General features: G+C 72.5%; 35 protein-coding genes. 9 read left to right on the top strand and 26 right to left on the bottom strand.

What is annotated here, in order from left to right:
• Together purU and ABT116_RS11760 are read right to left on the bottom strand one after the other, a co-directional pair.
• Positions 1-740 (bottom strand): formyltetrahydrofolate deformylase (purU, locus tag ABT116_RS11765; RefSeq protein WP_351631201.1); only part of this gene is annotated, 740 nt, incomplete at its 3' end.
• Positions 741-833: 93 nt separating this feature from the next.
• Positions 834-1334 (bottom strand): SCO4402 family protein, encoded by a 501-nt coding sequence (locus tag ABT116_RS11760; protein WP_351631198.1) that lies wholly within the window; start codon positions 1332-1334, stop codon positions 834-836.
• 117 nt (positions 1335-1451) lie between these two features.
• Between ABT116_RS11760 and ABT116_RS11755 the strand changes: the two genes are divergently transcribed.
• Positions 1452-2762 (top strand): ABC transporter substrate-binding protein, encoded by a 1311-nt coding sequence (locus ABT116_RS11755; protein WP_351631196.1) that lies wholly within the window; start codon positions 1452-1454, stop codon positions 2760-2762.
• 55 nt (positions 2763-2817) lie between these two features.
• Here ABT116_RS11755 and ABT116_RS11750 read toward each other — a convergent pair whose 3' ends face one another.
• A complete protein-coding gene (locus ABT116_RS11750) occupies positions 2818-4680 on the bottom strand; it encodes a hypothetical protein (protein ID WP_502983857.1) in 1863 nt (620 codons plus the stop codon).
• Positions 4681-4977: 297 nt separating this feature from the next.
• On the bottom strand, positions 4978-6363 hold the full coding sequence (locus tag ABT116_RS11745; RefSeq protein WP_351631191.1) for an NsdA family TPR-like regulatory protein: 1386 nt from the start codon (positions 6361-6363) through the stop codon (positions 4978-4980).
• A gap of 306 nt (positions 6364-6669) precedes the next feature.
• Here ABT116_RS11745 and ABT116_RS11740 point away from each other — a divergent pair, with 306 nt between their 5' ends.
• The 3 genes from ABT116_RS11740 (at position 6670) to ABT116_RS11730 (ending at position 9824) form a co-directional block, all read left to right on the top strand.
• Positions 6670-7332: a bifunctional DNA primase/polymerase gene (locus ABT116_RS11740; protein ID WP_351631207.1), complete on the top strand. Its 663-nt coding sequence runs from the start codon at positions 6670-6672 to the stop codon at positions 7330-7332.
• 129 nt (positions 7333-7461) lie between these two features.
• A complete protein-coding gene (locus ABT116_RS11735; RefSeq protein ID WP_351631188.1) occupies positions 7462-8235 on the top strand; it encodes an ABC transporter ATP-binding protein in 774 nt (257 codons plus the stop codon).
• The gene (locus tag ABT116_RS11730) at positions 8232-9824 is read left to right on the top strand and encodes a transporter (protein ID WP_351631185.1); all 1593 of its coding nucleotides are present in this window, start codon (positions 8232-8234) and stop codon (positions 9822-9824) included. Before ABT116_RS11735 ends, ABT116_RS11730 begins: the two co-directional genes overlap by 4 nt.
• A 19-nt stretch (positions 9825-9843) precedes the next feature.
• On the opposite strand, the gene ABT116_RS11725 is transcribed toward ABT116_RS11730, so the two are convergent.
• On the bottom strand, positions 9844-10752 hold the full coding sequence (locus ABT116_RS11725; protein ID WP_351631182.1) for an alpha/beta fold hydrolase: 909 nt from the start codon (positions 10750-10752) through the stop codon (positions 9844-9846).
• A 729-nt stretch (positions 10753-11481) separates the two neighbouring features.
• Positions 11482-12174: an iron-dependent transcriptional repressor DtxR gene (locus ABT116_RS11720; RefSeq protein WP_053671441.1), complete on the bottom strand. Its 693-nt coding sequence runs from the start codon at positions 12172-12174 to the stop codon at positions 11482-11484.
• A gap of 270 nt (positions 12175-12444) precedes the next feature.
• Here ABT116_RS11720 and ABT116_RS11715 point away from each other — a divergent pair, with 270 nt between their 5' ends.
• A complete protein-coding gene (locus ABT116_RS11715; RefSeq protein WP_351631179.1) occupies positions 12445-13200 on the top strand; it encodes an SIS domain-containing protein in 756 nt (251 codons plus the stop codon).
• 140 nt (positions 13201-13340) lie between these two features.
• Here the strand turns inward: ABT116_RS11715 and ABT116_RS11710 are convergent, their stop codons facing one another.
• Positions 13341-14738, bottom strand: coding sequence for a PAS domain-containing protein (locus ABT116_RS11710; RefSeq protein ID WP_351631177.1), 1398 nt, complete (start codon positions 14736-14738; stop codon positions 13341-13343).
• 550 nt (positions 14739-15288) lie between these two features.
• Here ABT116_RS11710 and ABT116_RS11705 point away from each other — a divergent pair.
• Complete coding sequence (locus ABT116_RS11705; protein ID WP_351631174.1) at positions 15289-15792, top strand: HIT family protein; 504 nt, start codon at positions 15289-15291, stop codon at positions 15790-15792.
• Positions 15793-15810: 18 nt separating this feature from the next.
• On the opposite strand, the gene ABT116_RS11700 is transcribed toward ABT116_RS11705, so the two are convergent.
• Positions 15811-16911 carry a citrate synthase 2 gene (locus tag ABT116_RS11700; RefSeq protein WP_351631172.1) on the bottom strand — a complete coding sequence of 367 codons (1101 nt, stop codon included), beginning with the start codon at positions 16909-16911 and terminating at the stop codon, positions 15811-15813.
• Positions 16912-17195: 284 nt separating this feature from the next.
• Here ABT116_RS11700 and pdxH point away from each other — a divergent pair, with 284 nt between their 5' ends.
• A complete protein-coding gene (pdxH, locus tag ABT116_RS11695; protein WP_351631170.1) occupies positions 17196-17864 on the top strand; it encodes a pyridoxamine 5'-phosphate oxidase in 669 nt (222 codons plus the stop codon).
• A 13-nt stretch (positions 17865-17877) separates the two neighbouring features.
• On the opposite strand, the gene ABT116_RS11690 is transcribed toward pdxH, so the two are convergent.
• From ABT116_RS11690 to ABT116_RS11610, 17 genes are all read right to left on the bottom strand, one after another.
• Positions 17878-18456 (bottom strand): hypothetical protein, encoded by a 579-nt coding sequence (locus ABT116_RS11690; RefSeq protein ID WP_351631167.1) that lies wholly within the window; start codon positions 18454-18456, stop codon positions 17878-17880.
• A 34-nt stretch (positions 18457-18490) separates the two neighbouring features.
• Positions 18491-19102: a TetR/AcrR family transcriptional regulator gene (locus ABT116_RS11685; protein ID WP_351631164.1), complete on the bottom strand. Its 612-nt coding sequence runs from the start codon at positions 19100-19102 to the stop codon at positions 18491-18493.
• Entirely contained in the window at positions 19090-19824 is a 735-nt protein-coding gene (locus ABT116_RS11680; RefSeq protein WP_351631162.1) for an enoyl-CoA hydratase family protein, read from the bottom strand. Before ABT116_RS11680 ends, ABT116_RS11685 begins: the two co-directional genes overlap by 13 nt.
• Positions 19821-21389, bottom strand: a complete 1569-nt coding sequence (locus ABT116_RS11675) for a 4-coumarate--CoA ligase family protein (protein WP_351631159.1) — start codon at positions 21387-21389, stop codon at positions 19821-19823. Before ABT116_RS11675 ends, ABT116_RS11680 begins: the two co-directional genes overlap by 4 nt.
• A 39-nt stretch (positions 21390-21428) precedes the next feature.
• Positions 21429-22550, bottom strand: coding sequence for an acyl-CoA dehydrogenase family protein (locus ABT116_RS11670; RefSeq protein ID WP_351631157.1), 1122 nt, complete (start codon positions 22548-22550; stop codon positions 21429-21431).
• A 56-nt stretch (positions 22551-22606) separates the two neighbouring features.
• Positions 22607-24451, bottom strand: a complete 1845-nt coding sequence (locus tag ABT116_RS11665) for an acetyl/propionyl/methylcrotonyl-CoA carboxylase subunit alpha (protein WP_351631154.1) — start codon at positions 24449-24451, stop codon at positions 22607-22609.
• 12 nt (positions 24452-24463) lie between these two features.
• Positions 24464-26062, bottom strand: a complete 1599-nt coding sequence (locus ABT116_RS11660) for an acyl-CoA carboxylase subunit beta (RefSeq protein WP_351631152.1) — start codon at positions 26060-26062, stop codon at positions 24464-24466.
• Positions 26059-27729 (bottom strand): acyclic terpene utilization AtuA family protein, encoded by a 1671-nt coding sequence (locus tag ABT116_RS11655; protein ID WP_351631150.1) that lies wholly within the window; start codon positions 27727-27729, stop codon positions 26059-26061. The genes ABT116_RS11660 and ABT116_RS11655 overlap by 4 nt, the downstream gene beginning before the upstream one ends.
• Positions 27730-27793: 64 nt before the next feature.
• Entirely contained in the window at positions 27794-28588 is a 795-nt protein-coding gene (locus ABT116_RS11650) for a TIGR03084 family metal-binding protein (protein WP_351631148.1), read from the bottom strand.
• Between the two features lie 130 nt (positions 28589-28718).
• A complete protein-coding gene (locus ABT116_RS11645) occupies positions 28719-29321 on the bottom strand; it encodes a DinB family protein (RefSeq protein WP_351631145.1) in 603 nt (200 codons plus the stop codon).
• Between the two features lie 72 nt (positions 29322-29393).
• A complete protein-coding gene (locus tag ABT116_RS11640; protein WP_351631143.1) occupies positions 29394-30362 on the bottom strand; it encodes an EamA family transporter in 969 nt (322 codons plus the stop codon).
• Positions 30363-30523: 161 nt separating this feature from the next.
• Positions 30524-31657, bottom strand: a complete 1134-nt coding sequence (locus tag ABT116_RS11635; RefSeq protein ID WP_351631140.1) for a lipid II:glycine glycyltransferase FemX — start codon at positions 31655-31657, stop codon at positions 30524-30526.
• Between the two features lie 267 nt (positions 31658-31924).
• Positions 31925-34804, bottom strand: a complete 2880-nt coding sequence (locus ABT116_RS11630; RefSeq protein ID WP_351631137.1) for an FAD-binding and (Fe-S)-binding domain-containing protein — start codon at positions 34802-34804, stop codon at positions 31925-31927.
• 23 nt (positions 34805-34827) lie between these two features.
• On the bottom strand, positions 34828-35670 hold the full coding sequence (locus tag ABT116_RS11625) for a carbohydrate ABC transporter permease (RefSeq protein ID WP_351631134.1): 843 nt from the start codon (positions 35668-35670) through the stop codon (positions 34828-34830).
• Positions 35671-35677: 7 nt separating this feature from the next.
• Positions 35678-36670, bottom strand: coding sequence for a carbohydrate ABC transporter permease (locus ABT116_RS11620; protein WP_351631132.1), 993 nt, complete (start codon positions 36668-36670; stop codon positions 35678-35680).
• 94 nt (positions 36671-36764) lie between these two features.
• Positions 36765-38108, bottom strand: coding sequence for an ABC transporter substrate-binding protein (locus ABT116_RS11615; RefSeq protein ID WP_351631129.1), 1344 nt, complete (start codon positions 38106-38108; stop codon positions 36765-36767).
• A 154-nt stretch (positions 38109-38262) separates the two neighbouring features.
• Positions 38263-39282, bottom strand: coding sequence for a LacI family DNA-binding transcriptional regulator (locus tag ABT116_RS11610; RefSeq protein ID WP_351631126.1), 1020 nt, complete (start codon positions 39280-39282; stop codon positions 38263-38265).
• 208 nt (positions 39283-39490) lie between these two features.
• Here ABT116_RS11610 and ABT116_RS11605 point away from each other — a divergent pair, with 208 nt between their 5' ends.
• On the top strand, positions 39491-40840 hold the full coding sequence (locus tag ABT116_RS11605) for a glycoside hydrolase family protein (protein WP_351631124.1): 1350 nt from the start codon (positions 39491-39493) through the stop codon (positions 40838-40840).
• Between the two features lie 72 nt (positions 40841-40912).
• On the top strand, positions 40913-42031 hold the full coding sequence (gene serC / locus ABT116_RS11600; RefSeq protein ID WP_351631121.1) for a phosphoserine transaminase: 1119 nt from the start codon (positions 40913-40915) through the stop codon (positions 42029-42031).
• Between the two features lie 60 nt (positions 42032-42091).
• Here the strand turns inward: serC and ABT116_RS11595 are convergent, their stop codons facing one another.
• Positions 42092-42763: a formylglycine-generating enzyme family protein gene (locus ABT116_RS11595; protein WP_351631204.1), complete on the bottom strand. Its 672-nt coding sequence runs from the start codon at positions 42761-42763 to the stop codon at positions 42092-42094.
• Between the last annotated feature and the right edge of the window lie 77 nt (positions 42764-42840).

The raw sequence follows: 42840 nt of genomic DNA, 5'->3' as shown, positions 1-42840 counted from the left end.
TCGACCTCCTGCTCGATGATCGGCCCCTCGTCGAGATCGGCCGTCACATAGTGAGCCGTCGCCCCGATCAGCTTCACACCCCGGGCATGAGCCTGGTGATACGGCTTCGCCCCCTTGAAGCTCGGCAGGAACGAGTGGTGGATGTTGATGATCCGCCCGGAGAGCGCCTTGCACAGGTCGTCCGACAGCACCTGCATGTACCGGGCGAGCACCACCAGCTCGACACCCTCCTCACGCACGATGTCGAGCAGCCGCCCCTCGGCCTCCGCCTTCGTGTCCTTCGTCACCGGAATGTGGTGGAAGGGGATGTTGTACGACCCCACCAGCTCGGCGAAGTCCTTATGGTTCGACACCACCCCGGCGATCTCCACCGGCAGCGCCCCGGTCCGCGCCCGGAACAGCAGGTCGTTCAGACAGTGCCCGAACTTGCTGACCATCAGCAGGATGCGCATCTTCTGGTCGGCCCGGTTGATCTGCCAGTCCATCTGGAACGAGTCGCCGATCGCCGCGAAGCTGGCCCGCAGCTTCTCCACGGTCACCGGGGCGTCCGCCGAGAAGTGGACCCGCATGAAGAACAGTCCCGTGTCGTGGTCGCCGAACTGCTGGCTGTCCTCGATGTTGCAGCCGGTCATGAACAGGTAGCTCGACACGGCGTGCACGATGCCCTTCCTGTCCGGGCAGGAAAGGGTGAGGACGTACTGGTCGGCCGGGACCGCGGCGCTGGTGGACTGCTCGTTCATGCAGGACAGGTTCCCACAAGGAACGACACCACCGGCAATCGTCCCGCAGGGCGGACCCCGCGGCACCGCCGGGCCGGCCGGGTCGCGAGACCGCTACGCGGACCTGGTCATGATCCGCAGCACGTCCAGGCTGCGCGGCGCCGCGTCCGGCTCCTCGCCGTCACTCGCGGCGAGCCGCACATGCGCGTCCCGGGCCGCCTGGACCGCCTCCGGCCACGCCTCGTGTTCGAGGTACGCGGCGACCGGCGCGTCCGGTCCGACCTGGTGCATGATCCGCAGCACCCGCAGCACCGCGGTGTCGACGAGGGCCGCCTCCTGCGAGTCGCGGAAGATCGTGCCGACGTACTTCTCGGCGGACCAGTGATCCAGCCAGGTGTCCTCGACCAGCCGGTACACCGCGTCGGTCACGTCACCGTAGCCGTCCACACCGGCCAGCCAGACGTCCCGCTGGAACCCGGGATCGGAGAGCATGTGCAGCGCCGAGCGCACATTGCTGCGCCAGCGCCACCACGGCATGTCATTGACAGGCATGCCGCCCATGGTGGATGAGCGACGGCCACGGCGGGAAGAGTTCTCCGAAGCTTGCACGGTCATCGATCGTACGTTCCCCTCCACATCGGTCACACCGGCCCCTGCAATTCACCTGTGCGTCACCAATTGTTGATCCGAGATCACGCACGGGTTAGCCATGTGACGGAATCGTGCAGAACCATGACCGGCAGGCGACGCACCCGCAGCACATTCCTCCCCGGCCTCCTCACCCGTCACGCCAGACACGGCATGGTCTCCGCGGGCACGGCGGTCGCGTGCGCGTCGCTCCTCGCCGGATGCGGGGTCGTCCCCGGCACCACGGGGGATGCCGGGGGCGACACCATCACCGTCATGACCTGGGCCCCGCAGGACACCAAGGCCACCAACAAACCCGGCATGCCCGCCTTCGCCCACGCCTACGCCCGCTGGGTCAACGCCAAGGGCGGGATCAACGGCCGCAAGCTCAACGTGCTGACCTGCAACGACCACAACGACAGCGTGGCCGCCGCGAAGTGCGCCCGGCGGGCCGTCAAGGAGAACGCGGTCGCGGTCGTCGGATCCTACAGCCAGTACGCGGACTCCTTCTTCCCGTCGCTCGAGGGCGCGGGCATCCCCTACATAGGCGGCTACGGCATCACCAACGCCGAGTTCACCAGCCCTTTGTCCTACCCCGTCAACGGCGGGCAGCCCGCACTGCTCGCCGGTCTCGGCAGCGCTCTCGCCGGCTGCGGACCCGTCGCACTGATCCGGCCCGACACCATCGCGGGCGACCAGCTGCCCCCGCTGCTCGACTCCGGTCTGAAGGCGGGCGGGCACCGGGGCTCGAACGACCAGCGGGCGGCGGAGGACGCCACCGAGTACGACGGCCAGGCCGAGCGGGCCCTGCGCACGACGGCCGGCGGCGCGGCGGACGACGGGTGCGTGGTGCCCGCACTGGGGGACCGCAACGGCACCTTCATGGACTCCTTCCGGCGGGCCCGCGAGGACTTCCCCGAGGTGCGGACGGCGACCGTGCTGGGCAGCGTCGACCAGACGGTGATCGACGCGACCGGCGGGGCGTCGGGCCCGTACGAGGGCTCGTACATCACCGGCTGGTACCCGGTGGCGAGCGATCCGCGCTGGGACGGGATGAAGCAGGTGATCCGGGAGGAGGCCTTCGGCGACAACCGCATCGACCCCGCGGACGCCGGAGTGCAAACCACGTGGATCGCCTACACGGTGTTCCGGCAGATCGTCGAGTCGCTCGGCGACGGCGAGGTGAGTGCCGACACGGTGGCGGAGGCCCTGGACGACGGCCTGGAGGTCAGCACGGGCGGGCTCACGCCGACGCTGCGGTGGCGGTTCCAGGACAAGCTCGCCGCCGTGGGCTTCCCGCGCCTGGTCAACGCGAACGTGACCCTTCAGGTGGTGCGGGACGGGCGGCTGGTCTCGGCGCGCAAGGGCTTCGTCGACACGACGCGGACGCTGGAGAACGCCGACGTGAACGCCTGAGCGCCCCGCCCGGCGGCTCACGCCGGGTCCGGGCCTCCGGGCCTACCCCGGTCTGTCAGAGCTGCGTCGGCTGGCGCTCGGTCAGGCCGTACTTCTTCGCGATCCCGTTCCACACCCCGGCCGCCTTGGCCTTCTCGGTGCTGGCGACGCCGCTGGCCCGGTTGCCGGCCAGGGTCTGGTTGGTGGTGCGGGCCTGGCCCTTCTTGCAGCCCTTCTTGCCGGCGGTCTGGTCGGCCCAGGCCGCGTAGTGGTTGTCGGCCGAGGCGGAGGCCTGCCAGGCCTTGGTGAGGGCGGTGGTCAGCGCGGCGTGGTCGGGCAGCTGGTCGACCTCGATGCCGGAGAGCCGGGTGACGAGCCCGCTGCGCTGCTTGGCCGCCTCCCGCAGGTTCTTCGCCGCCTGGGGGAGGTTGTCGCAGCCCTTGACGTCCGCGACCGCGTTGATCACGGTGCTGCGGCTGTTGCCGCTGTCGGCGAGCAGCTTGTCCAGTTCGACCGCCTGGGCCCGGGCCGGATCGGCCGACGGCGAGGCGGAGCCGTCCGTCGCGGGGGCGGAGGCGGCCACGGTCTTCTTGTCGCCGCCGTCCTCGTCACCGCCGCCTCCGCCGGCGGCGAGCAGTGCGCCCGCGCCGACGCCGAGCACGGCGATGCCGATGCCCACGGCGGCGATGACGGGGACGCGCGATCCGGAACGGCCACCGCGCGAGCGTCCTCCGGCGGGCGGGGCGTGGGAGGGCTGGGGAGCGCCGCCGTACGCGGGCTGCGGCTGCGGCTGCTCGATGCGGGGCATCTGCTGGGTGGCCCCGGCCGGGCTGTCGGCGCCCCGGTCGCTGCGGAAGAGGTTGTCGAACTCGGCGGGCGGCTGCTTGTCCCCGCCGGGCACCGGCGGGATGTACTGCGTCGCCTCGGCGTCCGGGTGCGAGGCCGACGGCAGCGGCCCGGCTCCCGCCCCCGCCCGGGGCCCGGTGCCGAGGTACCGCGTCGCCTCCGGGTCCTCCCCGGAAGGCATCTCGGGCGGCAGCGCCCCCGGGGACACCGGGGGTATGTACTGGGTCGCCCCCTCGTCGGCGGCCGGCGCGACGGGCGGCAGGTACTGCGTGGCCGCGGCGGCGTCGCCCGCGACGGGCGGTATGTACTGGGTCGCGCCCTCGTCGGCGGGCGCGGGCAGCGGGGCGCCGCCGGCGGGCGACCCGTACGCACCGGAGGCGGGCGGCAGGCCACCCCCGTACGACTGCTGCGAGGCTCCCCCGCCCGGAGCGCCGTACGCCCCACCGGCGGCCGGCTGACCGGCCCCGTGCGCACCGGACTCCGGCTGCGGCCGGGCCCCACCAGCGGCGGGAGCGCCGTAGGCATCGGCGGCCGGCGGCTGGCCGGCACCCTGCGGGTATCCGTACCCGGAGCCTGGCTGCGGCGACTGCGCACCACCGTTTCCGGCTCCGTGCCCACCGGGCTGCGGCTGCGGCCGGGCGCCACCCGCGGCGGGAGCACCGTAAGCGTCGGCTCCCTGCGGGTATCCGTAACCGGGGCCTCCCTGCGGCCGGCCGGTCCCGGGCTGGCCGGAGCCCTCCGGGGGCAGCGGGGCGGCGCCGTACGGGGCGTACCCGGCGGTGGCCGCGGGGGGCTGGGCCGTGCCGTACGGGTCGGGGTTCGCCGGTGTGCCGGCGTAGGGGTCCGGGGACGGGGTGCCCTCCGGGGGGAGGGCGCCCGGGGCCTGGGCGTCCCACGCGGGCTGCTCCGGCGTGCTCCACTGCTGGGGCTGGGACTGCCAGGTCTGGCCCGGCGGCGGGGGCGGAGTCTGCTGCCGGTCGGGGCCCCACGGCTGGCCCCAGGTCTGGCCCTCCGCGGGGGCCGAGGCCTGCGGCCCGCCCGTCGTGGGCGGGGCGGGCCGGCGGCCGGGGGCGTCGGCGGGTCCGCCCGTCATGCCCGGCAGCAGGGGTTCGCCACCGTCGGAGGGCAGCACGATGCCTTCGCGCGCGGGGCGCGCCGAGGGCTCCTCGCCCTGTCCACTCTGCGTCACCGGGACTCCTACTTATGGGGGACCTTGTGAATCGTCGGGTCACGCTACCGGGTCCCCAGAGCCCCGTGCCACGCAGCACAGGGCCCGACCGCATGCCCTGTGAGCGCGGTAACACCGGCGGCTCACGGCGCGTTGCCCCTCTCACCTCCCGCGCGCGCCGCAGCCGTTTCCCGCACGTTCACGCATCCGCAGACCCTGTGTTCACGCAGCGGCCTGCAGGTCGAGCCGCGCCCCGAACTCCCTCACCACCGCCTCGTCCCGGAACGGCTCCAGCCGCTGCTGGAAGTCCTCCAGGTACTCGGCGCCCCGGTTGGACCGCAGCCCCTCCAGCAGTTCCACGGCCTTCATGCCGGTGTTGCACGCCTCCTCGATCTCGCGCTGCTGCACCTGCGCCGTGGCCAACAGCACATATCCGATGGCCCGGCGGCGCGCCCGCGTCTCGGGATGCCCGGCCAGCGACTCCTGCGCACACCGCGCCGCCGCCTCGGCCTGCCCGAGGTCCCGATGGCAGTGGGCCAACTCGTCGGCGAGGTAGGCCTCGTCGAAGTGCGCGATCCACACCGGGTCGTCCCCCGCGGCGGGGTCGGCCGCCTCCAGGGCGCTCACGGCGCGCCCTGCCGAGGACTGGGCGGCGCGCACGTCGCCCATGAGGGCGTGCCCGCGCGCCTCCGCCGCCAGGAACATCGACTCCGCCCGCGGCGACACGCGCCCCCGCGCCCCCTCCTGCGCCGCCCGCGCCAACTGCGCGATCTCCCGCGGGTTTCCGAGCTGCGCGGCGAGATGGCTCATGGAGGCCGCGAGGACGTACCCGCCGTAGCCGCGATCCCCGGCGGCCTGCGCCAGCCGCAGCGCCTGGATGTAGTAGCGCTGGGCCAGACCGGGCTGGCCCGTGTCGACGGCCATGTACCCGGCGAGCTCCGTCAGCCGGGCCACCGCGGCGAACAGGTCCCGCCCGACCGCCTCCCGGTACGACCCCGCCAGCAGCCCCGAGACCACGCTGTTGAGGTAGTGCACGACGACCGGCCGCACATGCCCGCTGCCGTACTGGTGGTCGAGGTCCACCAGCGCCTGCGTCATGGCCTGCACCGCCTGCACGTCGGACTGCCCCACCCGCGGCCCCGCCGAGCGCGAGACCTGTGCGTCGGGCGCGGAGATCAGCCAGTCCCGGCTGGGCTCGACCAGCGCGGACGCGGCGACGGAGGAGCCGGACAGGAAATCCCGCCGCCCCACGTCACTGCGCCACAGCTCACAGACCTGCTCGATGGCCCCCAGCACCGTCGGCGAGAACTGCAGGCCCACGCCCGAGGCGAGGTTCTTGCCGTTGGCCATGCCGATCTCGTCGATCGTGACCGTACGGCCGAGTTTGCGGCCCAGTGCCTCGGCGATGATCGCCGGTGCCCGGCCCCGTGGCTGCTGTCCGCGCAGCCAGCGCGCCACCGACGTCTTGTCGTAGCGCAGGTCGAGGCCGTGCTCGGCACCGCACATGTTGACCCGGCGGGCCAGGCCGGCGTTGGAGCATCCGGCTTCCTGGATGAGCGCCTGGAGCCGTTCGTTCGGCTGCCTGGCGACGAGCGGCCTTGCGGCCATGGCGTACCCCCTGTGGCTGCGGTGCCTGCCCACGCACCGAGTTGACGTGTCTTCCGCGGCCGAGCCCCTCACGTCCCAGCGAAAAGATCCGGCCGTGAAGATCAATGCCCCGCCCACCAGGTGAAAATGCGAGGCATGTGAGGATTGCCGGGGTAACGGCTGTTGCCGGCCCCACCCCTGGCTACCCACCTCCGGCCACCGTTCCTCCTGCGCGCCCCCGCACATGCACCCATGCGCCCCGGGAACAGGGGCGATGCTCTCCCCCGCGCACACGGGTGGGCGTAACCCCTGGTGACGACCAGAGTTGTGTTCATCGTGGAAGAGACGATCGCCGGCACCGAAGCCGCTCAGATCCCGAAGCAGCGCGGGGAATCGCTGCTGGAGACCGCTGTTCGCTACGCCGAGGAGCGCCACTGGGACGTGTTCCCCGGCACCTGGCTGGAAGCCGTCGACGGCAGCCAGCGCTGCTCCTGCGGTGACGCGGCGTGTCCGGCGCCCGGATCGCACCCGGCGCGCCCGGACTGGGCGACGCAGGCGACGGGCAGTGCGACGGTCGCGCGACGGATGTGGCAGAAGCAGCCGACCGCGTCGATCCTGCTGCCGACGGGGCGGACGTTCGACGCGATCTCCGTGCCGGAGACGGCCGGGTTCCTGGCGCTCGCGCGGATGGAGCGGATGGAGCTGACGCTCGGGCCGGTGACGCTCACGCCGGACCGGCGGATGGAGTTCTTCGTGCTGCCGGGGGCCGGGGCGAAGGTGCCCGATCTGGTGCGGAAGCTGGGCTGGTCGGTGTCCTCGCTGGATCTGACCGTGCTGGGTGAGGGGGCGTACGTGGCTGCGCCGCCCACGCGGTTCGGGTCCCGGGGGGCCGTGCAGTGGGCCTGCCGGCCGACTCCGGCCAATCGGTGGCTGCCGGATGCGGAGGAGTTGATCTCGCCGTTGGCGTATGCGTGCGGCAGGGATCGGTAGGCGCGCCTTCTCGTCTGCCTGGTTGCCGTTGTTCGGCGACTGCCGGCCGCCTGTGGTTGTTCGCGCAGTTCCCCGCGCCCCTGAGGCACCACCGAAACCGTAGGGTGCAAGGTGACGGAGGGAGGCGCGATGGGGACCAGCGCTGTGCGTGTGCAGGGGCTCTGGAAGCGGTTCGGGCAGCAGGTCGCTGTCGCGGGGGTCGATCTCGAGTTGCCCGCGGGCAAGTTCATCGGGCTCGTCGGGCCGAACGGGGCCGGGAAGACCACCACCTTGTCGATGGTGACCGGGCTGCTCCGGCCCGACCACGGGACCGTCGAGGTGGTCGGGCACGACGTGTGGCGGGACCCCGTCGAAGTGAAGGCCCGGATCGGGGTGCTGCCGGAGGGACTGCGGCTCTTCGAGCGGCTGTCGGGGCGCGAACTGCTGGCGTACAGCGGGCGGTTGCGCGGGCTGCCCGGTGCCGAGGTCGACAAGCGGGCCACGCAGCTCCTCGACGTCCTCGACCTGGCCGGGGCCCAGCACAAGCTGGTCGTCGACTACTCGACCGGTATGCGCAAGAAGATCGGGCTCGCCGCCGCTCTCCTCCACAATCCCGAAGTGCTGTTCCTGGACGAGCCGTTCGAGGGCGTCGACCCCGTCTCCGCACAGACCATCCGGGGCGTCCTGGAGCGGTACACCGCCTCGGGCGCCACGGTCGTGTTCTCCTCCCACGTCATGGAGCTCGTCGAGTCGCTGTGCGACTGGGTCGCCGTCATGGCCGCCGGGCGGATCCGCGCCACCGGCACCCTCGCCGAGGTGCGCGGGGACGCGCCCTCGCTGCAGCAGGCGTTCCTCGAACTCGTCGGCGCGCAGAGCCGGGACGCCGGGTCCGATCTCGACTGGCTGGGCGGCGGGGCCCGGTGAGCGCCGACGCGATCACCCCCGTCTTCGTACGGCTGAAGCTGTCACTGCTGCGCAACGGGCTGCGGCAGTCCGGCGGGCGGAAGGCCGCGTACATCACCTCGGCCGTCTTCGCCCTGCTGTTCGCCGCGCTCCAGCTGATCGGCCTGATCGCGCTGCGCGGCCACGCCCACGCCGAGTCGGTGGCCGTGCTGGCGGTGGCGGTGCTGGGCCTCGGGTGGGCGGTGATGCCGCTGTTCTTCCCCAGCGGTGACGAGACCCTCGACCCGACCCGGCTGGTGATGCTGCCGCTGCGCCCCCGGCCGCTGGTACGGGCGCTGCTGGCGGCCTCGCTGGTGGGCATCGGGCCGTTGTTCACGCTGTGCCTGCTGGTCGGTTCCGTGATCGCGGTGGCGCGGGGCGGGGCCGCGTTCGTGGTGGGCGCGGTCGCCGTCGTGCTGGCGCTGCTGGTGTGCGTGGCCCTCGCGCGGGCCGTCGCCGCGGCCAACGTACGGCTGCTGACCAGCCGCAAGGGGCGGGACCTCGCGGTGCTCAGCGGGCTCGTCATCGCGATCGGCGCGCAGATCGTCAACTTCGGCGCGCAGCGCATCGGGGCGTCGGGGCTGGGCGAACTGGACCCGGCGGCCGGGGTGCTGCAGTGGGTGCCGCCCGCGTCGGCGATCGCGGCCGTGCACGCGGTCGGCGAGGGCTCGTACGGCCTCGCCGCCGCACAACTGGCCCTGACCGCAGGGGCACTGGTGGCGCTGCTGGCGCTCTGGTCACGGCATCTGACCCGGCTGATGACCTCGCCCGACGGCTCCACCCTGCCGGGCGCCGAGTCGGCCGCCAAGGAGCGGTCGTCGACCGGGCTGGGCAAGCTGCTCCCCGCGGGCCGTAAGGGCACGGTCATGGAGCGCAGCCTGCGGTACGTGTGGCGCGACCCGAAGACCAAGGCCGCCTGGGTGACATCGCTGGCCATCGGGTTGATCGTGCCGGTGTTCAACGCCTGGCAGGGCACCGGGTCGGTGTACTTCGCGTGCTTCGCCGCCGGGATGCTCGGCATCCAGATGTACAACCAGTTCGGGCAGGACACCTCGGCGTTCTGGATGGTCGCGATGACGATCTCCTCGACGCGCGACGCCTACGTCGAACTGCGCGCCCGGGCGTACGCCCTGCTGCTGATCACCCTGCCGTACGCCACGCTGGTCACCGTGGTGACGACCGCCATGCTCGGCGACTGGCGGCGGCTGCCCGAGGCGCTGGGGCTGTCCTTCGCGCTGCTCGGCGCGATGCTCGCGACCGGGACGTGGACCTCCGCCCGCTTCCCCTACTCCATCCCGCAGGAGGGCTACAAGAACGTCGCCCCCGGGCAGACCGGGCTCGCCTGGATCTCCATCTTCGGCGGGATGATGGCGGCCGCCCTGCTGTGCGCGCCCGTCATCGCGCTCACGATCTGGCTGAACGTGAGCGCCGACGGCGACGACTGGACGTGGCTGCTGCTGCCGGTGGGCACCGTGTACGGGGCGGCACTGACGGCGGCAGGGCTGAAACTGGCCGCCCCGCGGACGGCCCGGCGACTGCCGGAGATCCTGGCGGCGGTCAGCAAGGGGTGACGGGCCTGCGGAGGGGGCGTCAGTCGTCGCCCAGCGAGTCCAGGAAAGGCTCGATCGCGGCGCGCCAGGCCTCCGGCTGGTCGTAGTGCACCAGGTGGCCGGCGTCGGCGACCTCCGCGTACTGGCCGCGGGGCAGGACCCGGACCATCTCCTGGGCCTCGGCGCGGCCCAGCTCGCCGTCCAGACCGCGCACGACCAGGGCGGGGCAGCGGACCTGGGCCAGCTCCTCCCAGTGCGCGTCGTACACCCACGTCTCGCGGGAGCGGAGCATCTGCTCCGGTTCGAAGACCGGGCGCCAGCCGTCCGGGGACTCGGCCATCACCTCGGCGTAGAACTCGCCACGGGCCGGATTGGGCCGCTCCACCCACGGGTCGTCCTCGCCGAACCACTTGCGGACGTCGGCGAGGGTGGCGAAGGGCAGCGGCCAGGACTTGAACCACTGGCCCCACTCGCGCTGGGAGGCGGCACCGAGCGCGGAGGCCCGCATGTCGCAGATGATCAGCCCGCGGACCAGGTCGGGACGCTTGGCGGCGAGCTGCCAGGCGGTCAGCGCGCCCATGGCGTGGCCGATGAGGACGACCCGGGCGAAGCCGAGCTGCTCCAGGGCGGCCTCGGCGTCGTCGACGTAGGCGTCACGGGTGAAGGCGCCCTGCGGGGGTTTGTCGCTGCGGCCGTGGCCGCGCTGGTCGAGGGCGACCGCGCGGTAGCGCGCGGAGAGCCAGCGGGCGGTGGACGCCCAGTGCGAGGCGCGGCCCATGAGGCCGTGCAGTAACAGCACGCCGGGCGAGCCCTCCGGCGCGGTGTGCCCGTCGTGCGCCCCCTGTCCGTCCTGCGCGTCCTGCGCCGGGTCGGTCTTGGGCGGGTCGCCGAACTCCCAGGCCGCCAGGCGTACGCCGCCCGTCCCGGTCACGTCGATGCGTCGCGCCATGTCTGGCACCCCCCAAGCTTCGCGCGGACCGGGGCTCCCTCGAGCCGGCCGGTCCTGTGAACCGTGTTCTGCCTGCTGTGCCTTCTGCCGTGCTGGTTGCCGTGCCTGTCGGTGCAAGTGTGCCGTGCGCCGCCCGCAGACTATCGAATGCGCATTCGAGGATGAGGTTCTCGCGGGCAACACCCCTCGTTCGAGTGACCACTCTCGGGGATTGATCTCCGCTGTCGAGGGGAGATCTTCAGCGGGAGGCGGACCGCTCGGGGAAACCGGTCCGAGGGGAATGACCCTGAGAGCTCGGGGCTCCGGGTCAGCACAGGGGAGGACAGGCCCCGGCGCCACACGGCGCCGGGGCCCTCCGCGTCTTCACGGCACATCCTCCTGCCCCCTCCCCGACCGGGCGGCATCGCTGCCGAGCCGCGGCCAAGAGCCCCTCAGGTCATATGCCTCACGCGACAGCGTCGCACGGGAAGCGGACGAGCGCTGCGATTCGGCGGACTGGACGCCGGATTCGGTCCGGATCACGCCAACGCCACAAGAGGCGCATGCGGAACGGGAGTTGACCGACACCGGCCACCGGACGGCGGCCGAGGACGGCTGATGCCGGGTTGGTGGACTCAGAGTCGGTCCGCCCTGAGCCGGTCGCTCAGGCCGGTCCGCTCACGCTCGCCCGCCCCGGGCCGGTCCGCTCCGGGCCGTCCGCTCACGCTGGTCCGCTCCGGGCCGGTCCGCTCAAGGCTTGGCGACGAACACGTGGGAGGCGATGTCCGACTCCAGCTCGGCAGCCTCGCCACCGCTGCCCACCAGCACCCCGCCCGCCGACTCGGTCACACTCACCACCGAGCCGGGCTGCACGCCCGCCCGCCGCAGCGTGTACATCAGCTGCGCGTCCGTCTGGATCGGCTCGCCGATCCGGCGCACCACGACCGTCTTGCCCTCGGCGCCCGGGTCGAGGCTGGCCAGCGACACCATGCCCTCGTCCAGGAACGGGTCGGCTCCGTCCTTCTCGCCCAGCTCCTCCAGACCCGGGATCGGGTTGCCGTACGGCGACTCCGTCGGGTGCCGCAGCAGCTCCAGGACGCGGCGCTCCACGGCCTCGCTCATCACGTGCTCCCACCGGCACGCCTCCGCGTGGACCTGCTCCCACTCCAGACCGATCACGTCGACGAGCAGACACTCGGCGAGGCGGTGCTTGCGCATCACGCGCGTGGCCAGCCGACGGCCCTCGTCGGTCAGCTCCAGATGCCGGTCGCTGGCGACGGACACGAGACCGTCGCGCTCCATCCGCGCCACGGTCTGGCTGACGGTCGGCCCGCTCTGGTCCAACCGCTCGGCGATACGGGCGCGCATGGGGACCACACCCTCTTCCTCCAGCTCGAGGATGGTGCGGAGATACATCTCCGTGGTGTCGATCAGTCCGGACATACGTGCCCCTCGAATGAGATCTGCCGGAGGCTGGACGGCTCACCGGCGTGTGCGCTGGCCCTGAACCCAATTCTGCCGGATACCACCGACAACCGTGCCTCGGGAGGCGAAGCGGGGATTATCCGGCCGCGCGCAAGGGTACGGACTTCTCCTTCGGGGACGTCCCGGCGCTCGGCGCACGGCACGCTCGGCCGTATTGACACCGCACTGGTCCAGACCGCACCGTGATGCGCGACACAAGCCGCCGAGGCCTGCCCGAAGGGACCCCGTATGAGCGACCGCGTGCCGGCCGGCCAGTTCCTCGACGCCGCGATCGGTCTGCTGCGGCGGCTCCGCGACGAGGAGACCGACAGCATCACCGCGGCCGGGACGCTCCTCGCCGACACCGTCGCGGCCGGCGGGCGGCTCTTCGCCTTCGGCGCCGGGCACTCCTCCCTCGCCGCGCAGGACCTCGTCTACCGCGCCGGCGGCCTCGCGCTGATGAACCTGCTCGCCGTGCCCGGTGTCGTCGGCGTCGACGTCATGCCCGCGCCGCTCGGCTCCGCCCTGGAACGCGTCGACGGCCTCGCGAGCGCCGTCCTCGACAGCTCCCCGCTCCGCGAGGGCGACGCCCTGCTGATCATCTCCCTGTCCGGGCGCAACGCCCTGCCCGTGGAGATGGCCATGAACGCCCGCGCCCTGGGCGTGAAGGTCATCGGCGTGACGTCGGTGGCCTATGCCTCGGAGACGAAGTCCCGGCACGCCTCCGGGACGTATCTGAAGGACCACTGCGACCTCGTCCTCGACTCGAAGATCGCGGTCGGCGACGCGGAACTCACCCACGACGACATCCCGGCCCCCTTCGCCCCGGCCTCGACGGTCGTCACCTCGGCCCTGCTCCAGGCCGTCATGGCGACGACCGCCACCACCCTCGCCGACCGCGGCATCGAACCGCCCCTGCTGCGCTCCGGGAACGTCGACGGCGGCCACGACTGGAACGCCCGGGTGATGGAGCAGTACCGCGACCGGATCTTCTACCGGCACTGAAGGGCAGCGGGCCGGGTCCGCGCCATCCACCGGCACCGAAGAGGGGCAGGAGGCCGGGTCCGCGTCATCCACCGGGCACCGAAAGGCCGACGGACCAGATCCGTCCACCACCGGCACACCGAGCCCACGGCCGGCGCCCCTCACTCCCCGCCCGACAACCCCGCCAGATCCAGCGCCGCGGCGATCCGTACCGCCACGTCCTCCGCGTACAGCGCGTCGGAGCGCTCGAAGGCGCTGCGGCCCGCGCCCCGCAGGAACGTCACGACGCCCAGGGTCCGGCCCCGGCTGCGCAGCACCGCGCACAGGGCGTGCACCGCGTCCGAGGGCCACTGGCGGGCCAGGGCCCACTCGCGGGCCGCCTCCGGCCGGGCCGCGCCCGCACTCGCGCGCAGGGCCCCCACCCGCTCCACGCACTGCAGGGCCGGGTGCCCCTCGGCGTAGCGGACGGGCAGACTCGCGTGTCCGGCCAGCCGGGTCGGCCCCGGCGCGCCGGAGGGTGTGGCGGCGACCCGGACCAGCCGGACGGGCCCCTCGGCCTCCGCGTCGGTCAGCGCACCGCCGGCGACCCGGTCGATCAGCGCGTGGTCGGCGAAACCGGCCAGGGCGAAGTCCAGGTGGACCGTCGCCGCCTCGGCGGGGTCCTCGCACTCGGCCGCCGCCCGCGACGCCCGGTGCAGCTGCTGCGTACGGAAACGCAGCAGGGACGCCTCCTGCTCGGCCTGCTTGGCCTCCGTCACGTCCTGGAACAGCCAGCCCACACCCAGCGGAACCGGCTCCTCCGCGAGCGGCGAGGCCAGCCGCAGGAACCCGCTGCGCCAGCACCGCCGCCGCTCCCCCTCCGGCGTCCGCACACTCACCCACACCTCGGCGGGTGCCGGTGGCGCACCCTCCGCGAGCACATGCTGCAGCGCGCTCTCCAGCTCCTCCACGCCCTGCGACAGCAACTCTCCGAGCGGCCGCCCCAGCACCGTCGTACGTCCGGTGCCCAGCGCCCGGGCCGCGTGCGCGTTCACCACAGCCGGCCGCAGGTCCACGTCCACCAGCACGACACCCCAGCCGGCGTCCTCGAACAGCGCCTCGCTCAGCGCGATCGACCGCTCCAGATCGATCTGCGCGTGCACCTCGCTGAACGCGCAGTACACACCCGCCGGCTTTCCGTCTGGCCCGCGCACCGCCGCCGACTGCGTCCGCACGAGCACCCGCCCGCCGTCCTTCGTCAGCAGGGCGAACTCGTGCACCTGCCTGCCGGGGGCGTGCATGGACGACAGCAGCCGGCCCTCGACCTCCTCGGCGTCCGCACTGCGCACGGCCCACCCGGCCAGCCCGCGCCGCCCCACGGCCTCGTCCGCACTCCACCCGAGAATCCGCTCGGCCTCGCGGTTCCAGTGCGTCACGACACCGTCGGCGTCGAACGCGCACAGCGCCGCGTCCATCCCGTCCAGCAAAGCGGCAAGCAGATCCGAACCATCCGAACTGTCCCGCTCGGGCTCGTCCGGCCCCAGCTCGTCGGTGGTCCCACTACGCCGGGAAGCACTCACCTGGACCCCCTGCAGGCTGCGTCCGCACGTACGGCACGTCGGTTCGCTCCTTGCAATCATTCAACTCGAACGTGACCCAGCGCACACCGAGTTCCCACAACATTGAAGGAATCGTTGTACGGCGGCAATGCCCACGTCAACGCAACAGAAACGTTCATCCGGAGAGGCCGGCAGCCCGGCCGACGCCCTCGGTCGATCAACGACGGCACCTCACCGAAGCGCTTCCGCGGCACGGGCCGCAGCGTCATGGGGTCAAGGTCTCAAAAAAACGGTTGATCGGAGGCGGAACGGTTTCTTAGTGTGCAGGTACACGAGAGAGGAGGTGGTTCGGCAGATGTATGGAAACCGGACGCGTGAGGTGGCTGCGGGCTAGCGGCCCGACACCACACTCAGTGCGGTGCCGAGCCAGCGCGTGAGCGAGCGTGCAGCCGGCCCAATCTCCAGCAGTCACCCGACCCGCGAGTCGCCGGTACGTCCGGCCGGCTCCTCTCCGGAGGAACCAGACTCGCGGGTCGTCTGCGTTTTTCCGCGATGCCCAGGGGTGATGGCAATGGGTGGGTGGCGCGAGGACCGGATCGGGAGCGCTCTGCGGGGTGAGAACCCGGCCGTGATGCGGAGGCTGGAGTCCGGGTTCGCGGTGATCGGGGATGTGCAGTTCCTGCCCGGCTACTCGGTGCTGCTGACCGATGATCCCGCGGTGCAGCGGTTGTCCGAGCTGCCGCGGAGCGCGCGGCTGGCGTTCCTCGCCGATATGGACCGGCTCGGGGAGGCCGTCGAGCGGGCCTGCCGGCGGGTGGAGTCGGGGTTCCGGCGGGTCAATCTGGAGATTCTCGGGAACGCCGACGCGTTCCTGCACGCGCATGTGTGGCCGCGGTACGAGTGGGAGCCCGAAGAGCTGGTGCGGAGGCCCGTGTGGCTGTATCCGCGGGAGATGTGGGGCGAGGAGCGGTATGCGCTCGGGTCCGCGCACGACCGGATGCGGGCAGCCGTCGGGGAGGAGCTGGACCGGCTCATGGGCGGGGGCGTGCGGACGGCCCCACCCGGAGTCGGGTGAGGCCGTGAGGGGGGCGGGTCAGTGGGCGATGTCCTCGTAGCCCTCGACCTCGCGGGGGTTGCGGGTGCCCGGGCCCACGTAGCGCGCCGAGGGGCGGACCAGGCGGCCCGTGCGCTTCTGCTCCAGGATGTGGGCGGACCAGCCGGCCGTGCGGGCGCAGGTGAACATGGACGTGAACATGTGGGCCGGGACCTCGGCGAAGTCCAGGACGATGGCCGCCCAGAACTCGACGTTCGTGGCGAGGACCCGGTCGGGGCGGCGGGCGTGGAGTTCCGCGAGGGCCGCCTTCTCCAGGGCCTCGGCGACCTCGAAGCGGGGGGCGCCCAGTTCGCGGGCCGTGCGGCGCAGGACTCGGGCCCTCGGGTCCTCGGCGCGGTAGACGCGGTGGCCGAAGCCCATGAGGCGCTCGCCCTTGTCGAGCGCGTTCTTCACGTAGGCCTCGGCGTCGCCCGTGCGCTCGATCTCCTCGATCATGCCGAGGACGCGGGAGGGGGCGCCGCCGTGGAGCGGGCCGGACATCGCGCCCACCGCGCCGGAGAGCGCCGCCGCCACGTCCGCGCCGGTCGAGGCGATCACGCGGGCCGTGAACGTGGAGGCGTTCATGCCGTGCTCCGCGGCGCTCGTCCAGTACGCGTCCACCGCCGCCACGTGCTTGGGGTCCGGCTCACCGCGCCAGCGGATCATGAAGCGTTCGACGACGGACTGTGCCTTGTCGATCTCCCGCTGCGGGACCATCGGCAGGCCCTGGCCGCGGGCGGACTGGGCGACGTAGGAGAGCGCCATGACGGCCGCTCGGGCCAGGTCGGCGCGGGCCTGCTCGGCGTCGATGTCGAGGAGGGGTTTGAGGCCCCAGACGGGCGCCAGCATGGCCAGGGCGGACTGGACGTCCACGCGGATGTCGCCGGAGTGCACGGGGATGGGGAACGGCTCCGCGGGTGGCAGGCCGGGATTGAAGGCGCCGTCGACGAGGAGGCCCCAGACGTTGCCGAACGAGACGTGGCCGACGAGGTCCTCGATGTCGACGCCGCGGTACCGGAGTGCGCCGCCCTCCTTGTCGGGTTCGGCGATCTCCGTCTCGAACGCGACGATTCCCTCGAGCCCGGGTACGAAGTCGGACATCAGGCGGCTCCTCGTGATGGAAGTGACAGATGGTGTTGATGTGGGGTGGGGCGAACGAACCATGTGTCAGTCAGCTGGCGCAGCGGGCGCCGTCCAGTGGATCCACGGTCGTTACGGCGACTCGCGGTCCTGGCCGGTTGCCCCTGTGATGCCCCGTACGGCAGGCGGTCACCCAACCGGAACGGCACGGAAACGATATCCCCGAGTGTCACGTTTGGGGAGGGCTCACGGCACTCAGTGCCATGCAGTGACGAAGGACACCGTCCGTACGGCAAGATGACCGGGTGACCGACCGCGACGACGTCCCCTTCGATCTGGCCTCGATGCGCAAGCAGTACCGGGCCGACGGGCTCTCCGAGACCGACCTGGCCGCGACGCCCGTCGAGCAGTTCGCGCGCTGGTTCAAGCAGGCCGCGACGGACGGCGGACTGTTCGAGCCGAACGCCATGATCGTGTCGACGGCCGACGCCGAGGGGCGGACGAGCGCCCGCACGGTGCTGCTGAAGCACTTCGACGAGCAGGGTTTCGTCTTCTACACGAACTACGACTCCCGCAAGGCGCGTGACCTGGCGGAGAACCCGTACGTCTCGCTGCTGTTCCCCTGGCACCCGATGGCACGGCAGGTCATCGTGACCGGGGTCGCCCGGCGCACCGGCCGGGACGAGACGGCGGCGTACTTCCGCACCCGGCCGCACGGATCGCAGCTGGGGGCGTGGGCGAGCGCCCAGTCCTCGGTGATCTCCACCCGGGCCGACATCGACGCCGCGTACGCCGAGCTGGCCGCCCGTTACCCCGAGGGCGAGCAGGTGCCGGTGCCCCCGCACTGGGGTGGTTTCCGGGTGGCCCCGCAGGCGGTGGAGTTCTGGCAGGGCCGGGAGAACCGGCTGCACGACCGGTTGCGGTACGTGGAGCAGCCGGACGGGAGCTGGCGGGTGGAGCGGCTCAGCCCCTGAGACGTCCCAGGGCTCATATCTTTCCCCGGACGTACTGCGTGCGGTGTCCGTCGAGCAGCTCGGCCACGCGGCCGCGGAATTCCGGTGTGAGCTCGGGCCAGTTCCAGAACTCGAACCCGAGGTGGGCGAAGGCGAAGTAGTCCTCGGTCCAGGCCCAGTCGCGCAGGGGGACCTTGCGGGCGCAGGCCGGGCAGCGGACCTGGGCCGTACCGGTGGCGGACCAGGTGCCGATGGCGTCGGCGAAGGGCCCCCATGCCTCGTCGATCATCGCCCACCGGTCGTCGACCAGGCGGGTCGTGGTGGAGCAGCGCGGGCAGACGGCCGCCTCCAGTCCCCCCGGGCAGCCGTGGAAGACCTTGCGGCCGAGGTGCACGGCGAGCCCGTCGCAGGGGCCCTGGGCGGCCTTCCCTGCCACTGCCCGTGACCAGCTCGGGCCGGGCGGGTGCCCCAGCGGCCGTCCCAGGACGCAGTCGGTCGGGTCGGCGAGGACGATGCCCTCTTCGACGAGCCCTGCGAGGACCCGTCCTGCCAGGGGCTCGGCGTCCGCCGCGGTGGCGTCCAGGTCCACGATCGTCTGGAAGTGATCACCCATGCCGGAACCGTAGGCCCCGGCACTGACAGCGCCCTCAGCCCAGCGTCTCCTCCAGCAACCCCGCCCACTGGGCCACCACCCGCTCCCGGCGGGCCGCGTCGTCGGTGAGGAGGTTGGCGAGGCCCAGGCCGCGGGCCATGTCGAGGAGGCCCTGGACGGTTTCGCGGACGCCGGGGAGGGATTCGTCGGCGGCGAGGAGGTCGACGGCTATGCGGTGGGTCTCGCGGCCGACGCGGGATTCGAGTTCGGTGACGCGGGGCCGGAGCTGCTCCTCGTTGGAGGCGGCGACCCAGAGGTGGAGGGCCGCGCGGAACAACGGCCCCGTGTAGAGGTCGACGAGGGCGGCGACGACGGCGTGGCGGTCGCCTGCCGCGCCCTCGGGGAACAGGGCGCGCAGGGCCGTGGAGCGTTCCTCGGCGACGTATTCGACGGCCGCGGTGAAGAGGTCCTCGCGGGTCGGGAAGTGGTGCTGGGCGGCGCCGCGGGAGACGCCGGCGCGTTCGGCGACGACGGAGACGGTGGATCCCGCCCAGCCGTGTTCGGCGAGGCAGGACACGGCGGCTTCGAGGAGCCGCTGCCGGGTGGCCCGGCTGCGGTCCTGCTTGGGGACTCTTTCCGCACGGTCGACCGTGCTCACACCACCCATGCCGCATCCCGTCGTTCGAGGAAGGCCGTCATCCCCTCGCGGGCCTGCGGGGAGGAGAACAGCCGGGCCGAGAGCGCGCTCAGGTCGGCGGCGTCCCGGTCGAAGGCTTCCAGCACCCTAGCCGTGAGCAGCCGTTTCGTCTCGGCCAGGGCGTCGGGGGCCGACTTGCGCAGGCCTTCCAGGATGGGGGCCAGGGCCGTGTCGACGTCGTCGGCATGGGTGGTGAGCAGGCCTGTCGCGGTCGCCTCCGCCGCGTCGAAGCGTTCGCCGGTGAGGTAGTAGCGGGCGAGTGCGCGGGGGTCGGTGCGGGGCAGGAGCGGGAGGGAGATGACGGCGGGGGCGACTCCGATGCGGACCTCGGTGAAGGCGAAGGTGGCCTCCGTGGCGGCGGCGGCGATGTCGCAGGCGGCCAGGAGGCCGAGGCCGCCCGCGCGGACGTGGCCGGTGACGCGGGCGACGACCGGTTTGGGCAGCTCGATGATCTGCCGCAGCAGGGCGACCAGGGCATGCGGGGCCGGAGGGTCCTTGAGGTCGGCGCCCGCGCTGAAGGTGTTGCCGGTGTGGGTGAGGACGATCGCGCGGACGCCGGGGTCCTCGGCGGCGTCGGTGAGCGCGTCGGCCAGTTCGCCGACCAGGGCCGCCGACAGGGCGTTGCGGTTGTGCGGCGAGTCGAGGGACAGGGTTTCCACGGCACGGTCGTGGGTCTGGGCGATCAGCGTCACGCGCTCTCCCTGAGCTGTCGGCGGAGGATCTTGCCGGAGGCCGCGCGAGGGACGCCAACGATGAAGGTGACGTGGCGTATCCGCTTGTAGGGGGCCACACGCTCGGCGACGTACATCATGATCTCCGCCTCGGTGAGGTCCGCGGCGGACGGCTGGCGGACCACGTAGGCGTGCGGGACCTCGTTGCCGTTGTCGTCGTACCTGCCGATGACGGCGGCGTCGGCGATGCCCGGGTGGGTGAGGAGGAGGGCCTCCAGTTCGGCGGGGGCCACCTGGAAGCCCTTGTACTTGATGAGTTCCTTGACCCGGTCGACCACGAACAGCCAGCCGTCCTCGTCGACGCGGCCCACGTCGCCGGTGTGCAGCCAGCCGTCGGGGTCGATCATCGCGGAGGTGGCGTCGGGGCGGCCGAGGTAGCCCTTCATGATCTGGGGGCCGCGGATGAGGATCTCGCCGGATTCACCGGTGGGGAGGTCCTTGCCGGGGTCGTCGAGGGAGACGATGCGCATCTCGGTGCCGGCGATGAGCTTGCCGACGGTTCCGGGCGGGGCGTCGTTCATGGCGTCCAGGGGGACGACGTGGGTGCCGGGCGACAGTTCCGTCATGCCGTAGGCCTGGCCGACGGGCGGCAGGCCGAGGCGCTGGGAGCAGGCCGAGGCGAGCCGGGCGTCCAGGGGTGCGGCGGCGCTGATGATGTACTGCAGCGACGACAGGTCGTACTGCGCCACGGCCGGGTGCTTGGCGAGGGCCAGGACGATCGGCGGGGCGACGTAGAGGGCCGTGATGCGGTGGTTCTGGATGGCCGCGAGGAACTGCTCCAGGTCGAAGCGGGGCAGGACCACGACGGTGGCGCCCTGTCGGAGGGGTGCGTTCATCAGGGCCGTGAGGCCGTATATGTGGAAGAAGGGAAGAACCGCCAGGACTCGGTCTCCCGGGCCCGCGGGTATCGCCGGGTGGAGTTGCGCGAGGTTGGTGGCGATCTGCCGGTGGGTGAGCATCACGCCCTTGGGGATGCCGGTGGTGCCGGAGGAGTACGGCAGGGCCGCGACGTCCTCGGCGGGGTCGATGCCGATCTGCGGTTCGGGGGCCGTCGAGGCGAGCATGTCGATCAAGGAGCGGTGGCCGCTCGCGCTGTCGCACACGAAGATCTCCCGTACGCCGCCCGCGAGTTCGGCGGCCCGGCGGGCGACGTCCAGCAGCGGTGACACGGTGACGATCCAGCGGGCCGCCGAGTCCCGCAGCTGCTTGGCGAACTCGTCGGCGGTGGCCAGCGGGTGCACGGTGGTGACGGTGGCACCCGCGCGCGTGGCCGCGTAGAAGGCGGTCGGGAAGGCGATGGTGTTGGGGCTGTGCAGGGCGAGGACGTCGCCCTTGCGGACCCCGGCCTCGGCGAGGGCGGCGGCGACGCGCCGGTGGAAACGGTCGACCTGCCCGTAGGTGAGGGTGGTGCCGTCGGTGCCGTCGATCAGCGCCGGGATGTCGCCGAACTCGGCGGCCCGGGCCAGGACCGCGTCGTGGATGGGCAGGTCGACGGGCGGGGCGTCTGCGTACTCGCTGCGGAACATGGCGGGTTCCTCCTCGCGGCGCGGGCCGTCTCGGGGTCCTCAGTACGACTTGGGCAGGCCCAGGGTCTGGTGGGAGACGTAGTTGAGAATCATCTCCCGGCTCACCGGGGCAATACGAGCCACGCGCGCGGCCGTTATCAGCCGGGCGAGGCCGTACTCGCGGGTGAGGCCGTTGCCGCCGAGGGTGTGCACGGCCTGGTCGACGGCCTTCACGCAGGCCTCCCCGGCGGCGTACTTGGCCATGTTGGCGGCCTCTCCGGCGCCCGCGTCGTCGCCCGCGTCGTAGAGATGGGCGGCCTTCTGCATCATCAGGCGGGCGAGTTCGAGGTCGATGTGCGCCTGGGCGAGGGGGTGGGCGATGGCCTGGTGGGCGCCGATGGGGGTGTTCCAGACGGTGCGGTCGCGGGCGTACTCGACGGCTTTGGCGAGGGCGTGGCGGCCCATGCCGATCGCGAAGGCAGCCGTCATGATGCGCTCGGGATTGAGGCCGGCGAAGAGCTGGAGGAGGCCGGCGTCCTCGTCGCCGACCAGGGCGTCGGCGGGCAGCCGTACGTCGTCCAGGGCCAGTTCGAACTGCTTCTCAGCGGCGTTCAGTTCCATGTCGATGGGGCGACGGGTGAAGCCGGGCGTGTCGCGCGGGACGACGAAGAGGCAGGGCTTGAGGCGGCCGGTGCGGGCGTCTTCGGTGCGGCCGACGATGAGGGTCGCGTCCGCGATGTCCACGCCGGAGATGAAGACCTTGCGGCCGGTGAGGAGCCAGTCGGCTCCGTCTCGCCGGGCAGTGGTCGTGATGCGGTGGGAGTTGGAGCCGGCGTCGGGTTCGGTGATGCCGAAGGCCATGAGGCGGGTGCCGTCGGCGAGGCCGGGGAGCCACTGTTGTTTCTGTTGTTCCGTGCCGAAGCGGGCTATCACGGTGCCGCAGATCGCCGGTGAGACGACCAGCATGAGGAGGGGGCAGCCGGCTGCGCCGAGCTCTTCGAGGACGATGGAGAGTTCGGAGATTCCTCCGCCGCCGCCTCCGTAGTTCTCGGGGAGGTTGACTCCGAGGTAGCCGAGTTTTCCTGCCTCGGACCAGAGTCGTGCGGTGTCGCTTTCGCGACCGTGGTGCTTTCCGAGCGCGGCGACGGCTTCTCGTAGCGCCTTGTGGTCTTCGGTGTCCATGGGGAGTCCTTTCGATGCAGGCCGTATGTGGCGTGTCGCGCAGTTCCCCGCGCCCCTTACGGGGCTTCCTTCACCACCGCCAAGAGCGCGCCCGGCTCGACCTGTTGTCCTGGTACGACGCTCAGGCCGGTCAGCGTTCCCGTCACCGGGGCCGTGATCTTGTGCTGCATCTTCATCGCCTCCAGCCAGAGGAGGGGCTCGCCCGCCTTCACCGGTGTTCCTGCCGTCAGGCCGTCGGCGACGCGGACGACCGTGCCCGGCATGGGGGCCAGGAGGGAGCCGGGGGCATGCTGGGTGGCGGGGTCGGGGAAGCGGGGCAGGGCGGTCAGGGCGGTGGTGTTGACGTAGACCTGCTCGCCGTAGCGGGTGACCTCGTACTTCCGCTCCACCCCGTCCACTTCGAGTACGACCAGACCCGCGTCGGCGTGCACCACCCGCACCCCGTCCGCCTCCAGGCCGTTCCGGGTGTGGTGGTAGCGGGCCTCGTGCTCCTCGCCCGCCATCACGTACCGCTTGGCCTGCGGTCGCGAGGGGACGTTGCGCCAGCCGCCGAAGCGGGAGCGGCCGTGGGCGTCGGCGAGGGCGGCGGCCAGGGGGGCGTGCGGGTCGGGGGACGGCTCGGTCAGGTCCGGCAGGTGGCGGTCGTAGAAGCCGGTGTCCATGCGGGCCGCGGTGAACTCGGGGTGGCGCAGGGAGCGGACCAGGAGGTCGCGGTTGGTGACGGGGCCGTGGATCACCGCGCGTTCCAGGGCGGTGGCGAGCCTGCGGACGGCCTCCGTGCGGGTGGGGGCGTGGGCCACGGCCTTGGCGAGCATGGGGTCGTAGTGGACGCCGATCTCGTCGCCGTCCGTGTAGCCGGTGTCCAGGCGGACCGGCCCGGGGACGCTCAGGCGGTGCAGGGTGCCGGTCTGCGGGGACCAGTCGCGGGCCGGGTCCTCGGCGTACAGACGGGCCTCCACGGCGTGGCCGCACGCGCGTGGCGAGTCGCCTTCGAGGGGGTGGCCCTCGGCGATCCGGATCTGCTCCGCGACCAGGTCGATGCCGAACACGGCCTCCGTGACGGGGTGTTCGACCTGCAGGCGGGTGTTCATCTCCAGGAAGTGAGCTCTGCCGTCGGCGACGAGGAACTCGACCGTGCCGGCGCCCACGTAGTCCACGGCCCGGGCGGCCCGTACGGCGAGGGCGCGGACCTCCTCGTCGAGCTCCTGGGACAGGCCGGGGGCCGGGGCCTCCTCGATCACCTTCTGGTGGCGGCGTTGCAGGGAGCAGTCGCGGGTGCCGAGGGGCCAGACCGTGCCGTGGGTGTCGGCGAGGATCTGCACCTCGACGTGCCGGCCGTTCTCCACGTACGGCTCGACGAAGACCTCGCCGTCACCGAAGGCGCTCGCGGCCTCGGCCCGTGCGGCGGCCAACTCGGCGCCCAGGTCGGCGAGTCGGCGTACGACCCGCATGCCGCGGCCGCCGCCACCGGCCGCCGCCTTCACCAGCACGGGCAGGTCGGCCTCGGTGACGTCGGTGAGGGGCCGGATGCCCATGAGCTGTTTGGCGCGGGTCTTGGACGCCATGGCCTCGATGGCGGCCGGGGGCGGGCCGATCCAGCACAGGCCCGCGTCCAGGACGGCCCGGGCGAAGCCGGCGTTCTCGGAGAGGAAGCCGTAACCGGGGTGCACGGCGTCCGCCCCGGCGGCGAGGGCGGCCTTCACGATCAGCTCGCCGCGCAGATAGGTGTCGGCGGGCGTCTGTCCCGGGAGTCGTACGCTCGCGTCGGCCACGCGCGCGTGGAGGGCGGTCGCGTCGGCGTCCGAGTGCACGGCGACCGTGCGGATGCCCAGGTCGTGGCAGGTGCGGAAGACGCGGCAGGCGATCTCGCCCCGGTTGGCGACCAGCACAGAAGTGATCACTGAAGGGTTTCCTCACATCCGGAAGACGCCGAAGCCGCCGCGCGCGCCCTCGTAGGGCGCGGTGTGGATCGCGGAGAGGCACAGGCCGAGGACGGTGCGGGTGTCGCGCGGGTCGATGACGCCGTCGTCGTACAGCCGCCCGGACAGGAACATCGGCAGCGACTCGGACTCGATCTGCTGCTCGACCATGGCGCGCAGCGCGGCGTCCGCCTCCTCGTCGTAGGGCTGCCCCTTGGCGGCGGCGGACTGGCGGGCGACGATCGACAGCACGCCCGCGAGCTGCTGCGGGCCCATGACGGCCGACTTGGCGCTGGGCCAGGCGAAGAGGAAGCGGGGGTCGTAGGCGCGGCCGCACATGCCGTAGTGGCCGGCGCCGTAGGAGGCGCCCATGAGGACGGAGAGGTGGGGCACGCGGCTGTTGCTGACCGCGTTGATCATCATCGCGCCGTGTTTGATGATGCCTCCCTGCTCGTACTCCTTGCCGACCATGTAGCCGGTGGTGTTGTGCAGGAACAGCAGGGGGATGTCGCGCTGGTTGGCGAGCTGGATGAACTGGGCGGCCTTCTGGGACTCCTCGCTGAACAGGACCCCCTGGGCGTTCGCGAGGATGCCGACCGGATAGCCGTGCAGGGCGGCCCAGCCGGTGGTCAGGCTCGTCCCGTAGAGCGGCTTGAACTCGTCGAAGTCGGAGGCGTCGGCGATCCTGGCGATGACCTCGCGCGGGTCGAAGGGGCTCTTGAGGTCGCCGGGGACGATGCCCAGCAGTTCCTCCGCGTCGTACGTGGGCGGCTCGGCGGGCCCCGGATCCTCGTACGCCTTGCGGTGGTTGAGGCGGGCGACCACGCGCCGGGCCTGCCGGAGCGCGTCCTGCTCGTCGACGGCGAAGTGGTCGGCGAGGCCCGACACGCGCGCGTGCATCTCGGCGCCGCCCAGGGACTCGTCGTCGCTCTCCTCCCCGGTCGCCATCTTCACCAGCGGCGGACCGCCGAGGAACGCCTTCGCCCGCTCCTTGACCATGATCACGTGGTCGGACATGCCGGGGACGTAGGCGCCGCCCGCGGTGGAGTTGCCGAAGACGACCGCGACGGTGGGGATGCCGGCGGCGGACAGCCGGGTGAGGTCGCGGAAGATGGCGCCGCCGGGGATGAAGATCTCTTTCTGGGACGGCAGGTCGGCACCGCCGGACTCCACCAGGCTGATGCAGGGCAGCCGGTTGGCCAGCGCGATGTCGTTGGCGCGCAGGGCCTTCCTCAGCGACCAGGGGTTGCTCGCACCGCCGCGCACGGTCGGGTCGTTGGCGGTGATCAGGCACTCCACGCCCTCGACGACACCGATACCGGTGACGAGGGACGCGCCGACGGTGTGGTCACTCCCCCAGGCGGCCAGCGGGGACAGCTCCAGGAAGGGCGTGTCGGGGTCGAGGAGCAGCTCGATGCGCTCGCGGGCGAGGAGCTTGCCGCGCTTTCGGTGCCGTGCGACGTACTTCTCACCGCCGCCCGCGAGGGCCTTGGCGTGCTCGGCGTCGAGTTCGGCGAGCCTGGCGAGCATCGTCTCGCGGTTGGCCGCGTAGTCCGGGCCGTTGGTGTCGAGCCCGGAGGTCAGGACGGTCACAGCAGGGCCTCCGGTATGTCCAGGTGGCGGGAGCGCAGCCATTCGCCGAGGGCCTTGGCCTGCGGGTCGAAGCGGTGCTGTGCGGCGACGCCGGCGCCGAGGATGCCCTCGACGACGAAGTTGAGGGCGCGCAGGTTCGGCAGCACGTGCCGTACGACGGTCAGCTCGCGGCTCTCGGGGATCAGCTCCCGGAACCGGTCGGCGGTCAGCTCGTGGGCGAGCCACCGCCAGGCGTCGTCCGTGCGGGCCCACACCCCGACGTTGGCGTTGGCGCCCTTGTCCCCGCTGCGGGCGCCCACGACGAGGCCGAGGGGAGCCCTGGTGACCGGCCCGGGCGGGAGCGGCTCGGGGAGCGGGGGCTCCGGAACGTCGTCGAGTACGAGGGTGTCGTGGGGCGGCGGCACCGGAACCCGCTGTCCGTCGTGGAGGACCGCCACATGGTCGACCGCACCATGGGGGACGTACACATCCTCGAAGACCCCATAAGGCGAGCCCTTCCCCGGTGGTGCGAGCACATGGAAGCCGGGGTAGCTGGCCAGCGCCAACTCCACGGCCGCCCCGCTCAGGGCCCGCCCGACGGCCCCCTGGTCGGGGTCCCGCACGACGAGCCGCAGCAGGGCGCTCGCCGTCTCCTCGCTCGGGGCGTCGGCGCGGTCGGTGCGGACCAGCTCCCAGCGCACGTCGGCGGCCTTGCCGAGGGCCGGTTCCATCTGGTCCCGCACCAGGGCGGCCTTGGCCTCGACGTCGAGGCCGGTGAGCACGAAGACGACCTCGTTGCGGAAACCGCCGAGCCGGTTGCACCCGACCTTGAGGGTGGGCGGCGGCGCCTCCCCGCGCACGCCCTCGATCCGCACCCGGTCGGGCCCGTCCTGGCTCAGCCGCACGGTGTCCAGCCGGGCGGTGACGTCCGGCCCCGCGTACCGGGCACCGGCCGTCTCGTACAGCAGCTGCGCGGTGACCGTGCCGACGTCGACGAAGCCGCCGGTGCCGGGGTGCTTGGTGATGACGCAGCCGCCGTCCTCGTGCAGCTCCGCGAGCGGGAAGCCTGGCCTGCGGACGTCTCCGTCCCGGAAGAAGGCGTAGTTGCCGCCGGTGGTCTGCGCCCCGCACTCCAGGACATGCCCCGCGACCACCGCGCCCGCCAGCCGGTCGTGGTCCTGCGGGGTCCAGCCGAAGTGGGCGGCGGCGGGCCCGGTCACCAGGGCCGCGTCCGTCACCCGCCCGGTGACCACGACGTCGGCACCCACCCTCAGACACTCCGCGATGCCGAAGCCGCCGAGGTAGGCGTGGGCGGCGAGGCGGCCGGGGCAGGCGGCGGTGAGGTCGTCGCCCGCCACATGGGCGACGCGCACGGGGATGCCCAGCCGGTCGGCCAAGTGCCGTACGGCATCGGCGAGTCCGGCCGGGTTGAGCCCGCCCGCGTTGGTGACGATCCGCACGCCCCGCTCGTGCGCCAGCCCCAGGCAGTCCTCCAACTGCCGCAGGAACGTACGGGCGTATCCGGCGGCGGGGTCCTTCAGGCGGTCCCGGCCGAGGATGAGCATCGTCAGCTCGGCGAGGTAGTCGCCGGTGAGGACGTCGAGTTCGCCGCCGGTGAGCATCTCGCGCATCGCGTCGAAGCGGTCGCCGTAGAAGCCGGAGGCGTTGCCTATGCGCAGGGCCGTCACGAGGCCGCCTCCCCGCCCCTGCGCTCGGGCGTCACAAGCCGCGCCTCGTCGCTGCGCTCGGGCGTCATGAGGCGGGCCCCTTCGGCGGGCGTCCGCCGCCCGGCGGGCCCGCGAAGGCCTGCGCGATGCCCAGCCAGTGGTCGGCGTCGGGGCCGTCCGCGCGCAGGGCCAGGTCGCTGCGGTGGGCGCGCTGCGTGACCAGGAGGCAGAAGTCGAGGGCGGGGCCGGTGACGCGCTGCGCGGCGTCCTCGGGGCCGTAGGCCCACAGGTCGCCGGAGGGGGCGAGCAGTTCGACGCGGAACGGGTCGGTGGGCGGGGTCAGGCCGTGCACGCCGTAGGCGAAGTCCCGGGTCCGCACCCCGAGCCGGGCCACATGCCGCAGCCGATCGGTGGGTGGGCGCACCACACCCAGGGCGTCGGCCACATCCTGCCCGTGGGCCCAGGTCTCCATCAGGCGGGCCGTCGCCATGGAGGCCGTCGACATGGGCGGGCCGTACCAGGGGAAGCGCGCCTTCGGCGGGGCGGCCCGCAGCGCCTCCTCCAGTGCCGTACGGCCGCCGCGCCACCGGGCGAGCAGCTCGCCGGGCGGGAGTCCCGCGCCCTCCTCGGCGCCTTCGTCGACGAACGAGTCCGGCGCTGCGAGGGCCTTGTCGACCAGGGTGTGGAAGCCGTCGGGGTCCGTGACGGCGAGCAGGGCCGAGCGGTCCGTCCAGGCGAGATGGGCGATCTGGTGGGCCACGGTCCAGCCGGGCGCGGGGGTCGCGAGCGACCAGCGCTGCGGGGACAACCCGGCCACGAGGCGGTCGAGTTCCTCACTCTCCTCGCGCAGATCGTCGATCACGGACATCGGATCGGACACGGGCGCTCCCCTCGGGGCACGGCGGTGTGCGGGGTGGTGCGGCGTGCTGAGGAGCATGGCAGCAACGCCAGAAACAATCAAGCGTGCTTGCATGAATTGCCGCTCGCGCACCCGCCCGGCGTGAGAGGGCTCAGCCGGCCGCGCCCGCTTCTCTCGCCGCCTCCTCCACCCTGCGCCGGTGGGCCTCCCACATGGCCCGGTCCCCCGGCGGCATGCTGCCCTTGCCCGGCGTCAGGCCGACCGAGCCGTCGATGAGTTCGCGCACGATGTCGGCGTGGCCGGCGTGACGGCTGGTGTCGGCGATCACGCGCACCAGGATGTGGTGCAGCGTGGTCTCCCGCCGCTCCTCGGGCCACCACGGGACGTGACCGGTCGCGCCCAGCGGCAGCGCCGCGATCGTGCCGTCCGCGTGCTCCCACGCCCGGCGGTACAGCCCGGCGATGTCCTCGCGGGACTCGTCCGGGGTGGCCCACATGTCGGCGTTGGGTTCGGCGTCCCGCGTGTACCACCAGGGCGGGGGGTCCTCGGCGAAGAACGGCCGGCCGAACGTGTCCCCGAAGTACCCCAGCTCCACCCCGGCGGTGTGCTTGACCAGCCCCAGCAGATTGGTGCCGGTCGGTGTCAGGGGGCGGCGGATGTCGTACTCCGAGAGCCCGTCGAGCTTCCACAGCAGGGCGTCGCGAGCGTCCTGGAGATAGCGGAGGAGGTCGGCCTTGGGGTCCGGTGTGGTCATGCGCGCAGTGTGGCACCGGGCACTGACAAGCGGGCCGGACCGGACGGGCGGCCGGTCCCCTCGCGGGGCGGCTCAGCCCTCCAGGCCGGTGCTCTCCAGCGCCGCCCGCTTCTTGCGCCCGCGGCCCACCTGGGTGCGCACCGCCCCCATGCTCGCCGCGACGACGAGGGCGATCGCGGCGGCCTCGGCGGCGTTGAGGGCCTGGTCGAGGATGAGGAAGCCGGCCGTCGCGGCGATGGCCGGTTCGAGGCTCATCAGGATCGCGAAGGTGGAGGCGGGCAGGCGGCGCAGGGCGAGGAGTTCGAGGGTGTAGGGCAGGACCGAGGAGAGCAGGGCGACCGCCGCGCCCAGGCCCAGCGTCACCGGGTCGAGCAGCTTCGTCCCCGACTCGGCGATGCCCAGGGGCAGGAACAGCACCGCCCCCACCGCCATGGCCAACGCCAGCCCGTCCGCCTGCGGGAAACGGCGGCCCGTACGGGCGCTGAAGACGATGTAGGCGGCCCACATGGCGCCCGCCCCCAGGGCGAAGGCAGCACCTGTGGGGTCGAGGCCGCTGAAACCGCCCCCGCCCAGGAGGAAGACACCGGCGAGGGCCAGTGCCGCCCAGACGACGTTGATCGCGCGGCGGGAGGCGAAGACCGACAGGGCGAGCGGGCCGAGGACCTCCAGCGTGACCGCGGGACCCAGCGGGATGCGGGCGACGGCCTGGTAGAAGAGGCCGTTCATCGCGGCCATGGTGATGCCGAAGACCACCACCGTGCCCCAGTCGGTGCGCGAGTGGCCGCGCAGCCGCGGACGGCAGACCAGGAGCAGCACGACGGCCGCGACCAGCAGGCGCAGCGCCACGACCCCGAGGGCACCCGCCCTGGGCATCAGCGTCACCGCCAGCGCGCCGCCGAACTGCACGGAGATGCCGCCGGCGAGCACAAGGCCCACGGGTCCGAGGGAGCCGAGCCGCCCCGGGCGGGCGGCCGGCGCGGTGGCGTCGGCGGCGGTCGCGGTCGCGGTCGCGGGTGAGGTGGCGGTCTCCGGCGTGGTCACGGGCGGGTCCTGTGCTCGGGATCGGTGTCAGGGGTGCTACGGGTGTGCGGTGCGTACACCGGGGCACACGCTACGTACAGCCCGATGCACTGCACAGTCCAGGGTAATGGACTTAGTCAGGTGCGTGAACCCCTTTTGCCTCTGTCTCGGGCTGTGAGACGTCAGCGGCGGGCTAGGTACACGTTCAGCGCCTTGTACAGCAGCCGGTTGAGCGGGTAGTCCCATTCGCCGAGGTACTCCACGGCCTCACCGCCGGTGCCCACCTTGAAGCGGAGCAGGCCCAGCAGGTGGCTGGACTCCTCCAGGGTGTCGGTGATGCCGCGCAGGTCGTAGACGGCGGCGCCCAGTTCGTGCGCGTCGGTCATCATGCGCCACTGCACGGCGCTGCTCGGCTGGACCTCGCGGCGGCGGCTGGTGGAGGCGCCGTAGGAGTACCAGACGTGGTCGCCGACGGTCAGCATCGTGGCCGCGGCGAGCACCTCGCCGTCGTGGTAGGCGAGGTAGAGCCGCATCCGGTCCGGGTGTTCGGCGGTGAGCGCGCTCCACATGCGCTGGAAGTACGGCAACGGGCGCGGGATGAAGCGGTCCCGTTCGGCGGTCTCGCAGTACAGCTCGTGGAAGGCCGGCAGGTCCTCCAGGTCGCCGCGTACGACCTTGACCCCGGCCTTCTCCGCCTTCTTGATGTTGCGGCGCCACTGCTGGTTGAGGCCGTTGTGGATGTCGTCCAGCGACCGGCCGGCGAACGGCACCTGGAAGACGTAGCGGGGCTGCCCGGCGGCGAAGCCGTCCTCGCCGGACGCCTCGGACTGCCGCCAGCCCATGCGGCGCAGACTGTCCGCTACCTGGCCGGCCCGCGGTTCGTACGACGTCGCCCGCACGTCGCGCAGCCGCCGGGCGGCCGGGTCCGCGATCGCCGCCTTGACCGCGTCGGCGCTCCAGCGGCGCACCACGACCGGCGGGCCCATGCGCACCGCGAAGGCACCCCGTCGTCTCAGGTGCGCGATCATCGGATCCAGCAGGCGGTCGAGGTCCGGCTCGTGCCAGTCGAGGAGCGGGCCCTCGGGCAGATACGCGAGGTGGCGCGGCAGCCCGGGCAGCCGCGGCCCGGGCAGGGGGCGCAGCAGCACCAGTCCCGCGCCCACGAGCTGCCCGTCGTCGAACCAGCCGAGGCTCTCCGCCTTCCAGTCGGGCTTTACCTCGCCCCAGGACGGGACCTGGGTGTGGCTGGCGGCGGGGCGGGCCGTGACGAACGCGAGGTGCTCGTCACGGGTGATCGGCTGGACGCGGACGCTCATGCGCGGGCTCCTTCGAGCAGCGGCCCTCGACGGGCAGTGACTGGTCCCGCGAGCCTAGGAGCGGCGTCGGCCCTCCCCCGGCTCAGACACTCGGGTCCACCGGCCCCATGGCCCGAACGCCTCACCCACCGGCCCGCCCGCCCCACGGCCCGAACGCCTCACCCGCACGCCCGCCCGCCCCACAACCCGACCACCCCACCCACAGGCCACGCCCGCCCCACGGCCGAACGCCTCACCCCACAGGCCGCCGCCCCACGGCCGAACGCCTCACGCGCCGTCGCGCCGGCGGTCCCCGTCCAGTGCCTCGGCCAGCACCTCCGCCAGGTGCCTGCCCCGTACGCCCGCCAGCTGCTCCAGCTGGGTGCGGCAGGAGAAACCGTCCGCCAGGACCACCGTGCCGTCGGGGGCGTCCCGCACCGAGGGCAGGAGTTGTTCCTCCGCGCAGGCGGTGGACACCTCCCAGTGGCCCTTCTCGAAGCCGAAGTTCCCCGCGAGCCCGCAGCAGCCGCCGCTCAGTTCACCGGTGAGCAGGGCCGCTTCCCGCAGTCGGCGGTCGGCGGCGTCGCCGAGCACCGCGTGCTGGTGGCAGTGGGTCTGCCCGGCCACCGGACGGCCGACGCGCGGCGGTGTCCAGCCGGGGGCGTGGCGCTCCAGCGTCTCGGCGAAGGTGAGCACCCTGGCGGCGAGGCGGGCCGCACGCGGGTCGTCGTGCAGCAGCTCGGGGACATCGGTGCGCAGGGCCGCGGCGCAGCTCGGCTCCAGGACCACGACCGGCGCGTCGGTCTCCAGCACCGGTTCCATCAGGTCGAGCGTGCGGCGCATGACGGCCCGGGCCCGGTCCAGCTGTCCCGTCGACACGTACGTCAGCCCACAGCAGACCCGGCCCCGGCCGCGCAGCAGGGCCAGCGGATCGAGGGCGACGGTCCTGCCGTCCCCCACGGGCGGTTTCGCCAGCCGCACGGTCGGCGGCAGCGCCACCCGCAGTCCGGCCGCCTCCAGGACCCGTACGGCCGCCTGCCCCACGGCCGGCGAGAGGTGCTCGGTGAAGGTGTCGGGCCACAGGACGACCAGGTCTCCCGACCTCGCCTGCCTCCGCCGCCGCTCCCACCACCGGCTGAACGTCCGCGTCGCCACTCGCGGGATCTCCCGCTCGGGCGCGATGCCGCCCAGCCGCTTCGCCGCCCAGGCGAAGGGCCGTACCGCGGACAGGGCGTTGACCAGCCACGCCGTGCGGGTGCGGGACACCGCCCGGAGCCACACCGGCAGCCGGCCCATCGAGTGGTGCGCGGCGGGCCGGCGCCGCCCGGCGTAGTGGTGGTGCAGGAACTCCGCCTTGTACGTGGCCATGTCGACCCCGACCGGGCAGTCCGACCGGCAGCCCTTGCAGGAAAGGCACAGGTCCAGCGCGTCCCGGACCTCGGTCGAGCGCCAGCCGTCGGTCACCACCTCGCCGGCGAGCATCTCGTGCAGCAGCCGGGCCCGCCCGCGCGTGGAGTGCTCCTCCGCACCCGTCGCCCGGAAGGACGGGCACATGACGCCCGAGCCGGACACCGACGTCGTACGGCACTTGGCGACGCCCACGCAGCGCCGCACCGCCGCCGGGAAGTCGCCGCCGTCGGAGGGGTAGCCGAAGGCCACGTCGACCGGTTCGCGGGGCAGGACCGAGAAGCGCAGGTCGGCGTCGAGGGGCGCTGGGCGCACCAGCATCCCGGGGTTGAGCAGGTCGTCCGGGTCCCACACGCCCTTGACCCGCTCGAAGAGGCCGACCATCTCCGGGCCGTACATCCGCGGCAGCAGCTCCGCCCGCGCCTGCCCGTCCCCGTGCTCCCCGGACAGTGAGCCGCCGTGCGCGACCACCAGCTCCGCGAGCTCCTCCGAGAAGCGGCGGAAGCGGGCGACACCGGTCTCGGTGAGGAGGTCGAAGTCGATCCGGACGTGGATGCAGCCGTCCCCGAAGTGTCCATAAGGCGTGCCGCGCAACCCGTGCGCCGCCATCAGCGCCCGGAAGTCCCGCAGGTACGCCCCCAGCCGGGCGGGCGGTACCGCGCAGTCCTCCCAGCCCGGCCACGCCTCGGTCCCGTCCGGCATGCGGGTCGCCGTACCGCTCGCGTCCTCCCGGATCCGCCACAGCGCGCGCTGTCCCGCCGGGTCGGTGACCACGAGCGCGTCCAGGACGTCGGCGGCCCGCACGATCGCCTCCGCACGCGCGCGTGCCTCGCCCGCCGACTCCCCGCCGGTCTCCACGAACAGCCAGGCCCCGCCCCGCGGCAGCGCCTCCGGGGACGGCACCAGGTCCGCCGCCATGCCCTCCACCGTCAGCGGGTCGAACGGGAGCAGCCCGGCCGCCGCCTCCGCCGCCGCGCTCTCGTCGGCGTAGCCCAGCACGGCCAGCGCACGCGCGCGTGGCGCTTCGACCAGGCGCACGACCGCCTCCGTCAGCACGCCGAGGGTGCCCTCCGAGCCGCAGAAGGAGCGGGCCACGTCGGCGCCGCGCTCGGGCAGCAGGGCGTCCAGGGCGTAGCCGGAGATGCGGCGGGGCAGGTCGGGGAAGCCGGTGCGCAGGCGCGCCAGTTCCCCCTCGGCCAAGGCGCGCAGTCCGTCCGGCGCCCCGGCCCAGTCCTGCCCGAGCCGAAGGCGCTCGCCCCGCGCGGTGACGACGTCCAGCTCCCGCACACTGTCCGCGGTCGTGCCCCACGCCACGGAGTGTGAGCCGCACGAGTTGTTGCCGATCATGCCGCCGAGCGTGCAGCGGCTGTGGGTGGAGGGGTCGGGGCCGAACCGCAGGCCGTGCGGGGCCGCTGCGTCCTGGAGCCGGTCGAGGACGAGGCCGGGCTGGACCACGGCGGTGCGGGTCCCGGGATCCAGCGACAGCATGCGGTTCATGTGCCGGGTGAAGTCCAGGACGACACCGGTGCCGGTGGCCTGCCCGGCGATGGAGGTGCCTCCGCCCCGGGCGACCACGGGCACCCCTCGCTCCCGGCACACCGCGAGCACCGCCGCCACGTCGTCGGCGTCACGCGGAGCGACCACGCCCACCGGGACCCGCCGGTAGTTGGACGCGTCCATGGTTGTCAGCGCCCGAGAGGTGACGTCGAACCCGACGTCACCCCGGACGACGGCACGCAGCCGCGCTTCGAGATCCGTCATGCGTCCAGCATGCCCCCGGAGTCTCAGCCCTTGACGGCGGAGCTGGCCACGCCCTCGACGAACCAGCGCTGGAAGAACGCGAAGACGATCAGCACGGGCAGCACCAGCAGCACTCCGAAGGCGAGGATCTGGCCCCAGTCCGGGGGCTGCTGGCCCTGGAAGACGCTCATCTCCAGCGGCAGGGGGCGCACGGACGGGTCGGACACCATCAGCACCGGCCACAGGAAGGAGCCCCACTGGATGAGGAAGGTGAGGATCGCGACCGAGGCGAACACCGGCCTGGACATCGGCACGATGATCGCGAAGAAGGTGCGCCAGGGGCCCGCGCCGTCCAGCCGGGCCGCCTCCTCGATGCTCGGCGGGATCTTCTTGAAGAACGTGTGGAACTGGTAGATCGCGAAGGCGTTGGCGACGAACGGCAGCGCCTGGATGAACAGGGTGTTGCGCTGGCCGTTGAACATGTAGAACAGCGGCACCGCCACCGACTCGAACGGGATCAGCATCAGCAGCAGGACGAGGGTGAACACGGCGTTCTGCCCTCGCCACTTCAGCCGCGTCAGCCCGTAGGCCGCCATCGAGTTGACGATCAGCCCGCCCGTCACCACCACGAAGGACAGCAGCACCGACACGCCCATGAACTGCCAGAAGTAGCCGGTGCTGTCGGAGTTCAGGCTGTCGAGGACGGCTGTGTAGTTGTCGAAGGAGAGGTGGGTGGGCAGGAAGCCGGACAGGCCGTTCAGGACCTCGTCGGACGGCTTGAGGCTGCCGAGGAAGAGGTAGAGCGCGGGGAGGGCGAAGACGAACGCCAGGACGCTCAGGACGGTGTAGTCGAGGACGCGGCGTACGGGCGTACTGGTCATGGCCATGGGTTGGTCAGTCCTCGTTGTCGGGCCGGACGACGCGGCGCTGGACGATGGTCAGGGCGACGACGATCAGGAAGAACACCACCGTGACGGCCGAGGCCTGGCCGATGTTGTTCTGGTCGAAGGCCGTGGTGACGGCCTGGTACATCACCGTGCGGGTGGCGTCCTCGTCCAGGCCGCCGCCGCGGATGAGGATGTACACCTGGTCGAAGACCCGGAAGGACAGCACCGAGGTCAGCATCGCGACGAAGACGAGGGTGCCGCGGATGCCGGGCAGGGTGACGTGCCGGAACTGCTGCCAGCGCGAGGCCCGGTCCAGCTCGGAGGCCTCGTAGAGCTCGCCCGGGATCTGCTGGAGACCGGCCAGCAGGATGACCATCTGGAAGCCGACGCCCTGCCACACCGACAGCACGATGATCGAGCCCATCGCGGTGAGGCCGTCACCGAGCCAGTCGAAGGCGCCCCAGTTGCCGAAAGTGACCACGTCCAGCGCGGAGTTGAGCATGCCCTGCTCGCTGCGGGCGAGGATCAGCCGCCAGATCACGGCGACCAGCGCCATCGGGAAGACCACCGGCATGAAGAAGAAGGACCGGAACAGGCCGATCGCCTTCAGCTTGCGGTTGAGCAGGATCGCCAGCGCCAGCGCGAGACCCGTCTGGAGCGGTACGACGACCGCGGCGAAGGTCAGGTTGTTCAGCAGCGCCCGCAGGAACGGGCCGGACAGGTCGGGGTCGGTGAACAGCCGCCGGTAGTGCTCCACGCCGAAGAAGGTGGGCTCCAGCGGTGAGCCGAGGCGGACGTTGTAGAAGGAGAGCACCACGGCGTAGCCGAACGGGATGCCGACGAAGGCGATCAGCCCGCCGACGGCCGGGGCGGCCATCAGCAGCCCGTGCAGCCGGTCGCGGTTGCCGCGCGCGCGACGCGGGGGCTTCGCGGGGGGTGCGGACGAGACGGCCTGCGCCCGGCCTGGGGCCGCGGCGTGCGCGGGTTCCACGGTTTTCACGGGAGGGTCCTCTTCCCGGCGGGGCGGGCGCGGTCGGTACGCGGCTGCGTCGCCACGTCGACGGCGGCCCGCCCGGGCCGATGCGTCCTGCGGGCTACGGGATCTCGTAGCCGGCGTTGTCGGTGAAGTCCCGGTCGATGGCGCGGGCGGCCTTCTTCAGGGCTTCCTCGGGGTCGGCGCCGCCGTAGATCGAGTTCAGGGCCGTGCTGAACTTGGCGGTGACGGTGGGGTATCCGGCGGTCACCGGGCGGGTGACGGCGACGCAGGAGGCGCTGATGTCGCTGTCGCCGCACGGCTTGGCCAGCTGGTCGGCGAAGAGCTGGAGCGGGCCGCCCTTCTTGTACAGCTCGCTCTTGGCGAGGGCGGTCTTGGTGGCGGGCACCGCGCCGTTGGCCTTGGTCATCGCGCCGACGTTGGTGTCGTTCAGCAGGTAGTCCAGGAAGGTGCCGGCGGCCTTGCCGTTCTTGCTGTCGGCGCCGATGCCCCAGGCCCACGAACCCTGCCCGGTCTTGGGACCGTTGCCGAAGTCCGGCAGCGGCAGGACGACGAGGTCGTCACCGAGGGCCTCGCTGTAGGCGGGGTAGTTCCAGTGGCCGACCCAGCTCAGCGCCACCTTGCCCTTGGCGAAGGCGTTACCGTCGGTGTTGGGGTCGACGAAGGTCTTCCAGGACTGGAAGGTCTTCATCGCGGAGACGACCTTCGGGCTGTCGAGGGCGCCCTCCGCCTTGCCGTCCTTCAGCAGGCCGCCGCCGGCCGAGAAGACGATCGGGGAGAAGCCGAAGGTGCCCCACTCGGAGGCCAGGCCGTACTGCTCCGATATGTCGAGGACCTTGCCGTCGGAGTCCTTGCCCTTCAGCGCCTTGAGGGCCTTGCCGAACTCCTCGGCCGTCCAGGCGTCGTCCACGCTCGTGGGGTACTTCACGCCGGCCGCGTCCAGCAGCTTCTTGTTGGCGTACATGCCGAGCCCGGCGTCGAACATGCCGAGGCCGTAGTGCTTGCCGTCGATCTCGCCCTGCGCCTTGATCGCGTCCGTGGCGTTGCCGAGGGTCTTGGCGGAGACGTGGCCGTCGACCGGGGCGAGCTTGCTGTTGTAGACGAAGTTCGCCATCGTCGGGCCGTCGAACTCCAGCACGTCCGGCAGTTCGGAGGCGTCGGTGGCGGTGATGGTCTTCGTGTAGTCCTTCTCCGGTATGAGCTTCAGCTCGGCCTTGACGGCGTTCTGCGAGGAGTTGAAGGACTTCACCGCGTTCTGCAGCGCGGTCGCCTCGCTCGCCTGGCCCTGGTGGGCCCAGACGCTGATGGTGCCCTTGCCGCTGCCCTGTTCGGCGGAGGTGTCGTTGCCGCCGCCCCCGCCGCCGCAGGCGGCCAGCGCGGCCAGGGGCAGCAGGGCGAGGGCCGTCAGGCCCGTACGGCGGTGTTTTCCGTGGCCGGTGATCATGGTGGTGCCTCCGAGGGCGGGTGTGCGGTGGGTGCGAGGCCGGTGAGGCCGGTGCGCGGGCGGTGGGTGCGAGGCCGGTGAGGCCGGTGCGCGGGCGGTGGGGCCGGGGGCGGGAACGGCCCTCCGGGGGCGGACGTTCGAGGGGACGGGCGGCCTACCGCTGCCGGTGGCTGTGCGGCGGCGCGGTGGTCTCGCGGAGGACGAAGCGGATGGGCATCTCGACGGGGCGCGGCGACCCGGCGTCCGGTCCGTCCAGCCGCCTCAGCAGCAGCAGGGCAGCCTCCCGGCCCTGGGCCGCGACCGGCTGGGCCACGGTGGTCAGCCCGACCACCTCGGACAGCTCGTGATCGTCGAAGCCGACCACGGACACGTCCTCCGGAACCCTCAGCCGGTGCCGGCGCAGGGCGCGCAGCGCGCCCATCGCCATCTCGTCGGACTGGGCGAAGACGGCGGTCGGCGGGTGGCGCAGCGCCAGCAGTTCGGTCATGGCCCGCTCACCGCCCTCGACCGTGTAACCGCCGTCGGCTTCCAGGGCGGTGTCGGGCTCGATCCCGGCGTCGGCCAGCGCGTCCAGGTAGCCCTGCCGGCGGTCGAGGGGCGTGGTCCAGTGCAGCGGCTCGCTGGCGCCGGAGATCATGCCGATCCGGCGGTGGCCCAGGTTCACCAGGTGCCGCACCGCGCTCTCCGCCCCGCCCCGGTCGTCGATGCCGACGACCATGAAACCGGGCCGGGCGCCGCCGACCGTGGTCGCCAGCGGCACGCCGAGGGAGCACAGGGCGGCGGCCTCGTCCGGGTCCGGGATCAGCAGGGACAGCACGGCGTCGACCCGCTTGCGGATCGGCAGCTTGGTGAAGAAGCGCTTGCGCGCCTCCGGTGAACCGAGGTTGTACAGCAGGACGTCGTAGCCGGCGGCGCTGAAGACCTTCTCGGCCGCGTCCAGCACCGTGCCGAAGAACCAGCGACCGACGTACGGGACGACGACGCCGATGGTGTAGGTGCGTCCGCTGGCCAGGCTGGAGGCCGATCGCGAGGCGGTGTAGCCCAGTTCGGCGGCGGCCGCGACGATCCGGGCCCGCATCTCGTCCGACACTCCCGAACGGCCGCGCAGGGCGCGGGACACGGTGGACGCCGAGACCCCGGTGGCCTCGGCGACATCGGTGATGCTGACCGTCACGGGACGCTCCTTGATCGGGTGTGCACGCCGCGTGACGGGGGTCCGGAGCACATCGGCGGGAGGGGGAGTGACGAGACCGTAAACCCGCTCACCTGGTTGCGCAAGCGTTTGCGTTCAGATTTACTTCGGCTGACTCTCAGAGGAACTCTTCCCAGCAAGATCACAGCGCACGCGTTTGAGTGCCGCTGTCGGCAGACAGGACCTGTCCATGCGATACGCGCCGCCCGGCCTCTGCGTGAACGACTTCGACCTCCTGCGCCACGCGGACGGCACCTACACCGTGCTGCACCTCCAGGGCCCGTGGACGCCCGAGTTCGACCACCTGCGCATGGAGACCTCCTACGGCCGGGCCACCTCCACCGACCTGGTCCACTGGGAGCCGCAGGGCACGGCCTTCGGCAACGGCCTGCCGGGGCGCTTCGACCAGCAGGCGGTGTGGACCATGCACGCCTTCCCGCACGAGCCCGGCATGGCGATGCTCTACACCGCCGTCTCCGGACTCACCCCGGACGGCTGGCCCCTGCAGTCGATCGGCCTGGCCCGCTCCGAGCGCACCGACGGCACCGGCTGGCGCCGCCACGGCACGGGGCCGGTCGTCGAGGCGGACGGGCGCTGGTACCGCACGGGCGAACGCATGGGCTGGCGCGACCCCTTCGTCGTGCGCGACGACGAGTCCGACGGCTGGGTGATGGTGGTCTGCGCCGCCGACGCCTCGCTGCCCGTCGAGGTCGGCGGGTGCGTCGCCTGGGCGACCTCCGACGACCTGGAGAACTGGACCGTCCACCCGCCGCTGGTCTCACCCGGCGACGTCGACGAGTTCGAGTGCCCGGTCCTCGAACGCCTCGACGACGGCGGCTGGCTGCTGCTCGGCTCCATCGGCGCCACCCGCGGCTTCGAGGCGTGGACCGCTCCGCGCCTGCGCGGGCCGTGGACCCGCCGCGGCCCGCTCGGCCCGACGGGCGCGTACGCCCCGCGCGTCGTCGCCGCCCCCGACGGCTCCCGCGTCGTGCTGCACACCACCCCGCGCCGCGTCGGCCTCACCGACTCCGGCGACCGCTGCCGCGGCATGCTCGCCCAGCCCAAGTCACTCGTCGTACCCGCGGACTCGGCACCCCGCCTGGTATGGTGGCCGGGCCTGGACCCCTGGCTCGGCGAGGAGACGTACGACGGCCTCCTGCACGCGGTCGGCGACGTCCCCCTCTCCGGCCGCACCGAGATCACCCTGCGCACACATGTCTCCGACGGGGGCCGGCCCGCGCTCACGGTCGGCTGCGACGGCAAGAACCTGTGGGTCACCGGCCCAGACGGCACCCCGCTCGGCGAGACCCTGCTGCCGGAACCCGCCGCCTCGCTGCGCGTCCTCACCGTCGGTGAGTACGTCGAGGTCTACGCCGACGGCGTCTTCGTCCTCACCACCCTGTGCTATTCCGGCCGCCCCGCCCCCTGGACGGCCACGACCGAGGGCGGGGTCCGTCCCGTCGCCGTCCGCCCCCTGCGGCTGCCGGACCCGCACCGCGACGACGCCTCGGCCGTCTGGCCCGGCCCGCCATCACACTGACCGGTCCACGCCCCGTCTCACCCGACGGACGACGTTTCGCCCACGTTTCTGGAAACGGCTACGCTCCCCTTCGTGGCTGAGATCCAGATTCCTGCTGACATCAAGCCCGCCGACGGTCGATTCGGCGCTGGCCCCTCCAAGGTGCGGGTGGAGGCGCTGGACGCCCTGGCCGCCACCGGCACGTCCCTGCTCGGCACCTCCCACCGTCAGGCCCCCGTCAAGAACCTGGTCGGCCAGGTGCGCGAGGGCATCAGCGAGCTGTTCCAGCTCCCCGACGGCTACGAGGTGATCCTCGGCAACGGCGGCTCCACCGCGTTCTGGGACATCGCGACGCACGGCCTGATCGAGAACAAGTCGCAGCACCTCAGCTTCGGCGAGTTCTCCTCCAAGTTCGCCAAGGCCGCGAAGCTCGCGCCCTGGCTGGCCGAGCCGGACGTCATCTCCGCCGACCCGGGCACCCACCCCGAGGCGGTCGCCGAGGCGGGCGTGGACGTCTACGCGTTCACCCACAACGAGACCTCGACCGGTGTCGCCATGCCGATCAAGCGCGTGGCGGGCGCCGACGAGGGCTCCCTGGTCCTGGTGGACGCCACCTCCGGCGCGGGCGGCCTGCCCGTCGACATCGCCGAGACGGACGTCTACTACTTCGCCCCGCAGAAGTCCTTCGCCTCCGACGGCGGCCTGTGGATCGGCGTCTTCTCCCCGGCCGCGATCGAGCGCGCCGAGCGGATCCACGCGTCCGGCCGCCACGTCCCGGAGTTCTTCTCGCTGCCGACGGCGATCGACAACTCCCGCAAGAACCAGACGTACAACACCCCGGCGCTGGCCACCCTCTTCCTGCTGAACCAGCAGCTGGAGTGGATCAACGGCCAGGGCGGTCTGGACTGGTCGGTCCGGCGCACCGCAACCTCCGCCCGCACCCTGTACGGCTGGGCCGAGGACATCAAGTACGCCAGCCCGTTCGTCACCGACCCGGCCAAGCGCTCACAGGTCATCGGCACGATCGACTTCACGGACGAGGTCGACGCGGCCGCCGTCGCCAAGGTGCTGCGCGCCAACGGCATCGTCGACACCGAGCCCTACCGCAAGCTCGGCCGCAACCAGCTGCGCGTGGCGATGTTCCCGGCGATCGACCCGGCGGACATCGAGGCGCTCACGAAGTGCGTCGACTACGTGATCGAGAAGCTCTGACCTTGTCGCGTACGTGAGTGTCGAGGGCGCCCCGCTCGTGCGGGGCGCCCTCTCTCGTGCTCACGCCGGTCGTGCGCCCGGGGTGTCCGGCATCGAGCGCGCCACCCGGAACCCCACGTCGTCGATCCGGAACGTCGGATGGCTCCGGCGGCGCACCGAGGCGCGGCAGCTCCAGTGCTCGTCGGACCAGCCGCCGCCGCGCAGCACCCGGTAGGTGCCGTAGACCTCGGCGTCGTAGAGGTCCCAGCACCAGTTCCAGACGTTGCCCAGCATGTCGTACAGGCCCCAGGCGTTGGGCTGCTTGCCGCCCACGGGGTGGATGCGGTCGTCCGCGTTGCCGCGGTACCAGGCGATCTCGTCGAGCGGGCCGTAGCGGGGGCCGGTGCCGCCGGCGCGGCAGGCGTGTTCCCACTCGGCCTCGGTCGGCAGCCGGTAGCCGTCGGCGGCGGTGTCCCAGTCGGCGGTCCCGCCGCCGGGCCGCACCTCGTACGCCGGGGTCAGGCCCTCGCGCCGGGACAGGGCGTTGCAGAACCGGATCGCGTCCCACCAGGACACGCCCTCGACGGGCAGCAGCTCACCCCGGGCCGTGCTCGGACGCTCGCCGGTGACCTCGGCGTACCACTCCTGCGTGACCGGCACCGCCGACATCCGGAACGACGCGACCTCGACCGTCCAGCTGCGCTCGGTCCGCCGGTCGGACAGCGTGACGGGCCCCGCCGGGACGCTCACCATGTCGTTGTTCATGCGCTCCCCCATGACCGGACACTTTAGGGGGAGCATCCACAGCACACCGCGCTCGATGGTGAACT

Source organism: Streptomyces sp. NPDC002130, assembly GCF_040296465.1.
GTDB lineage: Bacteria > Actinomycetota > Actinomycetes > Streptomycetales > Streptomycetaceae > Streptomyces.
Note: the sequence above shows the minus strand (reverse complement) of the source record. Positions and strands in the feature narration are given on the sequence as shown.

Coding starts and splice junctions, on each gene's coding strand:
- ABT116_RS11690 (WP_351631167.1), bottom strand. CDS start 18,456: ATGGGTGATCACTTCCAGACGATCGTGGACCTGGACGCCACCGCGGCG.
- ABT116_RS11670 (WP_351631157.1), bottom strand. CDS start 22,550: ATGGACACCGAAGACCACAAGGCGCTACGAGAAGCCGTCGCCGCGCTC.
- ABT116_RS11745 (WP_351631191.1), bottom strand. CDS start 6,363: ATGGCCGCAAGGCCGCTCGTCGCCAGGCAGCCGAACGAACGGCTCCAG.
- ABT116_RS11625 (WP_351631134.1), bottom strand. CDS start 35,670: ATGGCCATGACCAGTACGCCCGTACGCCGCGTCCTCGACTACACCGTC.
- ABT116_RS11705 (WP_351631174.1), top strand. CDS start 15,289: ATGGGTGGGTGGCGCGAGGACCGGATCGGGAGCGCTCTGCGGGGTGAG.
- ABT116_RS11755 (WP_351631196.1), top strand. CDS start 1,452: ATGACCGGCAGGCGACGCACCCGCAGCACATTCCTCCCCGGCCTCCTC.
- ABT116_RS11630 (WP_351631137.1), bottom strand. CDS start 34,804: ATGACGGATCTCGAAGCGCGGCTGCGTGCCGTCGTCCGGGGTGACGTC.
- ABT116_RS11720 (WP_053671441.1), bottom strand. CDS start 12,174: ATGTCCGGACTGATCGACACCACGGAGATGTATCTCCGCACCATCCTC.
- ABT116_RS11715 (WP_351631179.1), top strand. CDS start 12,445: ATGAGCGACCGCGTGCCGGCCGGCCAGTTCCTCGACGCCGCGATCGGT.
- ABT116_RS11700 (WP_351631172.1), bottom strand. CDS start 16,911: ATGTCCGACTTCGTACCCGGGCTCGAGGGAATCGTCGCGTTCGAGACG.
- ABT116_RS11675 (WP_351631159.1), bottom strand. CDS start 21,389: ATGTTCCGCAGCGAGTACGCAGACGCCCCGCCCGTCGACCTGCCCATC.
- ABT116_RS11750 (WP_502983857.1), bottom strand. CDS start 4,680: ATGACGGGCGGACCCGCCGACGCCCCCGGCCGCCGGCCCGCCCCGCCC.
- ABT116_RS11725 (WP_351631182.1), bottom strand. CDS start 10,752: ATGGCGCGACGCATCGACGTGACCGGGACGGGCGGCGTACGCCTGGCG.
- ABT116_RS11595 (WP_351631204.1), bottom strand. CDS start 42,763: ATGGTGAGCGTCCCGGCGGGGCCCGTCACGCTGTCCGACCGGCGGACC.
- ABT116_RS11615 (WP_351631129.1), bottom strand. CDS start 38,108: ATGATCACCGGCCACGGAAAACACCGCCGTACGGGCCTGACGGCCCTC.
- ABT116_RS11605 (WP_351631124.1), top strand. CDS start 39,491: ATGCGATACGCGCCGCCCGGCCTCTGCGTGAACGACTTCGACCTCCTG.
- ABT116_RS11635 (WP_351631140.1), bottom strand. CDS start 31,657: ATGAGCGTCCGCGTCCAGCCGATCACCCGTGACGAGCACCTCGCGTTC.
- ABT116_RS11685 (WP_351631164.1), bottom strand. CDS start 19,102: ATGGGTGGTGTGAGCACGGTCGACCGTGCGGAAAGAGTCCCCAAGCAG.
- ABT116_RS11760 (WP_351631198.1), bottom strand. CDS start 1,334: ATGACCGTGCAAGCTTCGGAGAACTCTTCCCGCCGTGGCCGTCGCTCA.
- ABT116_RS11645 (WP_351631145.1), bottom strand. CDS start 29,321: ATGACCACACCGGACCCCAAGGCCGACCTCCTCCGCTATCTCCAGGAC.
- ABT116_RS11735 (WP_351631188.1), top strand. CDS start 7,462: ATGGGGACCAGCGCTGTGCGTGTGCAGGGGCTCTGGAAGCGGTTCGGG.